At 50.8% G+C, this 57671-nt stretch carries 54 protein-coding genes (1 of these 54 running past the window's edge); 15 read left to right on the top strand and 39 right to left on the bottom strand.

Annotated elements, in window-relative coordinates; all coding sequences use genetic code 11:
• Nucleotides 1–148: 148 nt before the first annotated feature.
• A complete protein-coding gene (locus AC6B99_RS09565; protein WP_496663262.1) occupies nucleotides 149–1543 on the bottom strand; it encodes a hemolysin family protein in 1395 nt (464 codons plus the stop codon).
• Between the two features lie 268 nt (nucleotides 1544–1811).
• Between AC6B99_RS09565 and AC6B99_RS09570 the strand changes: the two genes are divergently transcribed.
• Together AC6B99_RS09570 and AC6B99_RS09575 are read left to right on the top strand one after the other, a co-directional pair.
• On the top strand, nucleotides 1812–2414 hold the full coding sequence (locus AC6B99_RS09570; RefSeq protein WP_494865590.1) for a copper resistance protein CopC: 603 nt from the start codon (nucleotides 1812–1814) through the stop codon (nucleotides 2412–2414).
• The gene (locus AC6B99_RS09575) at nucleotides 2411–3496 is read left to right on the top strand and encodes a CopD family protein (RefSeq protein ID WP_496663263.1); all 1086 of its coding nucleotides are present in this window, start codon (nucleotides 2411–2413) and stop codon (nucleotides 3494–3496) included. Before AC6B99_RS09570 ends, AC6B99_RS09575 begins: the two co-directional genes overlap by 4 nt.
• Before the next feature lie 97 nt (nucleotides 3497–3593).
• Here the strand turns inward: AC6B99_RS09575 and AC6B99_RS09580 are convergent, their stop codons facing one another.
• Both AC6B99_RS09580 and AC6B99_RS09585 read right to left on the bottom strand, forming a co-directional pair.
• Nucleotides 3594–4499, bottom strand: a complete 906-nt coding sequence (locus AC6B99_RS09580; protein WP_496663264.1) for a fumarylacetoacetate hydrolase family protein — start codon at nucleotides 4497–4499, stop codon at nucleotides 3594–3596.
• Between the two features lie 153 nt (nucleotides 4500–4652).
• Entirely contained in the window at nucleotides 4653–5972 is a 1320-nt protein-coding gene (locus AC6B99_RS09585) for a replication-associated recombination protein A (RefSeq protein ID WP_056040013.1), read from the bottom strand.
• Nucleotides 5973–6098: 126 nt separating this feature from the next.
• Between AC6B99_RS09585 and AC6B99_RS09590 the strand changes: the two genes are divergently transcribed.
• The 3 genes from AC6B99_RS09590 to AC6B99_RS09600 all read left to right on the top strand — a co-directional run bounded on the left by AC6B99_RS09590 (nucleotide 6099) and on the right by AC6B99_RS09600 (nucleotide 7338).
• Entirely contained in the window at nucleotides 6099–6302 is a 204-nt protein-coding gene (locus tag AC6B99_RS09590) for a DUF2188 domain-containing protein (protein WP_496663265.1), read from the top strand.
• A gap of 232 nt (nucleotides 6303–6534) precedes the next feature.
• A complete protein-coding gene (locus AC6B99_RS09595) occupies nucleotides 6535–6864 on the top strand; it encodes a carboxymuconolactone decarboxylase family protein (protein ID WP_496663266.1) in 330 nt (109 codons plus the stop codon).
• A 60-nt stretch (nucleotides 6865–6924) separates the two neighbouring features.
• Complete coding sequence (locus AC6B99_RS09600) at nucleotides 6925–7338, top strand: cupin domain-containing protein (protein ID WP_494883139.1); 414 nt, start codon at nucleotides 6925–6927, stop codon at nucleotides 7336–7338.
• 39 nt (nucleotides 7339–7377) lie between these two features.
• On the opposite strand, the gene AC6B99_RS09605 is transcribed toward AC6B99_RS09600, so the two are convergent.
• The 3 genes from AC6B99_RS09605 to AC6B99_RS09615 are packed head-to-tail and all read right to left on the bottom strand — an operon-like array spanning nucleotide 7378 to nucleotide 11186.
• On the bottom strand, nucleotides 7378–7557 hold the full coding sequence (locus AC6B99_RS09605) for a hypothetical protein (protein WP_496663371.1): 180 nt from the start codon (nucleotides 7555–7557) through the stop codon (nucleotides 7378–7380).
• Entirely contained in the window at nucleotides 7538–10117 is a 2580-nt protein-coding gene (locus AC6B99_RS09610; protein WP_496663267.1) for a glycoside hydrolase family 95 protein, read from the bottom strand. Before AC6B99_RS09610 ends, AC6B99_RS09605 begins: the two co-directional genes overlap by 20 nt.
• Nucleotides 10098–11186, bottom strand: a complete 1089-nt coding sequence (locus tag AC6B99_RS09615; protein ID WP_496663268.1) for a Gfo/Idh/MocA family protein — start codon at nucleotides 11184–11186, stop codon at nucleotides 10098–10100. The genes AC6B99_RS09610 and AC6B99_RS09615 overlap by 20 nt, the downstream gene beginning before the upstream one ends.
• A gap of 312 nt (nucleotides 11187–11498) precedes the next feature.
• Here AC6B99_RS09615 and AC6B99_RS09620 point away from each other — a divergent pair, with 312 nt between their 5' ends.
• Nucleotides 11499–13181, top strand: a complete 1683-nt coding sequence (locus AC6B99_RS09620; protein WP_496663269.1) for a hypothetical protein — start codon at nucleotides 11499–11501, stop codon at nucleotides 13179–13181.
• Between the two features lie 285 nt (nucleotides 13182–13466).
• The gene (locus tag AC6B99_RS09625; protein WP_494865603.1) at nucleotides 13467–14120 is read left to right on the top strand and encodes an FBP domain-containing protein; all 654 of its coding nucleotides are present in this window, start codon (nucleotides 13467–13469) and stop codon (nucleotides 14118–14120) included.
• 176 nt (nucleotides 14121–14296) lie between these two features.
• Here AC6B99_RS09625 and AC6B99_RS09630 read toward each other — a convergent pair whose 3' ends face one another.
• The 5 genes from AC6B99_RS09630 to AC6B99_RS09650 form a co-directional block, all read right to left on the bottom strand.
• A complete protein-coding gene (locus tag AC6B99_RS09630; RefSeq protein WP_496663270.1) occupies nucleotides 14297–15649 on the bottom strand; it encodes an alpha-L-fucosidase in 1353 nt (450 codons plus the stop codon).
• A 77-nt stretch (nucleotides 15650–15726) separates the two neighbouring features.
• Nucleotides 15727–16569, bottom strand: a complete 843-nt coding sequence (locus tag AC6B99_RS09635; RefSeq protein WP_494865609.1) for a helix-turn-helix domain-containing protein — start codon at nucleotides 16567–16569, stop codon at nucleotides 15727–15729.
• A 75-nt stretch (nucleotides 16570–16644) separates the two neighbouring features.
• The gene (locus tag AC6B99_RS09640) at nucleotides 16645–17466 is read right to left on the bottom strand and encodes a carbohydrate ABC transporter permease (RefSeq protein ID WP_056040001.1); all 822 of its coding nucleotides are present in this window, start codon (nucleotides 17464–17466) and stop codon (nucleotides 16645–16647) included.
• On the bottom strand, nucleotides 17463–18338 hold the full coding sequence (locus AC6B99_RS09645; RefSeq protein ID WP_056039999.1) for a carbohydrate ABC transporter permease: 876 nt from the start codon (nucleotides 18336–18338) through the stop codon (nucleotides 17463–17465). Before AC6B99_RS09645 ends, AC6B99_RS09640 begins: the two co-directional genes overlap by 4 nt.
• Before the next feature lie 54 nt (nucleotides 18339–18392).
• Complete coding sequence (locus AC6B99_RS09650) at nucleotides 18393–19799, bottom strand: ABC transporter substrate-binding protein (protein WP_496663271.1); 1407 nt, start codon at nucleotides 19797–19799, stop codon at nucleotides 18393–18395.
• 184 nt (nucleotides 19800–19983) lie between these two features.
• Here AC6B99_RS09650 and AC6B99_RS09655 point away from each other — a divergent pair, with 184 nt between their 5' ends.
• Both AC6B99_RS09655 and AC6B99_RS09660 read left to right on the top strand, forming a co-directional pair.
• Nucleotides 19984–21915, top strand: a complete 1932-nt coding sequence (locus AC6B99_RS09655; RefSeq protein WP_496663272.1) for a sensor histidine kinase — start codon at nucleotides 19984–19986, stop codon at nucleotides 21913–21915.
• A 24-nt stretch (nucleotides 21916–21939) separates the two neighbouring features.
• Complete coding sequence (locus tag AC6B99_RS09660; RefSeq protein WP_494883123.1) at nucleotides 21940–22698, top strand: response regulator; 759 nt, start codon at nucleotides 21940–21942, stop codon at nucleotides 22696–22698.
• Nucleotides 22699–22781: 83 nt separating this feature from the next.
• On the opposite strand, the gene AC6B99_RS09665 is transcribed toward AC6B99_RS09660, so the two are convergent.
• The 4 genes from AC6B99_RS09665 to AC6B99_RS09680 all read right to left on the bottom strand — a co-directional run bounded on the left by AC6B99_RS09665 (nucleotide 22782) and on the right by AC6B99_RS09680 (nucleotide 27709).
• Nucleotides 22782–23537 (bottom strand): tRNA threonylcarbamoyladenosine dehydratase, encoded by a 756-nt coding sequence (locus tag AC6B99_RS09665; RefSeq protein WP_056039991.1) that lies wholly within the window; start codon nucleotides 23535–23537, stop codon nucleotides 22782–22784.
• A gap of 76 nt (nucleotides 23538–23613) precedes the next feature.
• On the bottom strand, nucleotides 23614–25425 hold the full coding sequence (gene aspS, locus AC6B99_RS09670; RefSeq protein WP_172455681.1) for an aspartate--tRNA ligase: 1812 nt from the start codon (nucleotides 25423–25425) through the stop codon (nucleotides 23614–23616).
• Nucleotides 25426–25509: 84 nt separating this feature from the next.
• Nucleotides 25510–26760 carry a histidine--tRNA ligase gene (gene hisS / locus AC6B99_RS09675; RefSeq protein ID WP_056039987.1) on the bottom strand — a complete coding sequence of 417 codons (1251 nt, stop codon included), beginning with the start codon at nucleotides 26758–26760 and terminating at the stop codon, nucleotides 25510–25512.
• Between the two features lie 775 nt (nucleotides 26761–27535).
• Nucleotides 27536–27709, bottom strand: coding sequence for a hypothetical protein (locus AC6B99_RS09680; RefSeq protein WP_200931660.1), 174 nt, complete (start codon nucleotides 27707–27709; stop codon nucleotides 27536–27538).
• A 295-nt stretch (nucleotides 27710–28004) separates the two neighbouring features.
• On the opposite strand from AC6B99_RS09680, the gene AC6B99_RS09685 reads away from it, so the two are divergent.
• From AC6B99_RS09685 to AC6B99_RS09700, 4 genes are all read left to right on the top strand, one after another.
• Nucleotides 28005–28559 carry a M57 family metalloprotease gene (locus AC6B99_RS09685; RefSeq protein ID WP_496663273.1) on the top strand — a complete coding sequence of 185 codons (555 nt, stop codon included), beginning with the start codon at nucleotides 28005–28007 and terminating at the stop codon, nucleotides 28557–28559.
• 18 nt (nucleotides 28560–28577) lie between these two features.
• On the top strand, nucleotides 28578–29258 hold the full coding sequence (locus tag AC6B99_RS09690) for a hypothetical protein (RefSeq protein ID WP_056039983.1): 681 nt from the start codon (nucleotides 28578–28580) through the stop codon (nucleotides 29256–29258).
• A gap of 166 nt (nucleotides 29259–29424) precedes the next feature.
• Nucleotides 29425–30015: a TetR/AcrR family transcriptional regulator gene (locus AC6B99_RS09695; RefSeq protein WP_056039982.1), complete on the top strand. Its 591-nt coding sequence runs from the start codon at nucleotides 29425–29427 to the stop codon at nucleotides 30013–30015.
• On the top strand, nucleotides 30012–30665 hold the full coding sequence (locus tag AC6B99_RS09700; RefSeq protein WP_056039980.1) for an HXXEE domain-containing protein: 654 nt from the start codon (nucleotides 30012–30014) through the stop codon (nucleotides 30663–30665). The genes AC6B99_RS09695 and AC6B99_RS09700 overlap by 4 nt, the downstream gene beginning before the upstream one ends.
• 149 nt (nucleotides 30666–30814) lie before the next feature.
• Here AC6B99_RS09700 and dtd read toward each other — a convergent pair whose 3' ends face one another.
• The 8 genes from dtd to AC6B99_RS09740 form a co-directional block, all read right to left on the bottom strand.
• Complete coding sequence (dtd, locus tag AC6B99_RS09705; RefSeq protein WP_496663274.1) at nucleotides 30815–31261, bottom strand: D-aminoacyl-tRNA deacylase; 447 nt, start codon at nucleotides 31259–31261, stop codon at nucleotides 30815–30817.
• A gap of 410 nt (nucleotides 31262–31671) precedes the next feature.
• The gene (locus AC6B99_RS09710; RefSeq protein WP_056040147.1) at nucleotides 31672–33852 is read right to left on the bottom strand and encodes a RelA/SpoT family protein; all 2181 of its coding nucleotides are present in this window, start codon (nucleotides 33850–33852) and stop codon (nucleotides 31672–31674) included.
• A gap of 242 nt (nucleotides 33853–34094) precedes the next feature.
• Nucleotides 34095–34607 (bottom strand): adenine phosphoribosyltransferase, encoded by a 513-nt coding sequence (locus AC6B99_RS09715; RefSeq protein WP_056040144.1) that lies wholly within the window; start codon nucleotides 34605–34607, stop codon nucleotides 34095–34097.
• 55 nt (nucleotides 34608–34662) lie between these two features.
• Nucleotides 34663–36696: a single-stranded-DNA-specific exonuclease RecJ gene (gene recJ / locus AC6B99_RS09720; protein WP_494883109.1), complete on the bottom strand. Its 2034-nt coding sequence runs from the start codon at nucleotides 36694–36696 to the stop codon at nucleotides 34663–34665.
• 31 nt (nucleotides 36697–36727) lie between these two features.
• Nucleotides 36728–37651, bottom strand: coding sequence for a cation diffusion facilitator family transporter (locus AC6B99_RS09725; RefSeq protein ID WP_494883107.1), 924 nt, complete (start codon nucleotides 37649–37651; stop codon nucleotides 36728–36730).
• 26 nt (nucleotides 37652–37677) lie between these two features.
• A complete protein-coding gene (secF, locus tag AC6B99_RS09730; RefSeq protein WP_074904695.1) occupies nucleotides 37678–38598 on the bottom strand; it encodes a protein translocase subunit SecF in 921 nt (306 codons plus the stop codon).
• Nucleotides 38588–39820, bottom strand: coding sequence for a protein translocase subunit SecD (secD, locus tag AC6B99_RS09735; RefSeq protein WP_046229348.1), 1233 nt, complete (start codon nucleotides 39818–39820; stop codon nucleotides 38588–38590). Before secD ends, secF begins: the two co-directional genes overlap by 11 nt.
• Before the next feature lie 82 nt (nucleotides 39821–39902).
• Nucleotides 39903–40142 carry a post-transcriptional regulator gene (locus AC6B99_RS09740; protein ID WP_046229349.1) on the bottom strand — a complete coding sequence of 80 codons (240 nt, stop codon included), beginning with the start codon at nucleotides 40140–40142 and terminating at the stop codon, nucleotides 39903–39905.
• A 160-nt stretch (nucleotides 40143–40302) separates the two neighbouring features.
• Between AC6B99_RS09740 and spoVB the strand changes: the two genes are divergently transcribed.
• Nucleotides 40303–41868, top strand: a complete 1566-nt coding sequence (gene spoVB, locus AC6B99_RS09745) for a stage V sporulation protein B (protein ID WP_056039972.1) — start codon at nucleotides 40303–40305, stop codon at nucleotides 41866–41868.
• Between the two features lie 82 nt (nucleotides 41869–41950).
• Here spoVB and AC6B99_RS09750 read toward each other — a convergent pair whose 3' ends face one another.
• Together AC6B99_RS09750 and AC6B99_RS09755 are read right to left on the bottom strand one after the other, a co-directional pair.
• Nucleotides 41951–42715 carry a YetF domain-containing protein gene (locus AC6B99_RS09750; RefSeq protein WP_494865650.1) on the bottom strand — a complete coding sequence of 255 codons (765 nt, stop codon included), beginning with the start codon at nucleotides 42713–42715 and terminating at the stop codon, nucleotides 41951–41953.
• A gap of 197 nt (nucleotides 42716–42912) precedes the next feature.
• Nucleotides 42913–44250: an ArsB/NhaD family transporter gene (locus AC6B99_RS09755; RefSeq protein ID WP_442952549.1), complete on the bottom strand. Its 1338-nt coding sequence runs from the start codon at nucleotides 44248–44250 to the stop codon at nucleotides 42913–42915.
• 133 nt (nucleotides 44251–44383) lie between these two features.
• Between AC6B99_RS09755 and AC6B99_RS09760 the strand changes: the two genes are divergently transcribed.
• Nucleotides 44384–44776 carry a TIGR04086 family membrane protein gene (locus tag AC6B99_RS09760; protein ID WP_056039970.1) on the top strand — a complete coding sequence of 131 codons (393 nt, stop codon included), beginning with the start codon at nucleotides 44384–44386 and terminating at the stop codon, nucleotides 44774–44776.
• Between the two features lie 155 nt (nucleotides 44777–44931).
• Here the strand turns inward: AC6B99_RS09760 and yajC are convergent, their stop codons facing one another.
• The 14 genes from yajC to AC6B99_RS09830 all read right to left on the bottom strand — a co-directional run.
• Nucleotides 44932–45252 (bottom strand): preprotein translocase subunit YajC, encoded by a 321-nt coding sequence (yajC, locus tag AC6B99_RS09765; RefSeq protein ID WP_056039968.1) that lies wholly within the window; start codon nucleotides 45250–45252, stop codon nucleotides 44932–44934.
• A 15-nt stretch (nucleotides 45253–45267) separates the two neighbouring features.
• Nucleotides 45268–46404 (bottom strand): tRNA guanosine(34) transglycosylase Tgt, encoded by a 1137-nt coding sequence (tgt, locus tag AC6B99_RS09770; protein ID WP_494865652.1) that lies wholly within the window; start codon nucleotides 46402–46404, stop codon nucleotides 45268–45270.
• Nucleotides 46405–46442: 38 nt separating this feature from the next.
• Nucleotides 46443–47489, bottom strand: coding sequence for a tRNA preQ1(34) S-adenosylmethionine ribosyltransferase-isomerase QueA (gene queA, locus AC6B99_RS09775; protein ID WP_494865638.1), 1047 nt, complete (start codon nucleotides 47487–47489; stop codon nucleotides 46443–46445).
• Between the two features lie 10 nt (nucleotides 47490–47499).
• Entirely contained in the window at nucleotides 47500–49596 is a 2097-nt protein-coding gene (locus AC6B99_RS09780) for a SpoIID/LytB domain-containing protein (protein WP_496663275.1), read from the bottom strand.
• A gap of 1 nt (nucleotide 49597) precedes the next feature.
• Nucleotides 49598–50065 (bottom strand): thiol-disulfide oxidoreductase DCC family protein, encoded by a 468-nt coding sequence (locus AC6B99_RS09785; protein ID WP_496663276.1) that lies wholly within the window; start codon nucleotides 50063–50065, stop codon nucleotides 49598–49600.
• Nucleotide 50066: 1 nt separating this feature from the next.
• Nucleotides 50067–51071 (bottom strand): Holliday junction branch migration DNA helicase RuvB, encoded by a 1005-nt coding sequence (gene ruvB / locus AC6B99_RS09790; RefSeq protein ID WP_056039956.1) that lies wholly within the window; start codon nucleotides 51069–51071, stop codon nucleotides 50067–50069.
• Between the two features lie 20 nt (nucleotides 51072–51091).
• Nucleotides 51092–51730, bottom strand: a complete 639-nt coding sequence (gene ruvA, locus AC6B99_RS09795) for a Holliday junction branch migration protein RuvA (protein ID WP_056039954.1) — start codon at nucleotides 51728–51730, stop codon at nucleotides 51092–51094.
• Nucleotides 51727–52230, bottom strand: coding sequence for a crossover junction endodeoxyribonuclease RuvC (gene ruvC / locus AC6B99_RS09800; protein WP_046229358.1), 504 nt, complete (start codon nucleotides 52228–52230; stop codon nucleotides 51727–51729). Before ruvC ends, ruvA begins: the two co-directional genes overlap by 4 nt.
• Before the next feature lie 178 nt (nucleotides 52231–52408).
• On the bottom strand, nucleotides 52409–53125 hold the full coding sequence (locus AC6B99_RS09805) for a BofC C-terminal domain-containing protein (protein ID WP_494865644.1): 717 nt from the start codon (nucleotides 53123–53125) through the stop codon (nucleotides 52409–52411).
• 85 nt (nucleotides 53126–53210) lie between these two features.
• Nucleotides 53211–54068, bottom strand: a complete 858-nt coding sequence (locus AC6B99_RS09810) for an ABC transporter ATP-binding protein (RefSeq protein WP_327204937.1) — start codon at nucleotides 54066–54068, stop codon at nucleotides 53211–53213.
• Nucleotides 54065–54841 (bottom strand): ATP-binding cassette domain-containing protein, encoded by a 777-nt coding sequence (locus AC6B99_RS09815; protein WP_496663277.1) that lies wholly within the window; start codon nucleotides 54839–54841, stop codon nucleotides 54065–54067. The genes AC6B99_RS09810 and AC6B99_RS09815 overlap by 4 nt, the downstream gene beginning before the upstream one ends.
• A gap of 1 nt (nucleotide 54842) precedes the next feature.
• Nucleotides 54843–55670, bottom strand: a complete 828-nt coding sequence (nikC, locus tag AC6B99_RS09820) for a nickel transporter permease (RefSeq protein ID WP_056039949.1) — start codon at nucleotides 55668–55670, stop codon at nucleotides 54843–54845.
• A 15-nt stretch (nucleotides 55671–55685) separates the two neighbouring features.
• A complete protein-coding gene (gene nikB, locus AC6B99_RS09825; protein WP_056039947.1) occupies nucleotides 55686–56615 on the bottom strand; it encodes a nickel ABC transporter permease in 930 nt (309 codons plus the stop codon).
• 19 nt (nucleotides 56616–56634) lie between these two features.
• A protein-coding gene (locus tag AC6B99_RS09830; RefSeq protein WP_056039945.1) for an ABC transporter substrate-binding protein crosses the window boundary here: on the bottom strand, nucleotides 56635–57671 show its 3' portion. It continues 538 nt past the right edge of the window; only the last 1037 of its 1575 coding nucleotides appear in the window; its start codon lies off the right edge, out of view; it ends in the stop codon at nucleotides 56635–56637.

Genomic DNA, 57671 nt, shown 5'->3' on the forward strand with positions numbered 1-57671 from the left:
AGCATTTTTTAGACATCCGCTTCGACCACCGCTCGTTTTTTATTTATTGTACACAAAAAAGACCCTACAAGATGACCTTTTTAAAGTGTCCATCTTATAGGGTACATTTTAGAGGAGGAGGTTCCTTTTTTTTATACGTACAGCGCCCTTAGGTTCCAGTTCCTGTCCCCTTTCCTTTGCCATCAACGTTTCCAGTGCCACCCTTTACCCCCTCATTTTCCTTGTCTGAAGGGAAAGCAGCGAGCCGGCTCACGCGAATACGGGAAATGCGGTAATGATCCGTCTCCTCGATGACGAGCTCGAAATGGTCGGCTACTTTTACACGGTTGCCTTTGCGGGGCAGGTTTTCCAACTGGGAATACATCCAGCCGCCAATCGTATCAAAGTTGTCAAAGCTAATATTCGTCCCGAGGCAGCTGTTTACCTCCTCAATTTGCATCATTCCGCTAATCGAGTGGCTCCCTTCGCCAAGCGGCTCAATCATCGCCCGCTCCTCGTCAAACTCATCCTGAATTTCACCGACGATTTCCTCCATAATGTCTTCCAGCGTCACGATGCCTGAAGTCCCGCCATATTCATCTATTAAAATCGCAATTTGCGATTTGCTCTCCTGCATTTGGCCCAGCAGCTCCCGAATGAATATCGACTCCGGCACCGTCATAATCGGGCGTAAAATCTGACGGATGTCGGTCAGCGTATGCTGCGCATCCTTCCATAAATCTTTAATATGGACAAAGCCGATAATATCGTCCTTGTCGCTTTCACAGACGGGATACCGCGTGTGCATTTCGGCAAGCGCCATCTGTTTATTTTCCTCAAGCGATAGCTGGGCATACAAGCAGATGACCTCCCGGCGTGGAATCATAATTTCTCTCGCATGCGTTTCTGTAAATTTAAAAATATTATCAACAAGCAGCAGCTCCGTATGATGAATGAGTCCGCAACGCTTGCTTTCCTTGAGCAGCAGCCGAATGTCCTGACTGGAGTACGCATGGATGGAGCCGACTCCCATCCGGACATCGCCATCCTTAACTAGCCAACTGGACAATACGTCCAGCAGCCGCGCCATCGGATACACCATTTTATGAAAATAAAATAAAGGTGCGGCTGCAGCCGCAACGACCTGCTCTGCGCGAAGTCCTGCCAGCGCCTTCGGAACGAGTCCGCCGCAGACGCTGTGCAGCACGGCAGCCAGCAGCAAAGCGGCTGCTACAGCGCCCGCTTCCACTACGGCTGGAGCGATGGGGACTCGCCCATTCACTCCAGCAAGCCATGAACCAAAGAGCAGGCGGAATGCAGGAATACCCAGCCAGCCCATTCCAAGCGATGCGACGGTTAGGCCAAGCTGGCATGCGTTTAAATAAGTACGAGGCTCGCGCAGCATGGCGGCAGAAACAGCAGCTCTTCTTGATAAACGGCGCCCGGCACGCAGCTTGTGCAGCTGATCGGAACGTAAACGCAGCATAGCCGCCTCCGCCGCGGCGAAAAAACCGTTAGCCAGCAATAACCCTGCAAACAGCACAACCTGAATCGTTTCACCCAATGCGGCTTCGCCTGCCCTGCCCCAGAAAATGCTCCGGTGACGGTAGGCGCACCCCCTCGTCCATCTCTCGCCGTTTTCAGTGACGGTAATTATGTGTATTCGTCGTAGTCCGTACATTATTCAGCATAGACCTAGCGTTTTTTGCAAAAGTTCATAAAGTCGCCTATAATTTGCCGCATAGGAGGCCATATGTCACACCCCTATATCTGATATAATGCTAACAGCTTGCTACAACATACTTAAGCTTTAGCTTACAAGGAGGAACAATATGAAACGTATCATTCTAATTATGCTGGCTGTTATTTGGCTAATTCCGGGTGCAGCTTTTGCCCATTCCAAAATCGAGCAAGCTTCACCTGCCGTAGACGAGACGGTAACCGCATCACCTGCTCAAATTTCGCTTTCCTTCAATACCGATATTGAGAAGCTCAGCACATTCAAGCTCTTGAACGCGGCCGGCGAGCAAATTGCAACCGATGAAGTCGTTGTAGATGGAAAAACGATGAGCGGTGCCGTTCCAACGGCGCTGGAGAATGGGATATACACGGTAAAATGGGCGATTATCGGCGCTGATGGCCACGCGATTGAGGGCGACTACAGCTTCACTGTCAATGCGCCGGAAGCTGCTGCAAGCGAGCAGCCTGCATCGGCATCCCCTTCCCCTGAAAGCTCGTCAACGCCTGATGCAGCGGCTACCGAGTCACCTGCCCTTGAAACGGCAAGTCCTGCGGCAAGCGCTGTGCCGGCAACAGACGCCGCCACCCAAACGGAGGGAAAAGCTAGCAGCTCCACAACGAGCGTAATCATCATTGTCGTCGTCATTCTCCTCATTGCCGTGATCGCTGCCGCTGCGAGAAGACGTAAAAAATGATTTATTTGAGCGAGACGCTTCTATATGTATGCTTTGCGTTGTTAATGGGCGCATTTACTTTGCGTCTCGTGCCGGAGGGCAAGCGTCCGCAGGTTATTGTCCCTAATCGCTTGCTGCTTGCCTGCGCGCTTGCTATTCCTGTGCTTTCGTTTGTCCCGCTTGATCAAACGGCACGCACTTTCGCAGCAGATTTTGAACTCAGCTATGGGCAAATGATGAAAAGCCTGCTGCTTGATGCCGTAGCAGGCAAAGCCTTAATCTGGACCCTGCTGAGCTCCCTCGGCCTGTCGGTCCTGCTCGGAATGAAGTCCTTCCGGCAGGACCGACATATGCCGAAGGTTGGGCTGTTCATAACGTTGCTGCTTGCCGTATGGCTCGGTTATGCCAGCCACGCCTCATCGCTGTATGGGCTGAAAGGGATCGTCATTCACAGCGCCCATTTTATAGCCGTCACGATTTGGCTCGGCATTGTCATTACGATAAGCTTGTTTTCGAAAGATGAAAGCCATTGGGAGCCGTTTTTATCCTGGTTCTCAACGCTCGCCTTCGGCTGTTTTTTCGTAGCCATTTCAGCGGGCATTACATTGATGACCTTTACGACGCCGGAATACGTAAACGCCTGGATGCTGCCGTATGGGCAAATGCTGTTGATCAAGCATTTATTGCTGCTGCCGCTGCTGCTGCTGGCGTATTCGAACGGCTTTGGCTACAAAAACAAGCTTAAGCAAAATGCCGCTTTCCGCCCGCTCCCTTGGTTTAAGGCAGAAAGCATCGTCGCATTGCTGATTTTTATCGCCACAAGCGTGCTAGGCCAACAGGCTCCGCCGCATGAGGTAAAGGAGACGCTGCAAACAACAGCTCCTTCTCCTTTGTTCACAACGATTTATAAAGGCAGCTTCAGCCCTGATATTACGCTTCATTTTTCACTTGGACTTGATAGCTGGCTGCTGCTTGCATCAGCTGTTGTTATGATTGTCGGCTTTTTCCGGATGTACCGCAGCGAACAGCTGATGCCTGCTTTTGCGATGGGGCTGCTGGCTGCTGCTTTTAGCTACGGCGCACTCATGTTTGCCATTGCCTGAAGCGATGAATTGGAGAAGCACTTATCGGTTTTATAGCAAAAAAAGCAAGGACGCTGGCGGCATTAGCCTAGGCTTCCTTGCTTTTTTATTGCATTCATTATTGTTCCCGAACCATAAGACTCGTCAAGCTGCCGAGCTTTTCAATTTCGATTGTAACGCGGTCGCCTGCCTTGAGGAAGCTTTGCTTGTCCACCGGATAACCGAGCATGACACCTTCAGGCGTACCCGTCAAGATGACATCGCCCGGCGATAGCGTCATATGGCGCGAAACATAGCTGACGATTTCCTTGCAGCTGAAAATCATATCGCTCGTGTTCGAATGCTGGCGCACCTCGCCGTTGACGATACATTTCATGTCCAGCTCATTCGGATTTCCGACCTCTTCCGCTGTTACGAGATAAGGGCCGAGCGGCGCAAATTTGTCGCACGTTTTGCCCAGCAGCCACTGGCCTGTCCGCATTTGCAAATCGCGAGCCGACAAATCATTGGCAGCGCAGTAGCCGAATACGTAGCTGAGCGCTTCCTCCTCCGTCACATGCTTCGCTTCTTTGCCAATAACAATCGCCAGCTCCGCCTCATAATCCACCTTCTCGGAGGCAATAGGAAGCGGCACTGCTTCTCCATGGGCAGCGAGCGTATTGTTGAATTTGCTGAACAAAATCGGCACCTCGGGAATGGCCGCATTGGACTCCTCCGCATGCTTGCGGTAATTGAGGCCGATGCAAAGGATTTTGCCAGGGCTTGTCACAGCAGGGGCAAACGTCAGCTCCGCTTCATCGAGAAATACCGGGCCAAGCTCCGCTGCGCGGCTTATCGCTTCGCCTTCCAGACGGTGAAGGGCTTCAACGGCCTCCGCCCCGCCTTCAATGACCTGATGAATATTTAGAGGTACGGATGCACTGCCTTTACAAGCTATGCTGGCTGCCGCCACATCGAGAATGCCTTTCTCCGTCTTTACTCCCAAACGCTCTGCACCTTGCTCCGTAAATGTTAACAGCTTCATAGGTATATACAGCTCCTTTGTTTGGTGTTATTTTGCGATATCCGGATCGGCGGCCCAGAAAAAGGTTTCTGCCGTTTCGTCTTGGTCGCACCCGCGTAAAGTGTAGACCTCATTGGCTGGCATTAGAAGGTTGCCATTCTGTCCCTCAAGCGGCTATTTCTTCCCCTTCGGACGTTTCCGCAGCTCTTGGTTTTGCCGGATTTTATCCTCCATGCCCTGCTCGGTTGCCTGATAAAAGCTCATTTCCCGCAGCTTGTCCGGCAAATATTGCTGCTGCACATAATGCCCCGGATAATCATGCGGGTACTTGTAGCCTTCGTGGCCAAGCTGCGCCGAGCCTTTATAATGGGTATCGCGCAAATGCAGCGGCACCTCGGCTGCGCCAAGCCCCTCCATCATCGTCATCGCCTTGCCGATGGCCAGCGCCGTCGCATTTGATTTTGGGCTTTCTACCGCGAACAAAATCGCTTGCGACACATTGTATTTCGCCTCCGGCCAGCCGATTTTGTGATAGGCGTCCATCGCCGTTACCGCCTGCACCATCGCTTGCGGATTCGCAAGTCCAATGTCTTCGCTGCAGGCGACGATCAGCCGGCGGATAAACGTCATCGGGTCCATGCCAAGCTTCTCCACCGCGTACAAAAACCAGAACAGCGCCGCATCGCTGGAGCCGCGAACGCTTTTATGAAACGCAGACAGCACATCGTATTGCGTCGATTGATCGGCTTTGACCGCGCGATTGCGAATCGATTCCTGCGCAACCTCCAGCGTAATATGTACCGAGCCATCCGGCTCAGAAGGCGTCGTCACCGCGGCCAGCTCCAGCGCGTTCAAGGCGCGGCGAATGTCGCCGCCTGCCATATTCGCAATATGCGCCAGCGCCTCCTCGTCGCAGTGCAGCTCCATGAAGCCCAGCCCGCGTCCCTTATCGGCCAGCGCCCGCTTCATCGATTCCAGCGCATGCTGCGGGCCGAGCGGCTCCAATTGAAACAGCGTCGAGCGCGACAGAAGCGCCCCATTTACATGATGGAACGGATTTTCCGTCGTCGCGCCAATAAAAATAATGATCCCCTGCTCAACCGCTGGCAGCAGCGCATCTTGTCTTGCCGTGTTGAAGCGATGCACCTCATCGAGGAACAAAATGGTTTTTTTTCCATACATCGTCTTGCTTAAACGGGCTTGCTCAATAACTTCACGTACATCCTTCACCGAAGCGTCAACGGCGTTCAGCTTGACGAACTCGCCCGCTGTCCGCTTGGAAATAATGTTGGCCAGCGTCGTCTTGCCGCAGCCCGGCGGGCCATACAGCAAAATGGACGATACCTGATCCCCTTCAATCGCCCGGCGCAGCAGCTTGTCCTCTCCAATGATATGCTCTTGCCCAATATATTCATCCAGCGTCTGCGGCCGCATCCGGTCGGCTAGCAGCCTCGCCCGCGGCGTCTCCGCTTCCTGATAAGAAAATAAATCCATATGCTCACAACCCTCTTCCCTATTCCTATCGATCATAGCATATTCGCTTTTTATTGCGCCACTGGCTTTATCGCTGTGTAATCCCTATTAGAACATGGGTACTCATTACAAAAGGAGGGATGCGCTATGCCATGGACAAAAGAAGACTATCCTGATTCACTCAAAAACTTTATGGCTCCCGTTCGAAACAAGGCGATTGAAATCGCCAACGCTTTGCTGGAGGATGGCTATGAAGAAGGTAGAGCGATTGCCATTGCAACGTCGCAGGCCAAAGAATGGGGCGAAAACCGCGACAAGCAAATACGCAAAAAAAGACGTAGCCATGATTAAGTAAATAAACAAATTTAAATCATCTGTTCAGTAATTAACAAATCACTCTAATCTAACAATTGCGCTCTTTTTCTGCAAGTGTTTATAATTATAGACGGGTGTTCGTTATTATATCAATGTACATTATAAATTTCGTCGTGTTAATAAAAAGCTTCATGAATACATTTCCGCAAAATTTGCAACAATGCAACAAGCCATGCATACAAACCATCAAGCGAAAGGAGCCTATAAAATGCCAGATGAAAAAGAACTTACAGCCGCCCAGAAAATGATCGGTGATTTTGCACCAAAGCTGGTTCAATTAAATGATGATGTTTTATTTGGTGATGTGTGGGAGCGTAAGGAGCTTTCGCCTCGTGAACGCAGTTTAATTACTGTATCTTCTTTAATTACGGGAGGCAATACGCAACAATTAGGATTTCATCTTAACAAAGCAAAGGAAAACGGGCTATCGGAAGAAGAACTTAAAGAAGTCATTACACATCTTGCTTTTTACGCTGGATGGCCAAAGGCGATGTCTGCCATAATGGTGGCTAAAGAAGTCTTTTCGAAAGAGAAATAACGAAATGGATGATTCGCCCTACTTAACAACTAAATGAATGAGACGAGGAGCATAAAAAAAATGACCCAAGCAAAGGATTTAGCTGAAAGTGTCATCTTCCCGAAAGGTCAAAAAATCACGAATAACTATTTTATTGGAGGAGCTTGGCTCGAAATGCTAGTTCCTGCTGATTCTCCCCTCAATTGCCCGATTGGCAATGTAACGTTCGAACCAGGTGCAAGAAACAACTGGCATAAGCATGCAGGCGGACAAATTCTGCTTGTAACTGGCGGCACAGGCTACTACCAGGAAGAAGGCAAACCAGCACAAGTCATTCGTGAAGGGGATGTCGTGGAGATTCCTTCGGATGTGAAGCATTGGCATGGAGCTACAGCGGATAGCTGGTTTGCACATATTGCGATAAGCACCAATATCCATATGGGCGAGACCGAATGGTTGGAACCCGTAACGGATGAGGCGTATGACCAATTATAATTACCGGCTGATTTCTAAAGCATATTGTCGGTAACCCGCTCAAGTTAATTCAGTAAGCCATCCTTTATATTCTTTATGCATGCTGAGCTTTTCACAAAAAAAAAGACGCACAAAGCGGTTACACGCTTGTACATCTTTTCTATTGCTAAGGTTATCTATGATAATCACAGCAACCTCTTCATGCCGCTTATTCGCCAGCTCATAACGGATGAATAACATACGTTCTCCCCTGCTCCGCCTGAAAATAATACTGCAGCGGCGTACGCTCCTCCACCTCCGGCATGCCCTCTTCGCCCTGCGGCTGAATCCGCAGCGCTGCACCTGCATACAGCACACATGGGCCGCTGCGGTGGGCAAACAGCTCTGCCGCTTGCAGCTTGCCATCACGCCAGGCGATGGCGACCTCGAAGCCGCCGCGGGCGCGGAGGCCGCTGACGCTGCCGGTTGGCCAAGCGTCCGGCAGCGCTGGCAGCAGATGCAGCCTGCCCGCATGCGACTGCACGAGCAGCTCGGCCATTCCAGCTGTTACGCCAAAGTTGCCGTCAATCTGAAAGGGCGGATGCGCATCGAACAAATTCGCATACACGCCGCCCCGCTCAAAATCCATCACCCCATCATCCGGGATAAGCGTGAGCATCCGCTTAATTAACGCATACGCCCGATTGCCATCTCCGAACCTCGCCCATAGATTGACCTTCCAGCCGAGGCTCCAGCCTGTACCCCCGTCGCCCCGCCGATCCAAGGCGATGCGGGCGGCTTCATAAAGCTCCGGCGTACTTTCCGCTGACCAGCCATCACCCGGATAGACCGCATATAGATGCGATACGTGACGATGGAAACGATCCTCGTCCTCGTAGTCTTGGGACCACTCTTGCAGTTGGCCATGCTTGCCAATGCTTGCCGGGAGCAGCTTAGGCAGAGCAGCTTCTAATTGCTGCAAAAAGTGCCCTTCCTCTACGGATTCATATTCCGATTCCACATCCGGTTCCCATTCCCGTTTCCGTTCCTGTTCCTGCTCCTGCCCCTGTTCCGATTCCGATTCCGATTCATAGCAGCTTGCTCTTTCGACTGCCGCAGAAGCACAAATTTGCTCATGGGCCGCCAAACAATGCTCAAACAGCTCGCGAATGAGGCTCATATCCATCGTTGAAGCAACACTCAGTGCTGGCGTTCGTCCGTCCTCCAGCCGGAAGCGGTGCTCCGGCGAGGTGGAGGGGGAAGTGACGAGCATGCCCTGCTCGTTTTCGACCAGCCAATCCAAATAAAACTGGGCCGCGCCCTTCATAACGGGGTAAGCTCGCTGCGCTAAGTAGCCGATATCCCCGCCAAAGCGATAATGCTCCCATAAATGCTGGCAGAGCCAAGCGGCACTCATCGGCCAGTTCGCCCATAACGGATTGCCATGCCCGTAATCGCCTGGAGGCGCGGATTGCCGCCAAATATCCGAATTATGATGGGCGGTCCAGCCCCGGGAGCCATAATTAACCGCTGCAGTTGCCTGCCCCGTTACGGACAAATCGGCAATAAAGGCAAGCAGCGGCTCATGGCATTCGGCCAAATGGCACAGCTCCGCAGGCCAATAATTCATTTGCGTATTAATATTGAGCGTATAATTGCTGCTCCAGATCGGCCGGGCATCCTGATTCCATATGCCTTGCAAATTCGTCGGCTGCGTGCCTGATCTGGAGCTTGCGATCATTAAATAACGTCCGTAATGAAACAGCAGCTCTACGAGATGGGGGTCAGTTGCGCCATATTCGGCGATTCTTTGATCCGTCGGAAAGTCTTCGGGCAAGCTGGAGCCTTCTAGCTGAAAAGCAACTCTGCCAAATAATGCTCGGTGATCGTCACCATGCGCACGAAGCAGCGTTTCGAATGGCTTCTCCGCAGCCGCTGTCAAATAGGCGCCCGCCGTCAGCTCAGCATCTTTGCCCTCTGTCCCTGGGCAGCGGTCATAGCCATTAAAGCTGGTTGCCGCTGAGACATACAGCGTCGCCGTTGTCGCCCCTTCCACATGAAGCCCATCCGCATCCGTCGACCACGAGCCCCCAGCGGCTCGAATGCCTAGGAGCGCGGCAAAACGCATAGCCTTCGTCGTATCCGGCTGCCCGTACCGAATCGGCTCATCCGTCTCATAATAATTCGGATAAACCTGCTCCGGACAATAACCGGTAAGCAGCAAACCGTCACGTACAGAAGCGGAGCGGCTGCGCAGCGGACTGCTGAGACTTGCCTTGAAGCTCAGCTTCCCAGGCTCGCTTGCGGTCAGGTGGATAACGATTACCTGATCGGGATGCGAAGCGAATACTTCCCGTGTATAAACAACCTTGCCAATTCGATATATCGTTCTCGCGATACCGTTTGCCATATCCAGCTCGCGCCTATATTCTTCCGTCAATTGCCCGTGATAAAAGCGAAGCTGAATATCGCCTAGCGGCATATAGCTTTGCGTATAAGGCCCCATCGTCGAAGCTTTGCTTATTCGCTCAGCCTCCTCGTAATCGCCCTCTTTGATGCAGCGGCGTATGTCCGCCCAAGCCGCCAGCGCTAACGGATTATTCCAATCCTGCGGGCTGCCCGACCAAAGCGTATCCTCATTCAGCTGAATGCGCTCCGCATCAACACCGCCAAAAACCATGCCGCCAAGCCGCCCGTTCCCGACGGGAAGCGCCTCCGTCCAAATGCTTGCCGGCTTGTCATACGTCAGCTTCATGCTGCTCCCCTCCCCATCCGGCCCCAATATGAAGCCTGAAAGCTTGCTAAACAATACCGAATTCATCCTTTATATCCTGAATGCGTACAAGCTGGCCGCCGCCGCTTGCGCTGCGTTCCATTGCTGCCATCAGGGCAAGCGTGTGTATCGCCTCTGAAGCGTCTGGAAGCGGAAGCTCGCCGCTGTCTAAACAATCCGCAAAATATTCAATATAGTTTTGGTACTCGCCTGCATGATGGCTTTTGCCTTCAAAGCGGAAGTAGTAGTCATGCTTGTCTTCAAACGAATAAGAGGCTGTGCCTTGCTCAGAAAAATGCGTATGGTAGCTTAAGTTCGGATATTCCGCACGCGAAATGCCATTCGTGCCGCGCAGCACGCAGCTTATAGATGGCTCGACCGCCTGCCCTAGAGTCGGCATTGTATAATTGCCGGAAATTTGCGCCATTCGTCCCTGCCCATCCCGCAGCAGAAAACGCATCGAGTCCCAAGTATCGACGGTGCCGTTGCCGCTTTCGCCGCTAGCATCTATGCTGCGGCCGAAGCCCACAACCTCCGTTACGCCGGGCAAATACCAGCGAACGAGGTCAACAGCGTGGATCATAAAACCGTACATCCAGCTAAAGCCTTTTTGACGGCTCCAATCTTTTTCAAGAAACCAGCGTCCGTCGGTTATATATTGCGCTTCCACCATTTGAAGTGCGCCATGCCGCTCCTGCTCGTAATCGCTGCGCTGATGAAGCAGCGGCTCGAAAAACCGCGAGCTTTGCCCTACAAATAAACGCTTGTCTGTCCCTTTCATGATGGCCAGCAGCTCCTGCGCGCCCTCCAAGGAAGGAAGCAGCGGCTTCGTACAAATGACATGCTTGCCCGCCTCCAATGCTTGGCGGATATGCGTCAAATGCAGCTGGTCTGGCGTATATATCGCAATGACGTCAATTAAGGGGTTTTCCAATAAATCGCTATATTTGGTTGTCCAGCCATGAAAGCCGAATTCCTCCGCCCGCTGCTGGCAAAGCTCCTCATTTAAATCACATACCGCCACCAGCTCATACCGCTCGCTCGCCAGCGCCGCCGACATAATGCTGCGTCCTTCCCCAAGCCCAATTACACCTAACCGATAACGCTGTTTAGTCATCTCATTCACGCATCCTTTGCTTTTTGTAAAATGGTAAAAGGCTGCTGATGGCGTGTACGCTGCAGCTCCCGCTTCTTCTCAAGTATAGCGAAGCGCCTTGCAGCTTACTTGTCTGGACAAGGACGTTTATTTGCGATTTTGTTCAAAAATCGGCCTGCCGCCTCCCTTTAGTCTGAGCCAACCCTTCTGCCCCACGCTTTATGAACAAGATTGCAAACCAGCCTGCCTTTTTAGCAAAGAAAGCGTTTCCTCCGCCATGTTAAAATGGAGCCAGCAAAAAATCCGACATCCAAGTAAAGGAGAATTGGGCTCATGAAATTCGGCATGCAAGGAACGGTCATCGGCTGGCAGGACCCTTGGGCGCAGACGGCTTCAGAGCTTTATATGCGCACGGGAACAGGACAAATCTATCCTTCACAGGACCCTCCACCAGGAAGGCAGGCTTTTATGGAGCAGCTTAAGCAGCTGCAGGCCGATTTTTACGTGCATCATGTGTTTCCCGGCCTTGAGGGCCAGCAGGAGCTGCTCGCTGACATGCTTGCCTATGGAATGGAGCTTTGCCTCGGCAATGAATATGGCAACATTAACGGTCCGTGGGAAGAGGGAACGAACCGCTACGACATTCCAGACGACCAAATCCGGCTGGCAGCGGCAAGCGGACTGCTCATTGGGCTGCTCTACGATGAGCCTGAGCATTTGCAGATCAATGCGGCGCAGTATCGCAAGGATGGCTGGTTTCCGCATTGGAGCAGCCCAGCAGGGGAGCAGGAAAAAGTCGCTGCTTTGCGGGAAGCCTTGACCGCTGCGGTTGCGAAGCGCGATGCCCATGTCCGCTCTATTGTGAGCAAGGTACAAGTGCCAAGCCCCTCACCTGTCACTTCTAATGTGCCGCTCATTTCCGAGCAGGTATTTCCCGTGCTGTTCCACGCCCAGGCGCGGGGAGGGATGGCCCTTTGCCCCAAAATAATGAAGGAGTCGTTCCAATCGCTCCAACTCGCCACGGCGCTAGGTGCAGCCAAGCAATACCATCGCCCGTTGTGGCTGTGCGCCGATTTATGGGGACCAGATGCCGGCGAATGGCCGATTCGCACCCCGGGCTTTCCCGGCCATTCGCCAGAGGAGTTCGCCTCCGCACTCAGAATGGGCTATTTAATGAGTCCTACCCATTTATTTGTTGAAAATGTTGATGCGCTGATGCGATTCGACGGACACAGCTTTCAGCAAACTGCGTTTGGAGACGTCTGGCAGCAGTTCAGGCAGGAATTTGTCCCTGACCACCCGCTGTCCTACTGCCACATGGATGCCAGTGCCGACATTGCCTTCATTCACTCCGACGACAGCAACTATGGCCAAAATGAGCGACCCTTCGGCAGCTTGGCTGCTGCCATGCCGCAGGAAAGCCAGAGCATTTTTCACGTATGGCATTTGCTCAGCCACCGCACCATTCCGGCACATGGCAGCTGTATGCACATTCCCGGCTATACATTCCCGCGCCATCGCTTGAAGGCTGCTATCGCTGAAGAACAATTCCCGCTATGGGAGGGAGCGCAGCTTCCACCAGCAGCAGCCGCAACCGCTGCAAACAGGGATGGAACCGCTGCGGTACATCCATTATTTTTCCCGCTGAACAATGTGCTCGTTTACGATGAATTCGCGGCCGAGCCGCAGCTTGCCGGCGCCAAGTTCATTATTGCGGCCGGAAGCTCGCTGTCATCCGGCACGCTTCGCGCCATGAGGCGGCGCGCCGAGCTCGCAGGCGCGGTCGTCCTTGTCGCGTTGTGGCTGCTGCCCGAAGCGTGGAAGCAGCGCTGCACCTTCCCCGGCGGCGGCGCTTGGCTGCCGACGGCTGACTTTCTCAGCGACGAAACGGCGGAGCTCGCACGCCCGTTTCTCGGACGGCCCGATTGCTGGGTTCAGCGCTTCGGGAATAAGGAGGTTCATTTTCACAAAGGGGATCACGGCGGATTTACACTGGATTTCGAGCTTAATGGGTAGCGCAAAGCAGCTTGAAAGCATGCTGTGAATGGGATTTGCTATTGAGAAGCGGGGCTGTTTTGACTATAATAAACGGTAATTCAATGAAAAGGAGGTCGGTATGGATGGCAATTAGAGATTGCCGGATTGGCACAGCCCACTGCAGAGCTGGTTTTGGAAGCGATACTTTGCATGGGCGCACTCATAACGGATACGTTATCGCCTAGCCACGCTTATGTCGTTTCTAATACTTGGCTTTGCACCTTATTTACTGCATGATCAAAACAAATAAGGGGCTGAACCTAAATGAGTAAACCATTTATTAGAAACCATCAATATAATGTGATTAAAAAACAAGCCGGCATTTTGCAGCATGCGCTTGGCACGGTTGCCGACCGTAAAATTTTGGAGTCCGTTAAATATACGACCGAATCTAAAATTATGGAAATGTTCCCGGACGCAGCCGCCGAGCAGAAGCAAATGCTTGAAGCCGTCTCGACGCTGCGGACGAAAGAGGATTTTGCCAAGTATTTGCGGGAATTGGAAGGCTATTTAACGGAGTTTCCGACCATTACGGCCAAGCAAATCCAGAAGCTTTTTCCGAAAAATAAAAAGCTCAAGCTGCCCGATCTAGCCGCTATCGACTATCGCTATGTCACTTATTTAAGCTGGATCGATATCGCGAGCAACAAGCTGTTTATCGTTTATCCGGTAAATGGTCAGTTCGTCGGCGTCGAAGGACGCTACAACCCGACGAACAAGAAAAACTATTGCTTTGTGTGCAATCGGTTTGAGGAGCTTGCTTTATTTTCAGCCATAACGAAAAAAAGGCCTGCAGGCGCATCCCCCGACTACTACAAAGCTGTTGGTAACTACATGTGCGCCAAAAGCCATGACTGCAACAACAATATTACCGATACGACCGCACTTGAAAAATTTATTGAGGCGGTAGTTGGGTAAATAGCGGAATGGTGCTGCGCTGTTTGACATGAACACAGCAGACAGTGTCCGGCCATGTAACGGCTTCAAAGCGCGTACCGATACTCAATCGGTACGCGCTTTTTGTATGAAAGCGGAATTGCAAGGGCCGCTGACGGTGAATACCTATGCAGGCATCCTGTCAGCGGCCGATGTGATTATTTTAAAAACAGTTCAATGACCGGAACGGTGACGTTCGGTTTTTTCACTGGCAGCTCCAATGTAAGCGTATCGGCAGCCCGCCCTTCGTTAAAGGCGCCCGCCTCCATCGTCATTTCCTGCTCGCCCTGGACCATCCGGATTTCCGAAGCATCATGGAGCAGCTGGGCATAGGCGATTTTGCCCGAGAAGCCGTATAGGTGCAAATGCTTGAACGGCCAGCTGAAAATATGCAAATACAGCCGATTCGTCGATGGGTTATACGTAAAACGGCAATCCTGCGGACAAGCATATTCCTCCGGCGCTGCCGTACAGCCATAGATGGAACGGTTGTGCCGCCGCATCCAGGCGCCAATTCCTTTCAAGCGCTCCACCGCGCGTTCATCGAATTCGCCTCGCCCTGTCGGCCCGACATTCAGCAGCAAATTGCCGCCTTTGCTTACCGTATCAATCATCATTTGCACGAGCATATCGGTGCTTTTCCACGATTCCTCGTCGCGGTAATAGCCCCATGAGCCGCTGAACGTATGGCATGCTTCCCAGACGACACGCTGCCCGTTCACTTTAATCCACTCCCGCGGCTGATATTGCTCCGGCGTCGTAATATCTCCCGCTATTTGCAGGCGGTCATTGAGCATAATATTCGGCTGCAGCTCACGAATCATGCGGACTAGCCGCTCGCTTTGCCATGCCTCCTTGCCTTTGCCCTCAAAGCCCGCTTCGGCGGCAATGGAGAAGTCGTAGAACAGCACATCGATGTTGCCATATTCGCTGAGCAGCTCCCTCGTCTGGCCGAACAGAAACTCAACATATTTGGCAAAATCCCGCTCCTTGCTTTGCGCCAGAAACGCCTCATTATAGCGCAGCGGATGCTTCACATCGACCGTATAATGCGGATGATGCCAGTCGAGCAGCGAATAATACAAGCCCGTGCGAATATCGCGCTCGCGAAAAGCGTCCAGCATCGGCCGCAGCAAATCCCGCTTGGCCGGACTGTTCACGGCATTATAAGCCGTCAGCTTCGAGTCCCACAGGCAGAAACCTTCATGATGCTTGGCGGTGACGACCATATATTTCATGCCCGCTTCCGCGGCAAGCTCAGCCCATAGCTCCGGATCATATAAATCCGGATCAAAATGCTTGAAATATTTTTCATATTGCTCATTGCTGAGAAACTCTCTGGACCGCATCCACTCATGCCTCGCGCCAAGCGAATACAGCCCCCAATGGATGTACATGCCGAAGCGGTCATGGGTGAACCACTTTGCGCGCTGTGCGCTGTCAAGCTCTGTTTGTGAAGGCACACCCCCGCTTGCTCGTATTCCTTCTATGTTCTCCGTTCCCTTCGCCATCTTCTTACGCTCCTCCCTTAGCCGCTTATATGCCTTGTTCGCAAGCCCTGCTTGCTGTTTCTTCTTTTATCTAGCCGCTACATCGCCTGCTTCGCCACTCTGCGGAATTCCCGCGGCGAAACCTCGCTGTATTGCTTGAAATGCTTGTTGAAATAATGAATGGAATTGTAGCCGCACTCAAAGGCAATGTCCGTAATCGACTTGCTCGTCGTCTTCAGCAGATGCATCGCAATTTGCAGGCGCAGCCGATGAATAAATTGATTAGGCGTCACGCCGACCGCCTGCTTGAAATGAGTATAAAAATACGTTTTCCCCCGGCCATACAATTCTATTAAATCCCTGACATCGATGTCCTCTGTAATGTGGCGCAAAATATGCTCCACCGCCGATACGACGCCTTCGTCCACCTCAGCCCGCTCGCCTTCCCCAGCCGAGCAGGCAACCGCATAGCGAAACACATGAACCAAAATATCGATAAACCGCATCAATTGGGCGGCCTCCCAGCCCGGCTCCTTCCTCACCTGCTCCTCATAGGCGGCCTTGGCAGCAGCCTGAATGCCCTTGGCATAGGCAGAACTGGCCGGAATAAGCGGACAAGCCCCCTCGGTATAGAACGGATATAGCAGGCGATAGCCATTTGGTATCATTCGGACGATGGATGGCGAGAACAGCACCATAATCCATTCAATCGGCTTGTCTGCCTCCTGCGCCAAATTATAGTGCGGGGCATAGGGCCGAAACAGAAACACGTCCCCGGCATCACCGGTGTATTCCCGATCCAAAAGCTGAAAGCGGGACTTATTGTGCAGGAGCACATTAATTTCGAGAAAATCATGCATATGCAGCTCATGCTCTACGACACTATCGATGCGGTGCTCGATTTTCAGCTCCCTTTCCAGCTTCAGATCATGGAAAAACATAGCTCCCCCTCCTTCAGCCTCTCTTAGCCTGCTTGCCCTTTTCAATCTGTCAACCGAGCCATGGCACAGCCTATATCAGCCTTTTACCGAGCCGGAGGTCATGCCGGAAATGATATATTTTTGACCGAGCAAATAGATGATGATGACCGGCAATGTTGTCAGCACAATATCAGCGGAAACGAGGTTCCAATTCACCGAAAAACGGCCAAAGAAATTATAAACGGCAAGCGTCATCGGCCACATATTCGAGTCATTCAAATAATAGAGCGGCAGTACAAAATCATTCCACGCGCCCATAAAATTCAAGATGCCGACTGTAACAATAACGGGCGTCAGCAGCGGCGCTACGATGGAGTAAAACAGGCGCAGCGGCGAGCAGCCATCTACAATACCCGCTTCATCCAGCTCCCTTGGCACCGAGCCAACGAAGCCATAAATAAGAAAAACGCTGAAGGGAATCGACATGACGGCAAGCAAAATGACCATGCCAAGCTGCGTATTAATCAAATGGGTGAACTGCATCACCTTCGTCAATGTCACAAAATTAATCGGCATCGCAATGCCCAAAATAACGAAGAAATACATAAACCGGTTCAACCGCGACTGATTGCGGGCAAAAATATAAGCGGCAATTGCAGCGAGCGCTATGCCCAGCACCGTTGAACCGACCGCATACAGCAGGCTGTTCAAAAAAGATTGCAGCAGCTTGCCCTGCTCCACTACGATGGCGTAATTGCTCCAATGCAGCGCCTTCGGCAGCGCAATGCTCATCGAGCTTGCCCCCATCTGATCTTTCAACGAGTTGACAATGATTAAATACAGCGGTAAAAAAGTAACCAGGCTGAGCAGCCAAGCGATGCCGTTGCGCGCCAGCTTTTGAATGAATTTCGGGGTCATTGGTCACGCCCCTCCTCTCTGGCCATCAAGCGGATGACAAAATAACCGACAATCGTCATGAATAGGAAGAGCAGCGAGGACAGCGCGGTGCCAACCCCATAACGGCCCATCGAAAATTCTTTGAAAATCGCTGTATAAAGCACATCTGTTGCATAGCCCGGCCCGCCGTTCGTCAAAACATAAACCGCCTCGAATACTTTCAGGCCATGCAGCAAGTTCAGCACCGTCGTCACGACAAGCGCCGGCATGAGCAGCGGAAGTGTCACATACTTGAATTTATGCCAGCTGTTCGCCCCGTCGATTTCAGCTGCTTCATAATAGCTTCGCGATATCGACTGCAAGCCCGCCAGCAAAATAATCATAATATAGCCAGCGCCCTTCCACGTATCAACGCCAATAATCGATTTGAACGCCCAATTGGCGTCAACGAGCCATTTTTGCGCCATAAAATCCAGCCCCAGCCATCTGAGCGCTTCATTCAGCAGCCCCGTCGCCGGATTCAAAATCGACTTAAAGATCAGGCCGACGACGAGCATCGGCACGATCGATGGCATAAAAATCATGACCCGATGAAAGCCTTTAAGCTTGATGCCTTCATTCAGGATAAGGGCGAACAGCAGGCCAATAGCCGTTTTTAAAATAACGGTCGATGCGGTAAAATTCAACGTATTGATAATGTAGCTGACATAATTTTCACCGGACGAAAACAGCGTCTTGAAATTGTCCAATCCGATGAAAGTAATCGTATCCGAATAGCTGTTCCAATCCGTCAGCGAATAATAGAAGCCCATCAACCCTGGTACGACGAAAAAGATAAAATAAACGCCGACTGTGCCCACAGCAAAGTAAAACGGATAAATTTTATTTCTCATGCAGCATTCATCCCCACTCACTCGTTTGTCGTCTATAGCGGTGGCAGCCGCCTCCTATTTAGCCCATGCCGGATCTTTCGCCACAACCGCCATATCGGCACGGCGCTTGTCGATGCTTTTCAGCACATCCTCCGGCTGTATCGCGTTGCCCAGCATCGCAACCAAATCTTTGCCCATATCCATCCACTGCGGGTTGACATAGTTCACGTAATCCTGAATATCCGTACCTTTTTTCGTATACGTCGCCATCAGCTTCTTCTGCTCTTCATTATATTTGTCTTTCAGCCCTGGGAAGTTCAAATTGGAAATCGTCGAATCATTGTCAAGCATGTACTGCAAGTTATCCGGCTGCGCCAAATATGCGAGGTACTGCTTCGCTTCTTCAATATGCTTCGAACCGGAATAAATAAATTTGCTTGGGCCGCCTGGATTAATGTAATAAATTTGATTGTCCGCGAGCGGAATGACAAAATAACCGAATTGATCCGCTTTGACAGTAGGGTCTGCCTTCTCGATATCGTTGACGATGCTTTGGGCCGCAAGGGTCATTGCATATTTGCCGCTCGCCATCTTCACAGCCGAATCCGCCCCTGTATCGGAAAAAGCATTGTCGCCCATAAAACCAAGGTCATACATTTCCTTAAACTGTGTAAGAGCCAGCTTCATCGTCGGATCGTCCACAAACTTCTTCTTATTCGCATTCAAATCATCGTATAAGCCCGGCGTTACTTCATCGTAGCGCGGTCCCGGCTCGGCGAACCACAGGACATGATGCCAGCCATCGGCAATCGGCTCATACAGCGGTGTAATGCCGGCATCCAGCAGCTTCTGGGACAGCGCCTTGAACTCCTCGTATGTTTTTGGAATGGAAAGGCCATGCTCTTCAAAAATCTTTTTATTGTACGCAATAACGAAGCTGCTTCCCGTATCCCAAATTGTCTGGGCGTAAACTTTGCCGTTCAGCGTCAACTGCTCAATGCTGAGCGGGTCCTCGCGCTTCACCCATTCTTCCCCGCTCAAATCAACGGCATTTTTCTCGACGTTATAGTTGAGGCTGATTTCGCTTTTGCCGCTTTGCCCGCCAAACAGGTCGGTCGCCTCGCCAGCGTTCAGCTTTGTTTTGAGCACATTGAAATATTGATCGGAAGGAACAATTTGATAGTCGATCCGAATGCCGGTCTCGGCTTCAAATTTTTTGGCGAGCTGCATTTCCGCATCCTTTATCCAGCCTTGGCTGGCCAAGTAGGTAAGCGTAATATTTTGCTTCGCCCCTCCCGTACCGCCTGTGCCGCTGTTCGCGCTGCCTGCCGGGGATGATGCATTTCCGCCAGAGCCCGAATTGCCGCCCCCACAGCCCGCAACTATAATCGCAACCAAAGCAATAACCGTTAACAGCCACATCGATTTTTTCATCATATCGCTCCCCTTTAATGTTGAATGCTCATCTGTATGCGTTTTCATTTCCTGCTTCCCCATTATAGATTTCCGATTTTTGATGTGCCATGGATAAAACAGGGGCGTTTTATGCACTTATTTTACCACTCGCCAAATAATTATGAAGCGCTTACAAAAAGTCTTTGACAAAATGCCCGCCTAGCAGCAAAATGAAAGCAACAACGGTGCGCGTGAACGGCTGGAGGTAGTGATGCTTACTAAATTCAAAACGATTCAAGCTGTTCTGTTCTCCACCTACTCTCTTATTATTTTCATCGTGTTTACCGTGCTAGTCGTATGGCTTTGCCTTTGGTCCTCTGATCTGCTCAAGCAAAATGCAACCGATTCGCTTGCCAGCATGGGCCGCTCGATGCAAGAGCATATTGATTCGGAAATTCAAAAAATGAATGATGTTTCGCTCAATGTGATGTACTCCAATTTGGTCAAAAATCATTTCAAGCGTTACACCTCGGAGCTGCCCGATCAAACACAGACGGGAGATGGTAGTGATACGGATACCGATAGAGAGAGCAATAAACAAAAGTTAGGCCTTTCCGGCGGCATGGGCAGCGGATCGTTTCCGAGCGTCTCTAAAAGCCAATCAGTTGAAAATGCCAAGGCGCTGGCTGAAATTTTGACTGCGGCTATCGGCCCTTCGCGCCCGGTGGAGCAGCTGTATTTGTATGATTTTAAAAACAAAATGTATGGCAATGGCTTTGACAATGGCGAACGCACCTATGATCCGGCGACCAAGCCTTGGTTTAAAGCGGTTGTAGCGATGCAAAATGGCAAAATCATTTCGCTGCCCGTACCCGATGAGGAAATGTCCCGTTATATTTCATCTAGCGACATGCAATATTCAGTCTCGCTGTTCCGCCAGTTTTATGACAATTACAATGATCCAACCGGCATTGTTGAAGTGAAGCAATATTACAATCGAATTTTCAGCAGCATCCTTGCTTTTACGGGGGAAAATCCTTATGGTGCGCAGGTGCTCGTATACAATGACAATGGAGATATCATTTATCCCCTGCAGGCGGATAAGCAGCACTACGCGGCTTACGCCAGCTTGACGGCAGGCAAAACCAATTCGCAGACGCAGGGCAAGGGCAGTTATTTGTCCTTCGTTAATCCCAATACGGGGGCAAAGGAGCTATTGTCGCTGCACCGCTCGGAGCTGACTGGCTGGAATACGCTCATTATCGTGTCCGAGAGCAAGCTGCTCGTCCCTGTATTCGCTTTCGCCAAGCAGACTGTCCTCGTCGCCTTTGTCATTTTGTTGTTTGCGATCATGCTTTCCTATGCGGCATCCAAACGGATTACGTATCCGATCTTGAAAATCCACCGTTCGATCCGCGGCATGCGGCTGGAGGATCTCGGAACCGGCAGAGTAGCCGCCCAGACGCTCGGCAGCGGGCTCAATGAACTGGACCAGCTGCATGTTTCCTTTGTGCGCATGAGCTCGCGGCTGAAGGAATCGATGGACGATTTGCTGCTGTCCCAGTCGCAGGAAATGCAGGCGAAGCTCGTTGCGCTGCAATCCCAGATGAACCCGCATTTCCTGTATAACACGCTCGCGACCATTCATGCGATGGCCGAAGAAAATATGAATGAGCAAATTGTTGCTATGACTGAAAACATGTCCGATTTTCTGCGCTATTTCTCCACAGATGCAGCCATTGTGAGCTTGCAGGATGAGCTGCTGCATACAGGCAAGTTTCTGGATATTAACCAAATTCGCTTCGGCCAGAAGCTTCATTATGAAATGGAGGTGGACGAGCGCATGCGGGAGCTGCGCATCCCTAAGCTGGTCGTGCAGCCGCTTGTTGAAAATGCGCTGAAGTTCGGGACGCAGCATGAGCCGCCATGGCAAATTCGCATTTCCGGCAAAATCGAAGGCGAGGATTGGCACCTGGAGGTGGCAGATAACGGCCCTGGCTTTTCGGAAGAAAGCTTGGCGCATTTATTTGCGCGTATTTGCGAGGTTGATGAGACGCATGTCGTACCCGTGCTCAAGCTGGGCGGCATGGGGCTGCTGAACATTTATATTCGAATGAAGCTCACATATGGAGATGCAGCTGTATTTCAGATTCACAATCGCCCCGAAGGCGGGGCGGCTATTAGAATCGGCGGCAAACTATAGCTAGGCAAAGGGAGGCATTCGCTTATGGCTCAAGCAAACGTCATTAAAGTCGTTGTTGCCGAAGACGAGGATATCATCCGAGGTACGCTGGTGCGCAAGCTCGAAGGTCTGGATGAGGCTATTCAAATTGTCGGCTCCGCCCAAGATGGCAAAGAGGCGCTCGAGCTTGTGAACCGGGAGCAGCCGGATTTGCTCATTACCGACATTCGGATGCCTGTCATGGATGGCATTGAGCTCATTCAGTCTATCCACTGCTATTATCCGCGCATGCGCAAAATCATTACGAGCGGCTTCGCTGATTTTGAATACGCACGGCAAGCGATTCAGTACAATGTCATTGAATATTTGCTGAAGCCGATTGCGACCACTGAGCTTTCGCGGGTATACAATCGCGTAAAGACGCTAATTGAGGCGGAACGGACTGATTTTAAAACCCAGATGAAAAGCCTTCAGCCAAGCGGAGCGGATACGGAGGAATTGGTGCAAATGGTGCAAAACTTTATGCGCGAGCATTATAGCGAAGATCTCAGCCTGGAGCAAATTGCCCGCAGCTTCAATTTTACGGCGTCCTACTTGAGCAAAATTTTTATTAAGCATACGGAGGAGCCCCCTTCCCGCTACTTGATGTCGCTGCGCATCAACGAAGCGAAATATTTGCTTCGCAATCACTCCCATCTCTCCGTCAAGGAGGTCGGTGAACAGGTCGGCTATAGCGACCAATTTTATTTCAGCCGCATCTTCAAGCAGATGACGGGCTTTACACCGAAGGAGTTTCAGAAATAAGGATCCAAACAAAAAAACCAGAGCCAATAATATGCCTAGGCATATCCGCTCTGGTTTTTTTTTGGGCTGTAAGCCGCGACTATTTATACGGTAATATCTGCCTTCGCCAGCAGATCCTGCACGACGACGCTGACCATGATCAGCCCCGCTACAGGAGGAACAAAGGCGTTGCTCGCTGGCGGCTGCTGGGCTTTGCGAATTTCCGGCGCGTTCTCGGGCACGATGCGCTGCGTCACATCTTGTCGCGGCTTCTTCGGCGTCTCCGAGGAAAATACGACCTTCACGCCTTTATTAATGCCTTCCTTGCGCAGCTTCTGGCGCACAACGCGGGCAATCGGATCGGTGTGGGTTTTGGAAATATCGACAACTTCAAATTTCGTCGGGTCCATTTTGTTAGCGGCGCCCATGCTCGAAATAATCGGGATTTTGCGCTCCAGGCACTGCTTAATCAAATGGATTTTGTACGAAATGGTATCGGAAGCGTCAATAACATAATCAATCGGGTATTCAAAAAATTTCTCATACGTCTCTTCTGTATAAAACATGCGGAGAGATACCGCGTCGCATTCCGGGTTAATGAGCTTAATGCGGTCGCGCATCAAGTCGGCCTTCGGCTCGCCAACGGTCGTCGTAAGCGCATGAATTTGGCGATTGACGTTCGTAATATCGACAACATCTTTATCGACCAAAATAATACGGCCAATGCCTGTACGGGCCAGCGCCTCTGCAGCAATGCCGCCGACGCCACCGATGCCGAGCACCGCTACCGTACTTCCTTTCATCAGCTCAAGGCCTTCCGGCCCAATTGCCAGCTCCGTGCGTGAAAATTGGTGCAGCATCTAAAATCGCCGTCCCTTCCGTTATCTATTCCAAGCAACTACATAGGAAGGCGGGCTGTTTCGCCCGCCCGCTCCATTAAGCTTGAGGTGCTTCTGGTGCTGCTCCTGCCGGGGCAGGCTGTTTCGCAGGCTTAGGCACTGTACGGATATGAAGCTGCTCCAATTGGGACAGCTCAACTTCGGACGGCGCATTGCACAGCAGATCGGTTGCGTTCGCTGTTTTCGGGAATGCAATCGTTTCACGCAGGTTCGTGCGGCCAGCCAGCAGCATGATGAGACGGTCGAAGCCGAAAGCGATACCGCCATGCGGAGGCGTACCAAATTCAAATGCATCCAGCAGGTATCCGAAGTTCTGTTGTGCGGTCTCCGGGGACAAACCAAGCGCATTGAACATTTTTTCCTGGACTTCACGCTTGTAAATACGCATCGAGCCGCCGCCTACTTCATAGCCGTTCAAGACGATATCATAAGCTTGAGCGCGGATTTTGCCTGGATCTGTATCAAACAGGTGCAGGTCATCCTCGTGCGGACGTGTGAACGGATGATGCTCGGCTACATAACGCTGTGCATCCTCATCCCAGCCAAGCAGCGGGAAGTCTACGACCCATACGAATTTAAATTTAGTGTCGTCGATCAGACCAAGCTCGCGGCCCACTTTCAGGCGCAGGTTGCCCATGACATCAACAACGACTTTTTTCTTGTCAGCAGAAAATGTGAGCAAGTCGCCATCTTCTACTTGCAAACGCTCAGTCAGCGCCGCGATTTCCTCTGGTTTGAGGAACTTCACGATTGGACCGCGCCATTCGCCATCCTTCACCGTAATCCAAGCCAAGCCTTTACCGCCATAACGAGCAGCGAACGGCTGCAAATCGTCAAGCTCTTTACGGCTCCAGCCGCCACAGCCTTTGGCATTGAACGCCTTCACGACGCCGCCGGATGCTGCTACGCTTGCGAATACCTTCACTTCGCTTGTCGCGACAATATCGGTAATATCTTGAATTTCCATGCCGAAGCGCAGGTCAGGCTTATCGGAGCCATATTTGTTGATGGCATCTTCATACGTAATGCGCTGGAACGGAAGCGCAAGCTCCACGCCTACCGTCTCGCGGAACAATCTTGCAGCAAGCTGCTCCATCATGCCCAGCAATTGATCCTGCGACAGGAAGGACGTTTCGATATCGACTTGTGTGAACTCAGGCTGACGGTCTGCGCGAAGATCCTCATCGCGGAAGCAGCGAGCGATTTGATAATAGCGCTCAATGCCGCCGACCATTAGCAATTGCTTGAAAATTTGCGGCGATTGCGGCAGGGCAAAAAATTCGCCTTCATGCACGCGGCTCGGCACCAAATAATCGCGCGCGCCTTCTGGTGAGCTCTTAGTCAAAATTGGCGTTTCAACGTCAATAAAGCCTTCTCCATCAAGGAAGTCGCGGAAAATTTTCGCTGCTTTCGAACGGAGCAGCAATGTTTTTTGCATTTCCGGACGACGCAGGTCGAGGTAACGGTATTTCAAACGCAGCGACTCGTCAACTTCGACGCCGTCTTCGATTGGGAATGGCGGTGTTTTTGCCGCGTTCATAATTTCGATTTTTTCAACGCGCACTTCGATTTCGCCTGTTTCCAGGTTCGCGTTAACGGTTTCTGGATCACGCTCAACGACTGTTCCTTGAACAGCAAGCACGAACTCGTTGCGGGCACGGTCAGCAATCGCCAGCGCATCGCCGGAAAAATCAGGGTTAAATACTGTTTGAACGATACCTGTACGGTCGCGAAGATCAATAAACAATACGCCACCTAGGTCACGACGACGCTGTACCCAGCCGTTCAAAATGACCGTTTGTCCAATATCGCTTTTTGTTAATTTTCCACATGGATGTGTTTTCAACATAATGGTTATGCTCCTTTTATTTAAAAGATTTAGTGAACGAAGGAGCTGCGAGGAAATTAGCGGTCCTTTATTTCGTCGCAGTCTCTAAGCTTGAATCGCTGCTGCCAGCTCGCTGATGGCTACGGTGCGCTGCTCGCCGCTTTCCATATTTTTCAGCGCAATTTCGCCGCGCTCCAGCTCGTCGTCGCCAAGAATGGCGGTAAAACGTGCTTTGAAGCGGTCCGCAGACTTCATCTGTGCCTTCATCTTGCGGTCCGTGTAGTCACGGTCAGCACGCAAGCCTGCTGCACGCAGCTCGTGTACGATCTTCGTCGCCTCACGCTCTGCTGCCTCGCCAAGGCTGATGACGTAAACGTCGACCTGGCTCGCTTCCTTAATGCCTTCCGTCTTTTGATGCTCAAGCAGCAAAATCGTCCGCTCGAGGCCAAGGCCAAGTCCAACGCCCGGCTGATCCGGTCCGCCAATTTCAGCAACGAGCCCATTGTAGCGCCCGCCGCCGCCAATCGTATCGATGGCACCGATGCCCTCCGCTTTATATTCAAAGGCGGTGTGCGTGTAATAATCCAGTCCGCGCACCAGCTTCGAATTGACTTCGAACGGAATATTCATAGCCGTCAAATACGCTTTAACCTTTTCAAAATGCGTTGTGCATTCTTCATCCAGACTGTCCAAAATCGACGGAGCGCCTTCAAAATGCTTCTGGTCGACTTTGCAGTCCAGCACACGCAGCGGGTTGCGGTCCATCCGCGACTGGCAATCTTTGCACAGCAGCTCGCGCTTCGGTTCGAGGAAAGCAAGCAGCCGCTCGCGGAAGGCAAGCCTTACTTCCGGCGTTCCGACGGAATTGATTTCGACGCGCACCCCTTTAAGGCCAACCTCGGTATAAAACGTATAGCCCAAAGCGATAACCTCAGCATCAAGTGCCGGATTAACCGAGCCCATCGCCTCTACGCCGAATTGGTGAAACTGGCGGTAACGCCCGGCTTGCTGGCGCTCATAGCGGAACATAGGGCCGATGTAATACAGCTTCGTCAGATCAGGCTCGCCATACAGTTTATTTTCAACGAAGGCCCGAACGACCCCGGCTGTGCCCTCTGGACGAAGCGTCACGCTGCGATTGCCGCGATCCGTGAACGTATACATCTCTTTCTCCACGACGTCCGTCGTTTCGCCTACGCCGCGCTGGAACAGCTCGGTCGCTTCGAAGATCGGCGTGCGAATTTCGCGAAAATTAAAGCGTCGGCAAATTTCGCGTGCCTTCTGCTCTACGAACTGCCAGCTGTCGATTGAGCTTGGCAGCATATCCTGCGTGCCTGGTAATTTTTGAAATGCCATGTCATTTTCCTCCTAACCTGCTGCTAAAAAACGATGAGAACAAGCAAAATGGTGCGCGCCGTGTAATGACGGCAGGGTTCATTTTGCGGTGAAATATAAGCCAGTGGTAAGTATGAGACTTATAACGTCTTATATTTAAAGCAAAAAACTCCCGCCCCTGAACAGCAAATATTGCTGTCAGGGACGAGAGTATAGCTCCCGTGGTACCACCCACATTCCGAGGCAGCTGCCAGAAGGCAGAAGCTCGCTTGAAGACGGTTAACGCCCGTCACCCGCAGTACGGCTACTGAAACAACGCTTGCCTAGAGCTTAAGCCCCAGCAGGCTAACGTTCACCGTCTGTTCTCCGGAAAGTCTGTTCATCCCGCCATTATAAGAATGCTTGCAGCCTAAGGCATTCCTCTCTGCATATATGCGCATGGATTACTTTGTTCCATCATGAAATCATTATAGTGAATGGTGCTGATGCTTCATTTTACTTGGGCGTGGTCAGAAAGTCAAGATGCGATTCAGCTCTAATCAGCCCGATTGTATAGGAACAGCGGCAAGACCGCCAGAAGGCAGAAAAAAACCTGCAATCACATTGCAGGTCCAAAAGTAAATTATATTTTAAAAAAGGGGGTCGAGGTCTATTATAGGCTTGCGATGTTAAAATAGCGTTATCGTTTGATTACAGTAACATTACAGTTTAGAAAGCGTTTTATTTCCGGCTATTTCGACCTTACTCCCGCTTTTCCGCCAGCATATGCGAGCCGCTGTTTCCACGCTGCGCTTTATTACGTGTCCTTTAAGTCGCTTCGCTTGCCAGCAGCAGACGGAAATCCTGCCCATTCCTCTGCCGCTTCCATGTCTTCCTCCAGCTGTGACAGCCTGATCGCTTCATGCCGATCGGCATGGAGCAGCTTGCGGCTAATCCGCTCCAGCCCTTGCTCCTTGCGGGATTGATGCATGTGTTCATTCGCCTCCGGTACAAAATAAACAGGCCTCCGGCCGCGGCCAATCGCTGCCGAATGCGCTAAGCGCGCCCATTCTCTCCCCTATTGTATCCAGAAGGCATCCGCCCTAATCTTCATCTTGACGCTATTGCTTGCTCTCCAATCGAGCGAAAAAAAGCATTAAACCTTTCCCCTCTCATTTTTTTGAAAATACATCCATAAATTGAAACATATCCTGTTTTTCGATCGTCATTATGCTACGAGCTTGAGTGATTTGCAGCAAAAATTCAAAAAAAGGGAGAAATTAAATATGCGAAAAAAATCGTTATTAACCGCGATACCCTTCATGCTACTGGCTCTTGTTATTACGTCATCTGCGTTCGCTTATACGTTTACCGGGCACAAATGGCCCAAATCCGCCAATAATCCTTACAACGTTTATGTGAAATACGCAACTACAAATACAGCTTATAAAGCTGCGTTTGATTCAGCAGCTGCTGATTGGAATAGTGCCCAAAGCAAAATTAAATTTAATCTTTCGGCGCTCAATACTTCAACCTTAAGCAAGGTTGGCACCCAAAATGTCGATGATCCTTCGATGTTTGGCGTATGCATCACTTATGTGAGTCCGGGTACAACTTCAACTAGTTACTTTACCGCCGATATCAATATAGGAAATCCGGCTGTAGCCAATCAATCCAATACGAGAAGAAGCGCTGCAGGACATGAATTAGGCCATGCGCTCGGTCTCGGTCATACGCCACTCCTTGTAAAGGCTATTATGAACTCAAGCAGAGATCGCGAGACCATCTACACACCTCAAACCGATGATAAAAACGGCCTAAATGCGCTTTACCCACTATAAATTAAGGGAGGCTTTAAAATGACCGTAAAATTCAATTTTAGGATGCTCCTAATTGCAGGGCTATGCTTAGCACTTGTGGCTGGGGTGCTGCTATTTACAGCGAAGGAGAAGTATTCGCCCGGCACGTTTCATGTAAATTATTCTCCCGATTATGCCGTAAGCGGGGATGTTGCAGGGTTAGTTCATAATTCCGATTACGTGGTATTCGGCCACTACGAGAAGTTTATAGAAACTTGGGACATGGGGGAAAATCATCTTAGCGAAGTATATTCGTTTGTAGTGGATGAATCGTTGCTGGGCGATGCCAAGGGCACGATTAATGTCTCCATTCCGCATACCGTCTTGTTAAAACATACGTTAAACGATGTGGACTATGAAGCCACTCTCAATTTGCCCAACTACAGCAAACCTGATTTTGATAAAACGTATGTGCTGTTTTTGAAAAAAGCACAGACGAAAGATGTATTCGGCCCGTCTTCCGTACCTTTTCAAGTAGAAGTGGATTCTGCTGGCAACGTTGCATTGAAAGTGAATACAGAAAACAAAGAACTGGCTTTAACGACTAAACAGAGTGGCACAATTCATTTTCAGACTGAGCAGATCGAACTAGCCCATATCGATAAAATAACCGGTTTAACTAAAGAAGGATTATTTGCAGAAATTAAAGCACAAGTCGCCGCGAGGGCGGAAAGCAAGTAGAGGTCGGTGTTGCATAGAAGCCCTTCACTTACTCGTTATTGCGAGTGTGCGGGGCTTATTTTAGTTGACATGTAGAATAAATATAGCGTAATCTAAACACAGATTAAAACATCGATTTAAACAATGTTTGAATTTTGATTTTAATTTTTATTTTATGGAGGAGACCATGACAAAAGAGAAAATTTTCGAAATCGCTATAGCACTTATCAAGTCGGAGGGCATCAAAGGAATTACTACGCGCAAAATAGCCGATCTAGCGGGCACCAATGTCGCGTCTGTCAATTATCATTTTGGTTCAAAGGACAAATTAATCAATGAAGTATTAAGAAGGCATCTTGAGTCATTTCATGTTACTTTCAATCTGTTGGATGATACGGAGGCTCCTCCGCTTGAACGACTAAAAAATTTTTTGCTGGCGTATTCGTCATTATTGCTGGCACACCCAGAACTAGCTAAAAGCCTCCTTTCCCAAGAGCAGCTATTTGAATCACACAATCAATTTATGGAGTTCATGAAAAGCCAGGGTATTGAGAAGCTAATCCGTACTGTAAGCGAGATCGTTGGACTATCCGACCAGGAGAGAATTATGCCCATCATTATTCAAATGTTTGCGGCAATTTTCTTCCCGACCGTCATAAAAAGCAATGCTAATCCAACGTTAACCGCAGCTATGTTAAAGACAGAGCAGTCCATCGAGCAGCAAGTTGATTTATTTTTGGAGCTTTACTTTTACAAATTTAGAGGAAAGGAATCATGAAGTTTTTCAGAAGACATTGGTATAACGTCGGGTTAGTTATCGCGCTTGCTTCGATTGTTTATTTGATTTTTGCTTGGAACGACATGGGAATTTTACAAAAAGTATTATTCATGAATTTTATCGTTATTTTGCTCCATCAATTTGAGGAATATGGTTGGCCTGGCGGTGAACCCGCAATTCTGAACATGGTATTAAAATCCAGCCCTATGCCCAGCCATTATCCTCTTAATCAAAATACGGCAATGGTTACAAATGTACTCGTAAGCTACGTATTCTATTTGCTGCCCATCTTTTTTCCTGAGACGATTTGGCTTGGTTTGCCACCGATTTTATTTGGTTTAGCGCAGTTTGTTGTCCATGGAATCGTGATTCCTAAGAAGCTAGGTCAATTTTACAATCCTGGAATGGCTGCGGCTGTGTTGGGGCATATTCCTTTGGCTTTTTATTATCTCTATCATATCCACTCAACTGGTGTTGTTACAGCAAGGGACTGGCTCTTTGCAATTCTTTACTTGGCCCTGTTCATAGTAGTCATCATGAGCAAAATGACCTTTACATGGCTTGCCGACAAAGCATCTCCTTACCCTTTCGATAATGAGGAAATGAAAAAATTCAATGTTGAAGAAAAGCTTGCCCGTCTTAAAAAATAAACCAGCAATGGCCCATTTCATAGCTAATTTGAAGGACGTAAAAAAGCAGCCGAATATGTTGGCTGCCTTTTTTTTGTCTAGGAACTGACTGGATAAGTTTCTTATATGTACGCCATACCAAGTGAAATTCGGCTGGCGGTTCTATGGATCTATTCCTTGCTGTTCAAAATCAAGGTAACAGGACCCCAATTGACGAGCGACACGTCCATCATAGCGCCAAAACGCCCCGTCTCCACTTGCAGCCCGTGCTGCTGGCGAAGATAGGCATTAAACTGCTCGTAGAGCGGCTCCGCTTGCTCTGGGCGGGCAGCAGCCATAAAGTTCGGTCTCCGGCCTTTGCGGCTGTCTCCATACAGCGTAAACTGCGATACCGACAAAATAGCGCCACCCTTATCGACGATGGATAAATTCATTTTTCCGGCCTCATCCTCAAAAATGCGCAGGCCCGCGATTTTATCGGCCATCCATTTGATGTCGGCTTCCGTATCTTCATGGGTAATCCCAACGAGCAGTACATATCCAAAGTTGATTGCCCCTGTTACTTCTCCTTCGACGGTCACGCTCGCCTGCTTGCTTCTCTGAATAACAACCTTCATGCTTTCCATCCTCTCTCTAAAAAAGAAGAAGGCGGCAAAATACGCCGCCATCTCTATGCTAATGCTTCCGACTATGCTATTGCTTCCCACTTAGTTTATCGAGCGTAATAAATGTTTTCCCGTTTAACTGCCCTATTAAGATTTAATCAGGGCAGGGGGTTCATGACTTTGTATTTTTAGCTTGTTGCCTACTGGCAAATAGCTAAACTTGCTTTTAAAACCTTTTCGGGGAAAAGGAGGGGGGAGTGGAGTGAAAGGTTTGGGATTGAGGAGCGGAGCGTTCGCTTTTGCTCCTGAATTTCTACCGTGCAACGGTAAATTCGATGAAATTCAGGAGCAATGGCGACCGAAACCCAAACCTTTCACGCAGCGTCCCCCCGCCCTTCCCCACCAAGGCTTTTACAGCAAACTCAGTTATTCATAATCCTTTGGACGGAATAAATATCCTGTACCCGTTTAATCTTCTCCACCACAGAAGAGAGATGCTCAACGTTCTTAATCAGCACAGTCATATGAATCATGACCATTTTATTTTTCACGGAACGACCGGTCACTGCAGAAATATTCGTCTTGCTGCCAGATACGACCTGCAGCACTTCATTGAGCAGACCATTGCGGTCATGGCCGGTAATTTCAATATCGACGCTGTAATTGGCCTCGACCGATTCTTCCCACTCCACCTCTATGACGCGATCAGCTTCCTCACCGTCCATGCCGAACGGAATGTTCTGGCAATCCATTCGATGCACCGAGACGCCGCGGCCACGCGTAATGTAGCCAATGATAGCATCGCCTGGCACCGGATTGCAGCAGCGGGCGAAGCGAACGAGCAAATTGTCGATGCCTCGTACCGTTACGCCATGGTGTTGGCGATTTTTACGGCTGCCTCCCGATTTCGCATCTTTATCCGTACCGAGCTCAATCGTATTGTTTTTCTCGGCTTCCTTGCGCAGCTTCTCCGTTAGACGGGTACAAATCTGCGCAGCGGTCACGCCGCCAAAGTTAACGCCGGACAGCATATCCTCCACATCGTTAAAGGAGAACTTCGACGCAACCTCCTGCAGCTTGTCCTCGGTCAGCCAAGCCGAAGGCTCCAGACCAAGGCGCTTGAGCTCACGCTCGACAGCCTCGCGGCCCTTCGCCACATTTTCCTCGCGCTGCTCCTTCTTGAACCACTGCCTGATTTTGCTGCGGGCATGCGACGATTGTGCAATTTTCACCCAATCCTGGCTCGGTCCGTATGAATGCTTAGAGGTGAGAATTTCAATAATATCACCGGTTTTGAGCTTATGGTCAAGCGGCACAATACGGCCGTTCACCTTGGCGCCAATCGTGCGATTGCCAACCTCCGTGTGAATGCGATAAGCAAAATCCAGCGGCACAGAGCCGGCTGGCAGCTCAATGACTTCACCGCTCGGCGTAAATACAAAGACGAGATCCGAGAAGAAATCCATTTTCAGCGATTCCATAAACTCGGATGCGTCGCGTGCGTCATTTTGCAGCTCCAATATTTCGCGGAACCAAGACATTTTATCTTCAAAGTTGCGGTTTGGCACGACCGTGCCTTCCTTGTACGCCCAATGCGCCGCAATCCCGTATTCTGAAGTACGATGCATATCCCATGTCCGAATTTGCACTTCGGTCGGCTCGCCATTGGGCCCTACAACCGTCGTATGCAGCGACTGGTACATATTCGCCTTCGGCATCGCGATATAATCCTTGAACCGTCCCGGCATCGGCTTCCACAGCGTGTGGATAATGCCGAGCGTCGCATAACAATCCTTAATGTTCTCAACGATGATCCGAATCGCCATCAGATCATAAATTTCATTAAACTGCTTGTTGCGGTCGGTCATCTTTTTGTAAATGCTGTACAAATGCTTCGGGCGCCCGGAAATATCGCCTTCAATGCCCATCTCGCCAAGCTTCTCTTCAATGCGGTCAATGACATCGGCAATAAACTGCTCGCGCTCCGCCCGTTTTTTCTTCATCAAGTTGGCGATGCGATAATATTGCTGCGGATTCAAATACCGAAGCGCAATATCCTCCATCTCCCACTTAATCGCGGAAATACCGAGCCGATGCGCAATGGGGCAAAAAATTTCCAGCGTCTCATACGCGATGCGCCGCTGCGCCTCCTCCGACTGGAATTTCAGCGTCCGCATATTATGCAGGCGATCGGCGAGCTTAATCAAAATAACGCGGATATCCTGCGCCATCGCCACAAACATTTTCCGATAATTTTCGTTTTGCTGTTCTTCCTTGGAACGAAAACGGATTTTCTCCAGCTTCGTCAGTCCGTCAACCAGCATTGCGCAGGTTTCGCCGAATTTCGCCCGTACCGTCTCCAAATCGACTGTCGTATCTTCAACCACATCATGCAGCAAAGCTGTAATAATGGACAGCACATCCATCTGCATATCCACCAATATATCTGCTACAGCAATCGGATGTAAAATGTAAGGTTCGCCTGATTTCCGCACTTGTCCATGATGAGCCTGATCTGCAAAATGATAGGCTTCCCTTATGCGTAATAAGTCCTGTTCCTTCATATAGGCCGATGCCTTTTCAATTAACTGCTCTATGCCCATGAACATCCCTTTCCGAAATGAGCCCTGCTTCGGCTCCCCTTCGCGCATTTTCCGAGTTTTCTAATATTATGCCTGTAAGCATAGCATGACGTCAACTATGCTGTCGATTGAAGTGTCGATTTAAGTCATGGAAATATTAATATTGTATCCGGTAAAATGGGACTTTATAGGGCGAAAGCCAACCAGCAGCAGCTGGTTGGCTTAAACGTTCAAACGATTTTATTTCATCCTTCAAATAATGGCTAGTAAGTAATGAGAGAAACGACGTCCATATCGCCAAGCTTCTCGCGGCCTGTCAAATAAGACAATTCGATAAGAAAGGCCGAACCAACAATTTCCCCGCCAAGCTGGCGAATTAAATTAATGGAAGTTGCGATTGTGCCGCCTGTTGCAAGCAGATCATCGGCAATCAGTACGCGCTGCCCCGGCTGAATGGCGTCCTTGTGCATAGCGAGCACATCTTTACCATACTCCAGGTCATAGCTTGCTTCAATCGTTTCGCCTGGCAGCTTGCCGCTTTTGCGAATAGGCGCAAAGCCTACGCCGAGTGCAAGGGCAAGCGGAGCGCCAATAACGAAGCCGCGCGCTTCTGGTCCTGCAACGACATCGATTTTCAAATGCTCAACCGCTTTGCGCATTTCTTCAATGGCAGCTCGGTAAGCCGGGCCATCCTTCAGCAAAGTAGTAATGTCCTTGAAGCGAATGCCTGGCTGTGGGAAATCGGGAATGACCCGAATGTAATCTTTAAAATTAATTTGTGACTCGCTCATTAATTATTCGTCCCTTCTGTCTGTCGCCATTCTGGTGTTGTCAAACCAATATTGTAGCTGCAACCAATGGAGATTGCAATTGTTCGGCTTTACTTTTTGCCTCCTGATAGGCAGTGGCTGTACTTAACTCCCGCTTCTCCGGCGCTTCTGCAACGATCGCCAAACCATCCTCGATGCGGATAAACGAAAGCTCGGTAAATACGCGCAGCATAACCTCGGTCATTTCCTGCGGCCAGCCGCTCATCTCCGCCAGGCGCTTCGCAAGCCCTTCAAGCGGTGCCTGCTTCATTCTACGCAGCAGTTGATACACTTGACCGAAATGCTCACGCTCAGGGAACTTTGCATACGCGCCTCCGCTGAACAGGTCATGAATATGCAGCTGCGGCTTGCGCTGGCCGTTCCATTCATTGATGGACAGCTCGCCTACCAGATCGACAGGACTGCTCGCCAGCAGTCGGTCGGCAATAGCTCCCATGCTGAAGCCTACCGCTTCCAGTACAGCTTGCCCGCTTTTCACGGTCAGCTTAAGATGCTTCGCTTCCTTGCCCATCGTTCGCTTGTCTGCAAGAGCTGCTCCCTGAAAGAGCAGGCGCGGCGACGGATTGCCCGCACCAAACGGCTCCAGCTGCGCTAGCTCATTGATCGTTTGCAAATTAGCTTCTTCAACCTTGCACTGCAGATCGATGCCCGTTTTTGGAATCCAATCCTGCTCGCTGAGCCATTCCAAAGCAAGCTCGCCAAGCTTACGTTCAAATTCAGCCAGCTGGTCACGATGCAGGCTCATGCCTGCCGCCGCTTGGTGGCCGCCGTAATGGTCCAACAGCTCATCGCAGGCGGTAAGTGCTGCATGCAGGTCGTAGCCGTCAATGGAGCGCGCAGAGCCCTTGCACATGCCGCTCTCCCCATCAATACCGAGAATAATTACAGGCTTGTAATGGCGCTCCAGCAGCTTGGAAGCCACAATGCCGATAACGCCAACATTCCAGCCTTCTCCCGCCAGTACAATAACCGCCGGTTCCGCCTCGCCCGCATCCGCAGCCTGCGCTCGCTTCTGCGCCCACTGCTCCTCCGCTTCCTTGACGATGCCTTCCACGATGCGCTGCCGCTCGCGGTTGAGCATATCGAGCGAAGTTGCTGCCAATATAGCCTCGTCGTAGTTGTCGCTTATGAGCAGCTCTACAGCGCGCCGCGCATGATCGAGCCTGCCAGCCGCATTAATGCGCGGTGCCATGCCGAAAGCAACTGTCGTGGAAGTAACTGACGGCAGCTCGATGCCCGTCGACTCAGCCAGCGCTAGAAATCCGGTATTCGTCGTCTGGCGAAGCCGTTCCAGCCCGCTTTTGACTAAAATCCGATTTTCGCCAGTTAAAGGCATTAAATCCGCAATCGTTCCGAGACAGACAATGTCTGTCAGCTCCATAGGCGGGCGTTCCAGCAGCGCTTGCGCCAGCTTGAATGCGACACCAACGCCTGCCAGCCCTTCAAAAGGATAAGTGCAATCATGCCGCTTCGGATTAACTACGGCGCAGGCATCCGGAATACGTGCTGGCGGTTCGTGATGGTCGGTGACAACGACATCAAGCCCAAGCTCCTTGGCGTAGGCAATTTCATCATAGGCGCTGATGCCGGTGTCAACCGTTACGATTAAGCGGATACCCTCGGCGGCCGCCTTTTCCAGCGCCGCCTTGTTTAATCCATAACCTTCTAGAGCACGATGAGGAATATAATAATCAAAATGAAGGCCAAGCTCGCGAAACACATGTACGAGCAGCGAGGTGCTGGATACGCCGTCGGCATCATAATCGCCATAAATACGTATCTTTTCGCCAGCTGAGGCCGCCTCCCGAATACGGGCGACAGCCTCCCTCATATCTTTCAGCAAATACGGGTCATGCAAATGCTCAGAGCCGCCTCTTAAAAACTGCTCCGCCTGTGCGATCTCCTTGTAGCCGCGCTGCACCAAAAGCTTGGCGGCAAGCGGTGACAGGCTAAGAGCTGTCGAAAGCTCTTTCGCCGCCGCGTCTGCCTGCTCATCCCAAGGTGCAAGATTCCAACGTGTTTTTGCTTGAATCACGCCGACTTCAACTCCTTTCTGCCGCGCTGCGCTATTGAAGCAGCGTAGGCATATGTTCCTGATTCGGATCGTGATTGGATTTATAAGGATAACCTGGGTCATAAGGCTCGACATGAATCGTTGCGTCCGTTAGGTGGGTAAAGCGTGTCAACAGCAGTCGTTTCACTCTTTTCGCCACTTCATGCCCTTCAAGCACAGTCACGCGCGGATTAACGCTAATAACCGCCTCCGCAACGACGTAATGGCCCCGCTCGCGAGCATGCAGCGACTGTACGGTGACGACGCCTTCCACCCGTTGAACGAGCTGCATAAGCTCCTCGGTATTTTCGCTGTATACTTCTGCGGCAGCTTCCTCTCTATGAGGGGAAGGCACAATAATGCGATAGCCGCCGTTCATGACGATAACCGATATGACGATAGCAGCTGCCGAATCAAAATAATAAAGCACCGGAAGCGAAATCAGCTTGCCCAGCCACGCGGCTCCTGCACCAATGAACACAGCAAGTGTCGCATACAAGCTGCTGCCATGCTCCCGCTGTTTCCAGACGAGCTCCTTCACGAGCAGGCAGCCAGCCAGAACGACAAGCGCACTCCAATGAGGCGGCTTGCTAATGCCCTCTGCAATGTCCCGAACAGCCGAAATGCCAATTTCCAAGCCAATAAGGAGCAAGGCTGCCGCTAAAACGACATTCATGACGGTTTCTGTCTTCCGTGTTTCCTTATGCTTTCCAGCAGCAGCGCTGCTGGAAGGGGCTTCGCTGCCACTTTCATTACGCTGCGAAACGACCTTTTCCGCAAAAATAGCCGCCGCCTCAGCTGCCGATCGGCAACCATCCGCAAGCAATGCTTTGCTGCCGGACAGCCAGCCTGCTGCCCCTTTCAACAACGCCAACGCCGCATTACCCCAAATTCCTGACCAGCTGGCCGGCTCTGCTTTTGTATATCGTTGGTTCATTGTCATGACTGCCTCCTTCTACGCTGTTAGACCGCAGTCTTGGCAGGCTGCTTTGCTTTAGGCTTTTGTTTGCTTTTAAGAAGAAGCCAGAGCGGGCTCGCAATACAGATCGACGAGTATGCGCCGCTTGTCAGACCGATAATTTTCGCCAAGGCGAACAGCTTGATCGACTCGCTTCCGAAAAGGAATAAACAAACCGCGATAACGAGTACGGCCAGTACCGTATAAATGTTACGCGCCATCGTCTGCCAAAGGCTCTGATTGACCATATCTGCGAGCTGATCACGCGTTTTCAGCTTGCCAAAACGAAGATTTTCACGAATTCGGTCGAAAATAACGATTTTATCATTAATCGAATAACCGATTGTCGTCAATACTGCGGCAATAAACGGCAGATCGACTTCCAGACGGAAAATCGAAAATACAGCGACTACGACAAAAGCATCATACAAAATCGCAATGTTCGCCGCTAAAGCAAAGCGCCATTCAAAACGGATCATGACATAAATCATAATCGCAATACTTGCAATAATAACGGCATAAATCGTCTTGAAGCCAAGCTCACGCGCCATATCCGGGGATACTACGTTGACCTCTGCCGATACTTGATCGCCAAATTTTGCTTTAAACGCATTTTGAATTTCCGTGACCTTCGTTTGCTCCAATACTTCTTCAAAACGAGCTGAAACGCGATCGCCGTTCGTGCCGCCAACAGTCGGTGTAACGTTCGTAACGCCAGCTGTTGCCAAAACTTCCTTCGCTTCCGCTTGGGTCAAAGCTTTGCCGACTGCGATATCCATATTCGTACCCGCTTTAAAATCGACGCCATAGTTCAGGTTGAACAGGAACAGCGAGATAACCCCTAAAACCGTCAAAATAATAGAAGCCATGAAAAACTTTTTGCTATGCTTGATAAAGTCAAAATGCACTGTTGTTTTAAAGTTCACGGATGTCCGCCTCCTTCACGCCGAAATAGCTAGGTTTAGTAAACAGGTTGCTGCGAATCAGCAAATGTATCAGTAGGCGTGAGAAGAAAATGTTTGTAACGATACTGACCAAAATACTCAAAATCATCGTCAGTGCAAAGCCTCTGATCGCACCGTTTCCGATGTAATAAAGCACGCCGCAGGAAATCATGTTCGTAATGTTCGCATCCATAATCGTACGGAACGAGTTTTTGGAGCCTGCTTTAAGGGAGGAAAGCAAGCTTTTGCCGCTGCGGATTTCCTCTTTGATCCGTTCGTACATAATGATATTCGCGTCGACCGCCATCCCAATCCCGAGTACAAATGCGGCAATACCCGGCAGCGTTAACGTGACATTCAGCATCTCGAATACGAGTACCAGCATCCATGTAAATGTAATGACCGTAATACCCGCTACAACGCCCGGTATACGGAACAAAATAATCAGGAACACCAAAATAATCGCCGAGCCGATAACGCCGGCGCGAACGGTATCTTCAAGCGACTGCTGTCCAAGCTTTGCGCCAACGCTTTGCGTGTATTTCTCTGTCAGCTTAAGCGGCAATGCGCCCAAATTAATCGTATCTTTCAAATCATTCGCTTCATCAAGCGTGAAATTGCCGCTAATTTGCGCGCTTCCGCCGCTGATTGGCTGGTTGACGTTCGGATTCGACAGCATTTCATCGTCGAGATAAATCGCAAGCGTCTTGCCCGTCAGTCTTGTCGTAACATCCTCAAACTTCTTCGCATCTTTCAGCTTAATCGAAACGACCGGATTGTTCAGTGAATCATATTCGACCGTAGCTGCATTTTGCACAAAATCATCACCTTGAAGCTCAACCGTGCCATCTGGTGCTCTAAAGGTCAGATTAACCGGCTTCTTGATAATGTTTCTTACCTCATCCTCATTCGTAACGCCTGCAAGCTTGACGCGAATGCGGTTTGTTCCTTCTGTCGTTATCTCCGGCTCGGAAATACCCAGCTTGTCCGCCCGAGCCTCGAGGCTTTTCGCCGTATCCTTCAGCAAAGTAGGCGTTACTTTATCGCCAGCTGCAAGCGGTTCTGCTTCATAAAGCACCTCGAATCCGCCCTTCAAATCAAGGCCCAGCCGAATGCCGTTTACCAGCGATGGGCTCGTCCAAGCGATCACGCCAAACATGATGACAACGATCCCAAGGAAGGCAAATAATCTTTTCCCGTTCATATTTCCTAAGTCCCCCTTATGATCTCAATATTCCTATTATACTTGCGAGCAATTTTTGAGTCAAAAAAAAGAAACCCTTCCCTTAGAAATGGGTTCCCCGGTAGGCGCTAATCGTCAAAAAGTTCATAAAGCTCGTCACCTTCAGCGATAAAATGTCGTTGACCAGCTTGTGCAGCTCCGGCTGCCCGCTCTTTTTATATCCAGCGCTTACGCATGCCCAAATGTCTTTCCCATTCGCATGTTCATAGCCAATAAGCTGAAACTCCTCTGCCTTGCTGTTGCACAGCTGCTCAATTACCTGAACCAGGTCCTGTTCCTCCATAGCCGCGCCTCCCGTGCTTTTTTGCCTTGACTGCTACTATTCGCTGTCCATAGCACATATTCCTGCACATAAAGCGATGTTCATTATCCAATCATGATTCGGACATGCCGTGCATAACTATGATACTGCAACAATACGGCTAATGGAATGAGGGGCGAGTATGACCAAGCAAACGTTTATAAAAGGGGCCATGATTTTACTTGCAGCAGGCGTCATCAATCGAATTCTCGGCTTCGTCCCGCGCATTGCGCTGCCGCGCATTATAGGCGCCGAAGGCGTGGGGCTGTATCAGCTGAGCTATCCGTTTTTGGCGGTTATGCTGACAATAATTACCGGCGGCATTCCGCTCGCCGTTGCCAAATGGATTGCCGAAGCCCAGTCAAACGGAGATGAGGGGCGGGTCCGCCATATTTTCCGCAGTGCTCTGCTGCTTACGATTTTTCTTGCCATCACGCTGACCAGCCTGCTGCTGCTGTTCTCGCCTTGGATTACTGCGCATTTGCTGCCGGACAAGCGTGTGCAGCGCACATTTCTGTTCATGACGCCGATGCTGCTGATCGTCGGCGTCTCATCTGTATTTCGCGGCTACTTCCAGGGCAAGCAAAATATGATTCCCTCCGCCGCTTCCCAAATTGTGGAGACGGTGCTGCGAATTATTTTCTCGCTTAGCTTCGCGATGCTTCTCATGCCCAAAGGGCTGGAATGGGCAGCGGCTGGCGCCATGCTTGGCGTCGTGGTCGGTGAAATCGGCGGCCTAGCCGTCCTGCTGTGGAAATATGCGAGGGAAAAAAGGACTCCCGCTCTGCTGTCTGAGGCAAGCATGCCATCAACAGCTGCTGATAAGGGACCCATTATGGGCAAGCTGCTTAGCCTGTCCATACCGGTTACAGCCAGCCGCCTTGTCGGCTCGCTCTCCTATTTGCTCGAATCTATTTTCACCGCTCGCAGTCTTGCTACGGCAGGCATTGCTACAGGCATTGCTACGGCACAGTACGGGGCGCTGCAAGGAATGGTCATCCCGCTCATCCTGCTGCCAACCGCATTGACCTATTCCCTCGCCTCCTCGCTAATTCCGTCGCTTTCTGAAGCAGCGTCACGCGGCGATATGGCTACGATCCATAAGCGCTTGCACCAATCGATGAGGCTGGCCCTTGTCGCCGGAGCGCCTTTCGTCGTCATTCTCGGCCTATTCGCCGAGCCGATCTGCCGGATGCTGTACAACCACAGCGAGATTGCACCGATGCTGCAGCTGCTTGCTCCTGTCGGCCTTTTTATTTATTTGCAGGCTCCCCTGCAAGCAACTCTTCAGGCGCTCGATAAACCGGGCAAAGCGCTTATGAACACGTTTATTGGAGCTGCTATTAAGCTGGTCTTCATTATATATCTCGCCTCCAAGCCCGAATTTGGCATATATGGCGCTTTAATTGCGATTAATTTGAATATCGTGCTAGTCACTGCGCTGCATGGCATTAGCGTTCTCAAGCTGATCGGCTTCCGGATGAAGCTGCGCGATTTTATGAAGGTCATCTCTGCTATGGTTGTTATGGGGGCCGCAGCACGCTTCGTTATGAATCGGGAGCCCGTAGCTGCGGAATGGGTGAATTTGCTTGTGGCCTGTGCTTGCGGCGCAATTGTATATTTGGCGCTCATGGTTTGGACGAACATTATTGACCGGCATGACCTCACCCGCTTGCCCAAAATCGGCCATTGGTTTTCACGAACCTAGACCATCGCCTGCGATAATGTCTTCATATATTCGTATCGTTAAAAAAAAGCCGCGAGCAGTTTGGGACATCCTTGCTCCCAAACTACTTTCGCGGCTTTTTCGTTTTATCCAAAAACAGCTTGCCTTTATGGTCTATTGTACAAAGGAATACTTCCTTAAAGTCGGTTACCCCTTCATCCTGAAGGACATTTTTCAACCAAAAACGGGTTTTCTCCAGCTTCTCCAAATTTTCATCCTGTACTTTGCCATCCATAATGAGCGGAATAGGCAAAATCTCAAAACGATATTTGGGCGGAATGACCTTAGCATTTTGCTGCATAGACAGCTTGCCCGCCAAATCCGAATTATGCTCAGCACTACTGCCTTCTTCCGCCTGCTGCTGCAGCTCGTGTCCGCCCCTGCTCCGTTGTTCCTCCACATTCAAACGCTCTTCCGCTATCTCTTCCGGGGACCCTTCTGTACTTTTAGGAATGACCGACAGCTTGCCGCTCGTTTCCAAAATCGCAAATTCCACATCCGAGATTCTTGTAATTTGATTTTCTCTAAGCTGGAGCATAAAATCATCCAGATTATAGCGCTGCTTGCGCATGACATCGCGATTCAGCTTGCCCTTCGCCATAATAACGCTTGGCTTCCCGTCAAATAGCTGCCGCAGCTTGCGATTTTTCAGCGCCACAAAAGCCATTCCCACCTGCACCAGCATTAAAATAACCATCGGCACAATGCCTTCCCACATCGTTCGATCCAAATCCTCTATAACGATCACAGCTATTTCCGCAATCATAACCGAGATAACGAGGTCAAAAACCGACAGCTTGCCGATTTCCCGTTTTCCCATAAACCGCATGATGAGAAATACGATGAAATAAATCAATACGGTACGCAGCACAAGGGTCAGAAATTCCAAGTGGTCCCGCCTCCTTCATCGCTCGCGCCTGCTGCATGTTGGCCTGAGCGGTCTGTACACGTATTCTCACCTGCCGCCATCTCCCTCATACGAAACGGCCAGGCACGAATTTATGGTAAAGGCGGGAAAACATAAAATTACGGGATCAGAATAAAATACACATAAGCCGTAGAGACGAGCAGCGACATAAGCGCAATTGGCGCACCTACTTTAAGAAAGGCTCTAAAATGAAAGCTTTTGCCTTCCCGCAAAGCAAGGCCTGCGGCAATTACGTTTGCGGAAGCGCCAATGAGCGTGCCGTTGCTGCCGAGATTTGCGCCAAGCGACAGCGACCACCACAGCGGCTCCATTTGACCCGCGCTCAGTCCCAGCTCAGCACCCATCGCTTGAATAACAGGAACCATTGCCGTTACAAACGGCACATTATCCATCGTAGCGGAGGCTACACCGGAAATCCACAATAGCAGCAATGACGCTATATCAACATTACCGGAAGTCATTTGCAGCACAACTAAAGCGATTTGATTGGTCCAATTCGTTGCCGAAAGTCCCGCTACCATAATAAATAAGCCGATAAAAAATAATATCGTACCCCAATCCACCATGCGGAAGGCAATTTCTGCTTCCTTGCGCTTCAAACCTATGACCATGAGCAGTGCCGCACTGCCAAGCGCGATAGCCGCCGGCTCAATGCCTAATGCCGAATGGAGCGTAAAGGCAATAATGGTTAGCAAAAAAACGACGACCGATTTGATCATCAGCGGGCGATTTTTAATGTAGGAGCTGGCGGAAAGCTTCATCAGCTCGCTTGCTTCCTTGCTTTTATGCGTAGGCTTAAAATGCTTGCGGTATACGAACAAAAACAAGCCTATCGTAACGATCAATATAAACAACGATACAGGTCCTAAATGGATGATAAAAGCATTAAACGTCAACTGCTTGTTCGCAGAGCCAATAATCATATTAACCGGATCACCGATTAAAGTAGCAGCACCACCGATGTTGGAAGCAGCAATTTCTGCAAAAATAAAAGGGTAAGGATTCAGCTTCAGCAATTTTGTAATCGACATTGTTACCGGAATGACGAGCAGCATAATCGTTACATTGTCCAGAAAAGCTGAGCTAATGCCGGTTAAGGCAATGAGCAGTATAAAGATTTTCCACGAGCTTCCTTTGACCCACTGGGCCAGCTTGATCGCTATGTATGGGATGACACCTGCCCGGTTCAAAATGCCGACAAGCAGCATCATGCCGATGAGCAGCATAATGACCCGCCAGCCGACCGCCTCCGTAAATGCATAACGCAAGTCCAATATGCCCAGCACCAATATGAGAAATGCGCCTGCAAGCGCCGCCACTGCCCGATTGATTTTATCCGTAATGACAAAGGCATAGGTTACCAAAAAAATAACTGCTACCGCGATAACCTGCCAAGCCGCCGGATTGTAAAGCATTCCTGCTGCCTTGGTTTCCATCTCGCTTCACCCTTTCTTATCCCTCACATTATACGTAATTGGATAGAATTTCGTCCACCCTTCCGCTTGCCTGTACTATTCCGCAGAGCCTGGCCATATGGTTTAAGTAAAAGGAATTTAAAGGAGGAAAACGATGAATCCCATTAAACATGTTCCGCGGCCTCCCCAGATCGCTTCCCCTATGCTGGCGGGTCTCCTGTATGCCATCATTTGGCTTGCTTTAGGCGCATTGCTGCTCTCGCTTTTGCTGCATTTTGGAAATATGAAGGAAAGCAGCCTGCCGACTTTCGCAACATGTATTCATGGCGTATCCGCTTTTGCGGGCGGATTAACGTCCGGCAAGCGATCCGGCATGAAAGGCTGGTATCAGGGCGGATTGCTTGGCCTGCTCTATGGTTTGACCATATTGTTAATTGGCTTTCTGGCTGCCGATGCCGGATTTTCTCTGCATACCGCCATTGTCCTTGGCATTACTTTGCTGCTTGGCGCTTTTGGGGGCGTTATTGGCGTCAATCTTAAAAAGTAATTCGGCAGCCGGCATCATTTTCAGACGGCATAGGAGCGCTAACGGGGAAAAATAGAAGCAGCTTAGCCTAAAGAAGGCTTCTACATACTCATATAAAAAAAGCCTGCGTCTTGAAGGATTAACCTTCAAGGCGCAGGCTTTTTGGAGCTATCCTACTAATCTTTCGAAATCGTAGGCGCACTGCTAACGACCGAGCTAATTGCGCTGCGTTCAAACGTCAGCTTAACCGTATCATTGACGCGAAGTACGACTGTGTCATCCGTCAATTCCGTGATTGTACCGTGCATACCGCCGATTGTTGAAATTTTATCGCCTTTTTTCAATTGCGACAACAGCGCTGTACGCTGCTTTTGTTTCTTCTGTTGCGGACGAATAAGCAAGAAATAGAACACGGCAAACATAAGTAGTATCGGCCATGCCATGCCCCAAATGCTATTTGCTGGTGCTCCAGCTGCATCTGCTAACCATAGTGACATTGAAATCCCCCCTTTCTAAAAACCCTTATCGTTATCCCGCAACCCATAGCTGTCAAAAAACTCATCGCGAAAATCAAGGAGCCGATCTTCGGTAATCGCCTGACGCACATCCCTCATGAGTTGAAGCAGGAAATGTAGATTATGATAAGTCGTCAATCTCATACCGAATGTTTCATCGGCCTTCATCAAGTGGCGAATATACGCGCGTGAATAATTCGTGCATGTGTAGCAAGAGCATTTCGGATCAAGTGGACCAAAATCCTCTGCATACTTGGCATTGCGAATAACGAGTCTTCCCTCGCTTGTCATCGTTGTTCCGTTGCGCGCAATTCTCGTAGGAAGCACACAGTCGAACATATCGATGCCGCGAATGGAGCCTTCCAGCAGCGCATCGGGCGAACCAACTCCCATTAAATACCTTGGCTTGCCGGTTGGAAGCAGCGGTACCGTATACTCAAGTGCTTGATACATCAAGTGTTTCGGCTCACCGACACTTAGTCCTCCAATAGCATACCCCGGGAAATCCATGGAAGTCAAATCTTTCGCGCTCTGGATGCGCAGGTCCTCGTACATGCCTCCTTGGACGATTGCAAACAGCCCTTGATCATGTGGACGCGCATGGGATTCGAGGCAGCGCTCCGCCCAGCGTGTCGTGCGCTCAAGCGACTGTTTCACATAAGCATGCTCAGCTGGGTATGGCGGGCATTCGTCAAATGCCATCATAATATCCGAGCCAAGCGTATTTTGAATTTCCATCGCCTTCTCCGGCGACAAAAACATCTTGTCTCCATTCAGATGGGAGCGGAACTGGACGCCTTCTTCCGTAATTTTACGCATTTCGCTCAAGCTGAACACCTGAAAACCGCCGCTGTCAGTCAAAATTGGACGATCCCAGTTCATAAACTTATGCAATCCGCCTGCACGCCCAATCAAATCATGTCCGGGGCGCAAAAACAGATGGTACGTATTGCTCAAAATAATATGAGCATCCATCGTTTTCAGCTCTTCCGGGCTCATCGTCTTTACCGTCGCCTGAGTTCCCACTGGCATAAAAGCCGGCGTCTCAATAACGCCATGGGGCGTATGGACGCGGCCAAGCCGCGCTCCAGACTGCTTGCACACTTTTAACAATTCATAGGTTACAGCCACAATTCACGCTTCCTGTCTTCTTTAATTTTGTTGCTCCACTATTAATAAATAAACATCGCATCACCGAAGCTAAAAAAGCGGTATTCCTCACGAATCGCTTCTGCATAAGCGCTCATAACCGCATCGCGCCCAGCAAGCGCGCTGACGAGCATAACCAGCGTCGACTTGGGCAAATGGAAATTGGTTAGCAGCGCATTAACGAGCTTGAAGGAGTAGCCCGGAAAAATAAAAATATCAGTCCAGCCGCTGCATGCCTGAATCGCTTCCTTCTCAAAGCGCGCCGCAACGGTTTCCAGCGTCCTTGCAGAGGTTGTCCCTACAGCAACGATGCGTGCGCCCTCGACCTTCGCCTGATTCAGCAGCGCCGCGGTCTCCTCGCTAAGCTCGTAATATTCCGAATGCATCACATGCTCTTCCACTACGTCTACCGACATCGGCCGAAACGTTCCAAGCCCAACATGCAGCGTCACATAAGCAATGCGCACACCTTTATCCGCAAGCTGCTGCAAAAAGTCAGCTGTAAAATGCAGTCCAGCCGTCGGGGCTGCCGCCGAGCCATCATGCTTGGCATAAACGGTCTGATAGCGCTCGCGCTCCTCCAGACGTTCCCGAATGTAAGGCGGAAGCGGCATTTCTCCAAGCCGCTCCAGCAGCTCCTGAAAAATGCCCGTATACGCAAACCGGATCGTACGGCCGCCCATATCGCCTTCTTCTTCAACAAAGGCACGAAGCAGCGGCTGGCCGCTGCCGTCATCGCCAAACCATACCTCTGCGCCGATCTTCATGCGTTTGGCAGGCTTCGCGAGCGCCTCCCAGCGGTCACCTTCCAGCTGCTTGAGCAGCAGCAGCTCAATCTTCGCCCCTGTATCCGCCTTCGCGCCAATTAAACGAGCAGGCAGTACCCTGGTGTCATTAAGCACCAGCACATCGCCGGCATGCAAATGCTGTGCCAGATCGGTGAAGCTTTCATGATTCACCGCGCCATTGCTGCGGTCCAGCGTTAAAAGCCTCGATGAAGTGCGCTGCTGCAGCGGGGTCTGAGCAATTAAATGCTCCGGCAGTTCAAAATCAAACATTTCTACGTTCATCTGTCAGTCATCATTCCTTAGCGATAGTTACATCATTATAATAGTATTTCAGAATATAAGAGTAGTCATACCCTTGCTCGGCAAGGCCAAGCGCCCCATACTGGGACAAACCGATGCCATGGCCGAAGCCTGTACCGATGAAACGGAAGCTCGGCGTCTTCGTCGCTTCACGAATCTTGCCCTTGCTGCCCATAATATACAGCTTGGCATCCATTTGCTTCACTTCGCCGCCTGCCCCAATCGTATAGATCGCACCTGCACTCTCAGGCTTTGTTGTCGTTTTCTTATTCGCTCCGAGTACGTTCACGCGTGCTGTCTCGTCAATTTGGAACAAGGTGCTCGGCAGGCTTCCCAGCGCCGTCCGCAGCATATCCGGATATTTGACCTCCAGCTTTTTGCCGTTCGCCAGCATTTCCGTAGCCCGACCCGACTGTCCTGTCTTGCTCACTTGGAGCGAAGTAATTGGACCGGCTATCGTGGTGACGCTCTTGAGTGAAGCAACCAGCTCCTCTGAGCTGAAAGGTCCTCGTACCCAAGACATCGGACCGTATTGCACTGATTTTTCCAAGACGACTACCTTTGCACCCGCATTAACTTGGCCAACCAACGGCACATCATCTTGGATGAGCGGTATTTTCCGCACCTTTACGCCGTCCGTATTCACCTTCATCAACTTAATTCCTGCGGGATTCGTTTCGCTCGTTGCCGTAAGCAAATCTTCGCGAATATAGCCGGTCAAGCCGCTTGGGAGCACGACGCGGTACCAGCTGTACAGCCCTTTTTCCGCCGAGCTGTCCGTCGGGCTTTTGACACTCGTCAAATAAGGAACGGCATTGCCCCATACTTCCTTGGCATCCGCTGTAGCCCCGCCGCCATTGGAGGAATAAAGCGCCTCAATCAGCTTGCCTTTATAAAGCACGACCTCGCCTTGCGTCGCGTCTACCGCTTGAATCGTGGATTGCTTCTCCGTGCTTGTTCCCGCATAGGCTTGGCTGCTCACACTATCGACTACATGGGCGATTTGAAAGCCCGTGCCTTGATAGAGCGCATACGTTCTAGCGGCTACCGCCTGAGCCTTCAAAGCCTCCTGCGGCCAAGTCGCAACCATTTCCGCACCTACAACGGAATACAAATACTGCTCAAACGGAAGTTCATTTACGACTGCAAGCTTCCCATTAAAATCACTAAACTCAAAAGCACCGCGATACGTACGGCTGTAACGCTCCGTCAGTTTGATCGTTTCTTTGCCTGCCGGCTCGACCCATACTTTGGCGCTTGTTACAGGGAACGTATACATCGTAAGTGAGCTTCCCGACTTGCCTGTCAGCGTATGGTCGTTCTTCAGCAGCAGATAAGGCGATTTGGCGTCAGCCTGCAGCAGGCTGACGCCAGATGCTCCAGACGCTACCTTGATGAGGTCTAGATCAGCACTGCTGGCAGCAGCACCTACCATAACCGAATAACGCAGTCCGCTGGCTGGCTTGCGCACAGCGATATACGTATCAATTCCCGCTGCCTCAAATGATGACGATGCCTTAACAGCCTCAGCTTTAGAAGCATAGCCTGTGCTTTCCAGATGAAGCGGCCCTTGCAGCTCCGGCTGCGAACCGCCGGACAGCTTCGTTAACTCGCTGTCTGACTTCCATTTGCTTAGCGCAGTTTTTGCTTCTTCAACGGTTTTGTAGGTACCTTCTGTTACTTGATATACCGTCTTGCTTTTCTTCGTTAAGGAAGTAATAAAACCGCTGCCCTTCGCCGTCTGCACTCTTTTATAAGCGCTAAGCGCCGTCTCGAAGCTGGTCGTTTCCAGCACCTTGACCTTATAATCGTCCTTGGCAAAGCGGGCCTGTACATTGCCTGCCTCCCGCAGCCATTCCTCCGCGCCGGACGGCTGCTTCATTCCAATGGACAAGCCGCCTGCCGAGCTGAGTGTTGCTGCGGCTGTATTCACCGAATATTTCCCCGGAAATTGCAAAAATATAGCGACTCTTATCGAATCAAGCTGAGGTACGGCTCCTTGAGAAGGCTGTACATGCCACATCGAAATGAGCATTAGCCCAGCTAAAGTTAGAAGCGACAGCCGTCTGATCGAAAAGCGGGCGTTCATCTCACCTTCCCCCTTCTGGGTGATTATTGTTCTGCATTGGCGGCTTCCATTCGCAGCCATCCACCGAGCAGCTTTGCTCTGTTCTGCCAAACCATTCGTAACGTCGGCCCGCAATGATGCGATAAATAGCATCTGCTATTCGCCGCATGCCTGGGATCCGGTACAACAGGGCGAGCGCTCCCAGCCCTTTAACCGTGCGCAGCACGCGTATAACGCCGTCTGCTCCGGCATATAACATGCCATTGCTGTCCGCAACATGTATTTTCTCATAAAGCTGCTGCGTGCTCACCTGCTGAATGCCAGGAACGCTCACCGTTCCCGGCTGTTCCAATTGCTGAATTTGCACAAATTGCAAATGGGCCCGCGACGGAAGCTCCTTGAGCCTTGCAACCGTTGCAATGCATAGATTGCACTGGCCATCATAGACGATAAACAGCTTTTCTGCTGAATGCTTCCCCGCGCCAGCCATTCTAATTTCTCTCCGGGTATGGAATGCCTATATGGCGATACGCCTGCTCGGTCGCCATACGTCCGCGTGGCGTACGCTGGAGAAAGCCAATCTGCATTAAATATGGCTCATATACATCTTCTATCGTCTGGCTTTCCTCGCCAATTGTAGCCGCGATTGTATCCAGGCCTACTGGACGCCCGGCAAATGTCGTCATCATTGCATGCAGCATTTTATGGTCGATGCTGTCCAGTCCCATCGGATCAACCTGCAGAAGCTCCAGCGCCGAGCTTGCTATTTCGTCTGTTATAATGCCATCGCCACGCACCTGGGCAAAATCCCTTACCCGCTTGAGCAGGCGGTTGGCAATTCGCGGTGTTCCACGGGAGCGCAGCGCAATTTCCTGAGATGCTTCGCCTACGATGGAAATATCGAAAATTTCCGCCGAGCGCGAAATAATATAAGCAAGCTCATCAACCGTATAAAACTCCAGCCTGCTGATGACGCCGAAGCGGTCCCGCAGCGGAGCGGAAAGCAGCCCCGCCCTTGTCGTTGCGCCAATTAATGTAAAAGGCGGCAAATCAAGCCGTACGGATCTTGCGCTTGGCCCTTTGCCGATCATAATGTCGAGCGCATAATCCTCCATTGCCGGATAAAGCACTTCTTCTACTGTACGGTGCAGCCTATGGATTTCATCGATAAACAGCACGTCGCCCTCCTGCAAATTCGTCAGCAGGGCAGCGAGATCGCCTGGGCGCTCAATAGCTGGTCCCGATGTCGTACGCAGGTTTACGCCAAGCTCATTGGCGATTATGTTCGACAGCGTTGTTTTTCCAAGTCCGGGCGGCCCGTAAAGCAATACATGATCGAGCGCTTCCTTGCGAAGCTTTGCCGCGTCTATGTATACTTTTAAATTTTCCTTCGCCTTCGATTGACCGATATATTCAGCCAAATAACGAGGACGCAGACTTAGCTCCACCGCCTGATCATCCATCATAAGGTTGGCGGAAATAATTCTTTCGTCCATCCGTGCTCAGCTCCTTTTCGTCAACCTTTAAACAGCTGCTGCAAAGCGCGCTTCATGAGGGAATCAACCGTCTCCTCTGGAATCACCGTCTGCTGCAAGCCATGCCATGCCCGGTCAAGCTCCGCAGCTGTATAACCAAGCGCTGCGAGTGCCTCACGCGCTTCTTCCCAAGCGGTGCCTGCTCCCTGCCCGCTTCCGCTTTGGAATAAATCAGGCTCCAGGTAAGCGCCCGCCGCCGACAGCACTGCCGCATCGCTTGCGATGCCTGCAAGCTTGTCCTTCAAATCCAAAATCATCCGCTGCGCCGTCTTCTTGCCAATGCCCGGCAGCTTCGTAAGAAACGTAATGTTTTCCTGCTGAATGGCAGCAATAACGGTTTCTGGCTTGCCTCCTGCGAGTATGCCCAGCGCCACGCGCGGCCCAATGCCCGATACTTCCAGCAGCTTGCGGAACAGCGTCTGTTCCTCGCGCGTTGCAAACCCGTACAGCAAAATCGCATCCTCGCGAACGGAATGATGAATATATAGGGTTGCAGGCTCTTCCCTTTTCGCTAACGCATAGGGATTCGGCGTAAACACCCGGTAACCGACATCTCGTACATCCAGCACCACATACTCCAGCTCAACATGGGACACTATACCTCGTAAAAAATCAATCATGATCGTCCCGCCTCATTAATTTTTTGGACTAAAACTGCCGAATGGGCATGGCAAATGGCCACTGCCAGCGCATCCGCCACATCATCGGGCTTCGGAATGGCCGATAAATTCAGGAACATCTTGACCATCTCCTGCACTTGGCGCTTTTCCGCCTTGCCGTAGCCTACAACAGCCTGCTTAACTTGCAGCGGCGTATATTCCGCAACCGGAAGCCCGCGCTGCGCCGCCGCCAAAATAATAACCCCCCGCGCCTGACCAACCGCAAACGCCGTTGATACGTTCCGGTTGAAGAACAGCTTCTCCACCGCAACCGAATCGGGCTTGTACTTATCCATTAGGGCAACAGCCGAATCATAAATTTGAATGAGCCGCTCCTCGGGCGGCGTATGCGCCTCCGTCTGAATACAGCCATACTGAACGGGCTTAAGCTTATGACCCTGTTTATCAATGAAACCAAAACCCGCTATCGCAATACCGGGATCTATGCCTAGAACGCGCAAACCGCCAACTCCTTATTCCTGCCGTTTATTTCTCCTATTATACCAAAAGACAGAAAGGATGAGAACATGCGTTTGAGGAAAGTGTCGAGGAGCAGCCGATTTTCTTTACACCATCATTCATTATACAACAAGAAGAGGACGTCCTCTATAAGAACGTCCTCCGGGCTGCTATTTTCATCTAATAAGCGGATCGTTTAGCCGGTTTGCCATGTCCCAGCTCATAGTCGCTAAAGGTAGACAGGACGCTGTTAAACTCTTCGATGTCATTGATTTTAATGCCGTGGGTCAGCTGCTCTACTTTGTCGCGGGGCAAGCTGCTTTCCAAATACCGAATATCCAGTTGAAAAAAAGTTCTTAGCACCTTCTCCTGCTGGGGGGCCCCCTCAAACAGCGATAAATTCCCCTGCCTGTCCACGCCCATATACGCTTCATTCTGGCAATGCTTCGAAAACTCATCCACCGTCTGCTCAACCAGCACCCGGCTCGTTTTTTTATCGAAGCTTGCATGCCATTCGCCATTCGCCTCGAGCAGCCGGATCAGCTGGAGAGAAGTCATGCGCCCAAGCGGCCTGCTCTCCTCGCCGCATAGATAGTAGCGGCGCAGCATGACGCTGACTGGCTCCTGCTGCTCCCGCAGCTCGCGCAGCAGCTCAGAAGAGGGGCCGCTGGCGGCTCCTGCACTAGATGCTGCTCCTACGCCTACGGGATTAGCGCCAGACGCTGAATCGGCAAAATTGGCGACGGCGCTTGCCAGGTTGATGGCCGCAGCCGCCTTCGCAGGATGCCAGACAGTACCCGCTAGCGTGACGGCGAGCAAGGCGATACTGCCTAGCGTCCAAAGCGGACGGCGGCGAAGCTTTCTTTTTAGCTGCTTCCATAAGCTCATTAGCATCATGTTTGAACCCCTTTGTGCCTTTTTATTGCATAGGGTTCCACTGAGTTTCCAATATTATGCGCGTAAGAGAAACACCGAAGGAGGGCTAGCTTTTTACAAGCTCATAGGGCAGTTCCTTCTCCGCGTTTTCAACTGAGCTTTCGTCCACGTGCTCCTCTAGCGTCGCAAATAAAGCATGGGTGTACGGATGCTTAAGCTTGCCTTCCTCCCATTCACTAAACGTTTCCACGATTTCGCCCTGGTACATGACCGCGATCCGGTCGCACAGCTGACGGGCAAGCGCCAGATCATGCGTAATGAACAAGTAGGCCAGCTCTTGCTGCCGCTGAATTTGCTGGAGCATCGACACGATAGAAGTCTGCGATAAAGGATCGAGACTGGCTAACGACTCGTCGAAAATAATCACTTCCGGGCGCACCGCCAGCGCTCTCGCGATGCATACGCGCTGCTTCTGCCCTCCGCTAAGCTGATGCGGCAGCTTGCCTAGAAAGCTCTCGTCCAGGCCAACGGCGCGCATGAGCTGTTTGCTTAAGTCCCGAATTTCCAGCGGATGCTTAGCTCCAAAATTGCGCATTGGCTCTGCCAGCACCTCTTTAACAAGCATCCGGGGATGCAAGGAGGATGCAGAGTCCTGAAGGACAAGCTGTACGCTTTTGTATACCTGCAAATCCTTCATATGATGTCCATGAATAGACTGTCCGCCGAGCAAAATTTGCCCGGAGCTTAGCGTTTCCAGCTTCATAATGAGCCTTGCTAATGTGCTTTTCCCGCTGCCGCTTTCCCCAACAAGCCCAAGCGTTTCTCCGCGATGCAGCGCGAGATCAACCTGCTTCACAGCTTGAACGGCCGTGCTGCTGTCCTTCGCCTTAAGCCCTCTTCGCTTTCTCAGCAGCCGCAGCGGAAACGCCTTGGTCACTTGACGCAATTCCAACACGATCATCATAGGACGCTTCCTTTCGCTTGGACTGAAGCCATCCCGCCCGGCTGCATCGTGATGACACGATCCGCGAATTTGCGGACGCTTTGCTCGTCATGCGAAATGAGCAGCACCGTCAAGCCGAAATCCGCCTGCAGCTGCTTCAGCAAAGCTAACACTCGGTCGCGATTGAGTGCATCCAGCGCCGTCGTCGGCTCATCGGCAATAAACAATGCCGGCTCCGTGCTCAGCATCATTGCAAGCAGCACCCTTTGCCGCATGCCTCCGCTCAGTTCAAAAGGGTATGCATCCAAAATCGCTGCCGGGTCCGCAAAGCCAATCCGTTCCAGCATCGTGCCCAAATACGCTTCCATTTCTTTGCGCGAACGCTTCGCTTGCAGCTTCAACGTCTCGACCATTTGCCTGCGCACCGTGCGGATCGGATCTAGGCCGCTCAGCGAATGCTGAATAAGAAGGGCGATTTCCTCGCGGCGAAGCTGCTGCAAGCGACGCTCATCATAACGGGAAATATCATCCCCCTTATAAAAAATATGCCCGCCTGTCAGGCGCAGCCCGGTTTCCAGCAGCCCGACAAGCGCATGGGCAGTCATGCTTTTGCCGCAGCCGCTCGGCCCTACAAGCGCAGCCATTTCACCGGCATGAAGCTCCAAGGATACATTTTGGATGATAGGCAGCCATTTTCCAGCTTGCTGCCGGGAAATTTCTATATTTTGAACGCAGAGCAGCGGGGTATCGTTAAGGTTGGCGCTGTTGTTAATGTTGGTAGTGTTCGCCGCCATCTTACACCTCTTTCGGAACGTCAGCGTTCTGCTCTTTAAACCGGTCGCCAATTAATTGGCACGATAATACGAAGCTTACGATGGCAAGCCCCGGAAAAATCATGACATGCGGCGCCAGCTGAAAATAACGTGTAGCATCATGCAGCATGACGCCCCATTCAGGAGTAGGCGGCTGAACGCCCAGCCCGAGGAAGGATAGCCCGGCGATGAGCAGCACGATTTTTCCAATGTCAAGCGTACTGAACACAGCGATCGGCGCTGCAATCTGCGGCAAAATATAACGGCGCATAATCCGCAGATGCGAATTGCCGGACATGCGGGCTGTTATTAAATAATCCTCCTTGCTCACCTTAAGCACGAGCCCGCGAATGAGCCGGACATAATTGGCCCACCTCACGATGACAATCGCGATGATCATATTCGCAAACCCGGGTCCGAGTATGCCCACAATGGCAATTGTCAGTACAAAATCAGGAAAAGCGAGCGTGCCATCCATCAGCCGCATAAAAAAATGATCGGTGCGCCCGCCAAAATAGCCTGTTAACAGCCCAATCGGCAAGCTAATGCATAAGCTCAATCCCAAAATGACAAAAGCAATCGTAACCGTCGTCCGAATCCCATATAAAATGCGCGATAAAATGCAGCGCCCCAAATGATCGGTGCCAAAAGGATATTCGCCGCTCGGCGCCAGAAGCCGATTCGGTAGATTCACCTGAAGCGGATTATGAGGCGCGAGCCACGGGGCCAGCAAGCCCAGCAGCACAATACTTGCAAACAGGCCGATGCCAAGCAGCAAGCTTGTATTCTTTTTTTGAAAAAGGGTCCGCATAAAAAAGAGTTCCTCCTAGCTTGCCCGCAGCCGCGGGTCCAAGCGCACATAAAAAACTTCCACCGCCAAATGGATTGCGACAAACAAGAAGGAGGTGAATACGACATAACCTTGAATGACCGGATAATCCCGCGCCGTTATCGCTTCAATAATATATTTGCCTACACCGGGCCAGGAAAAGATCGTCTCAACGATCACATTGCCTCCCAGCATAAAAGCAAAGCTTGTCCCCAGCATCGATAAGATCGGCAAAAAGGCATGCTTGAACACTTGAAAAATGAATATTCTTCCTTTGGACAAGCCTCTCGCACGCGATGCTTTGACGAAGTTCTGGTTGTTCATCTCCAGCATATTCGTCCGCAAAACCCGGGCATAGACCGCGCCAAGCCCTAGGCCAAGCGTAACCGCCGGCATGAGGAGATGAGCAAAGCCCCCGCGTCCCATGGAAGGCAGCCAGCCTAGCCGGACCGAGAAAAAATAAATCAATAAAAAACCGAGCCAAAAGGAGGGGATCGAGGCGCCCAGCAGCGCAAGGATTCGGCCTATCCGGTCCAGCAGCCCTGTTGAAAAGATTGCGGTCACCATGCCTATAAGGCACGTTGCCAGCAGCATGACCAATGCGCCAGCAGAAGCAAGCTCCAGTGTGGCGGGCAGCCTTTTGAGCAGTTCCCCGGCAACCGGCTCCTTGGACATATAAGATGTCCCCCACTGCCATGTAAATACATCGCCTAGCCAGCCTATATATTGACTCCACAAGGAATCCGTCAGTCCCATTTCCTCCCGGAGCGCGTCAATCGCCTCCTGCGAGGCCGGGATATTATGCGTGGTCAGCAAAATTCTCGCCGGATCGCCTGGAGATACCCGCATTAATATGAAGGTAAGCGTCGCTACGCAAAAAATGACGAGCAGCATTTGCGCGACGCGTTCTAGCCAAAAACGAAGCATACTTAAGTTCACCCTTTACTTAAGGGATATCGACTTCAGCCGTCACATAATAATATTCGATCGGATGCGGTATGAAGCCCGTTACCCCTTTTTTCACGCCAAATACATTGTCAGGATGTACGATAAACGACTGCGGCAAATCAGCATTAATAATATCTTGGGCCTGTATCGCAAGCGCATAACGCGCATCGGTATCCGCCGTATCGTTAAGCTTATCGATTACCGTCTCAAGCGGCTTCGATTCATAATGGCTGACATTCGATTCGCTAGCAGCTTGATAGAAAATGTTCAAGAAATATTGCGGATCGCCCGTCTGCGCCGTCAGCATGCTGTACATCGCAAGGTCCCAATCGGACTTCGCAAGCTCAGCGTCAATATTTTCAACCTTGCGTATTTTCACGGTAATTCCTTCATTAAGCAGTTGATTTTGAATAACCTCTGCCATAACCGACAGCTCTGGGCGGTGCGGGAACGTAAGGAGCGTCGCCTCGAACGGCTTGCCTTCCTTCTCCCACATGCCTTCCGCATTTTTCTGCCAGCCGCCAGCGGTCAGCAATTGCTCCGTCGTTTCCCCTGCTGCTTGCTCCGCCACTTTGCCGAATGGCAAAATTTCCGGGAACGGGCTTTTCGCTTTCGTGCCGTAACCACGCATAACCGATTCAATAATCGCCTCGCGCGGAATCGCTTGATCTACAACCTCGCGGTTCGATTTTTCTTTAAACAAAGCAGAATTCATATTAAATAATACCATATGTGTACGAACCGATGGGGCAGACAGCACTTCCAGCTTGCTGTCCTTCTCTACCAGCTCAATGCTGTCAATCGGAATGTCCGTTGCGACATCTACTTCACCAGCCTGCAGCGCCATCAGACGCGTGTTGCCATCGGTTACAAACTTCATCGTCACTTCTGAAAGCTTTGCGGGTTCCCCCCAATAGCCATCATAACGCTCAACAACAAGCGATACGTCTTTCGTAAATTGCTTGATTTTGAAAGCTCCCGTCATGGCCGGGTAGCTGCCCGCTTCCTTCATGCTGTCAACATCAAGAATAATCG

The sequence above is a fragment of the Paenibacillus liaoningensis genome (assembly GCF_059609455.1).

Coding starts and splice junctions, on each gene's coding strand:
- AC6B99_RS09690 (WP_056039983.1), top strand. CDS start 28,578: ATGACCGTAAAATTCAATTTTAGGATGCTCCTAATTGCAGGGCTATGC.
- AC6B99_RS09610 (WP_496663267.1), bottom strand. CDS start 10,117: ATGAATTCGGTATTGTTTAGCAAGCTTTCAGGCTTCATATTGGGGCCG.
- AC6B99_RS09660 (WP_494883123.1), top strand. CDS start 21,940: ATGGCTCAAGCAAACGTCATTAAAGTCGTTGTTGCCGAAGACGAGGAT.
- AC6B99_RS09580 (WP_496663264.1), bottom strand. CDS start 4,499: ATGAAGCTGTTAACATTTACGGAGCAAGGTGCAGAGCGTTTGGGAGTA.
- AC6B99_RS09635 (WP_494865609.1), bottom strand. CDS start 16,569: ATGTTTTTCCATGATCTGAAGCTGGAAAGGGAGCTGAAAATCGAGCAC.
- spoVB (WP_056039972.1), top strand. CDS start 40,303: ATGACCAAGCAAACGTTTATAAAAGGGGCCATGATTTTACTTGCAGCA.
- AC6B99_RS09815 (WP_496663277.1), bottom strand. CDS start 54,841: ATGGCGGCGAACACTACCAACATTAACAACAGCGCCAACCTTAACGAT.
- nikC (WP_056039949.1), bottom strand. CDS start 55,670: ATGCGGACCCTTTTTCAAAAAAAGAATACAAGCTTGCTGCTTGGCATC.
- AC6B99_RS09680 (WP_200931660.1), bottom strand. CDS start 27,709: ATGCATCAATCCCGCAAGGAGCAAGGGCTGGAGCGGATTAGCCGCAAG.
- AC6B99_RS09620 (WP_496663269.1), top strand. CDS start 11,499: ATGAAATTCGGCATGCAAGGAACGGTCATCGGCTGGCAGGACCCTTGG.
- AC6B99_RS09575 (WP_496663263.1), top strand. CDS start 2,411: ATGATTTATTTGAGCGAGACGCTTCTATATGTATGCTTTGCGTTGTTA.
- AC6B99_RS09700 (WP_056039980.1), top strand. CDS start 30,012: ATGAAGTTTTTCAGAAGACATTGGTATAACGTCGGGTTAGTTATCGCG.
- AC6B99_RS09585 (WP_056040013.1), bottom strand. CDS start 5,972: ATGGATTTATTTTCTTATCAGGAAGCGGAGACGCCGCGGGCGAGGCTG.
- AC6B99_RS09710 (WP_056040147.1), bottom strand. CDS start 33,852: ATGGGCATAGAGCAGTTAATTGAAAAGGCATCGGCCTATATGAAGGAA.
- AC6B99_RS09810 (WP_327204937.1), bottom strand. CDS start 54,068: ATGATGATCGTGTTGGAATTGCGTCAAGTGACCAAGGCGTTTCCGCTG.
- AC6B99_RS09590 (WP_496663265.1), top strand. CDS start 6,099: ATGCCATGGACAAAAGAAGACTATCCTGATTCACTCAAAAACTTTATG.
- AC6B99_RS09750 (WP_494865650.1), bottom strand. CDS start 42,715: ATGCGGTTTATGGGAAAACGGGAAATCGGCAAGCTGTCGGTTTTTGAC.
- AC6B99_RS09780 (WP_496663275.1), bottom strand. CDS start 49,596: ATGAACGCCCGCTTTTCGATCAGACGGCTGTCGCTTCTAACTTTAGCT.
- AC6B99_RS09755 (WP_442952549.1), bottom strand. CDS start 44,250: ATGGAAACCAAGGCAGCAGGAATGCTTTACAATCCGGCGGCTTGGCAG.
- AC6B99_RS09725 (WP_494883107.1), bottom strand. CDS start 37,651: ATGAACCAACGATATACAAAAGCAGAGCCGGCCAGCTGGTCAGGAATT.
- AC6B99_RS09740 (WP_046229349.1), bottom strand. CDS start 40,142: ATGGAGGAACAGGACCTGGTTCAGGTAATTGAGCAGCTGTGCAACAGC.
- nikB (WP_056039947.1), bottom strand. CDS start 56,615: ATGCTTCGTTTTTGGCTAGAACGCGTCGCGCAAATGCTGCTCGTCATT.
- hisS (WP_056039987.1), bottom strand. CDS start 26,760: ATGGCATTTCAAAAATTACCAGGCACGCAGGATATGCTGCCAAGCTCA.
- dtd (WP_496663274.1), bottom strand. CDS start 31,261: ATGAAGGTTGTTATTCAGAGAAGCAAGCAGGCGAGCGTGACCGTCGAA.
- AC6B99_RS09695 (WP_056039982.1), top strand. CDS start 29,425: ATGACAAAAGAGAAAATTTTCGAAATCGCTATAGCACTTATCAAGTCG.
- aspS (WP_172455681.1), bottom strand. CDS start 25,425: ATGTTGAAAACACATCCATGTGGAAAATTAACAAAAAGCGATATTGGA.
- AC6B99_RS09625 (WP_494865603.1), top strand. CDS start 13,467: ATGAGTAAACCATTTATTAGAAACCATCAATATAATGTGATTAAAAAA.
- AC6B99_RS09685 (WP_496663273.1), top strand. CDS start 28,005: ATGCGAAAAAAATCGTTATTAACCGCGATACCCTTCATGCTACTGGCT.
- AC6B99_RS09760 (WP_056039970.1), top strand. CDS start 44,384: ATGAATCCCATTAAACATGTTCCGCGGCCTCCCCAGATCGCTTCCCCT.
- AC6B99_RS09655 (WP_496663272.1), top strand. CDS start 19,984: ATGCTTACTAAATTCAAAACGATTCAAGCTGTTCTGTTCTCCACCTAC.
- AC6B99_RS09630 (WP_496663270.1), bottom strand. CDS start 15,649: ATGGCGAAGGGAACGGAGAACATAGAAGGAATACGAGCAAGCGGGGGT.
- AC6B99_RS09645 (WP_056039999.1), bottom strand. CDS start 18,338: ATGAGAAATAAAATTTATCCGTTTTACTTTGCTGTGGGCACAGTCGGC.
- AC6B99_RS09805 (WP_494865644.1), bottom strand. CDS start 53,125: ATGATGCTAATGAGCTTATGGAAGCAGCTAAAAAGAAAGCTTCGCCGC.
- ruvA (WP_056039954.1), bottom strand. CDS start 51,730: ATGATTGATTTTTTACGAGGTATAGTGTCCCATGTTGAGCTGGAGTAT.
- AC6B99_RS09570 (WP_494865590.1), top strand. CDS start 1,812: ATGAAACGTATCATTCTAATTATGCTGGCTGTTATTTGGCTAATTCCG.
- secD (WP_046229348.1), bottom strand. CDS start 39,820: ATGAACGGGAAAAGATTATTTGCCTTCCTTGGGATCGTTGTCATCATG.
- AC6B99_RS09605 (WP_496663371.1), bottom strand. CDS start 7,557: ATGTTATTCATCCGTTATGAGCTGGCGAATAAGCGGCATGAAGAGGTT.
- AC6B99_RS09615 (WP_496663268.1), bottom strand. CDS start 11,186: ATGACTAAACAGCGTTATCGGTTAGGTGTAATTGGGCTTGGGGAAGGA.
- AC6B99_RS09600 (WP_494883139.1), top strand. CDS start 6,925: ATGACCCAAGCAAAGGATTTAGCTGAAAGTGTCATCTTCCCGAAAGGT.
- yajC (WP_056039968.1), bottom strand. CDS start 45,252: ATGTCACTATGGTTAGCAGATGCAGCTGGAGCACCAGCAAATAGCATT.
- AC6B99_RS09650 (WP_496663271.1), bottom strand. CDS start 19,799: ATGAAAACGCATACAGATGAGCATTCAACATTAAAGGGGAGCGATATG.
- AC6B99_RS09785 (WP_496663276.1), bottom strand. CDS start 50,065: ATGGCTGGCGCGGGGAAGCATTCAGCAGAAAAGCTGTTTATCGTCTAT.
- ruvB (WP_056039956.1), bottom strand. CDS start 51,071: ATGGACGAAAGAATTATTTCCGCCAACCTTATGATGGATGATCAGGCG.
- AC6B99_RS09665 (WP_056039991.1), bottom strand. CDS start 23,537: ATGCTGCACCAATTTTCACGCACGGAGCTGGCAATTGGGCCGGAAGGC.
- AC6B99_RS09595 (WP_496663266.1), top strand. CDS start 6,535: ATGCCAGATGAAAAAGAACTTACAGCCGCCCAGAAAATGATCGGTGAT.
- queA (WP_494865638.1), bottom strand. CDS start 47,489: ATGAACGTAGAAATGTTTGATTTTGAACTGCCGGAGCATTTAATTGCT.
- AC6B99_RS09640 (WP_056040001.1), bottom strand. CDS start 17,466: ATGACCCCGAAATTCATTCAAAAGCTGGCGCGCAACGGCATCGCTTGG.